Genomic DNA, 57,671 nt, shown 5'->3' on the forward strand with positions numbered 1-57,671 from the left:
TTCGCTTATTCCTAGATTGGCAAAACAAAAGCTTGCGGGAATAGCGATAAAGCCAGGAAGGTATATTGAGGCAATCCCTGAAAGTATGATCAAACAGGCGGACGAATTTAGCTTACCATTAATGAAATTACCAGATGATGCTAATTTATCTAATTTAACGAATCAAATTTTATCTGAACTTTTAGGGTCTAGAACTTCTGTGTTAGAATTTCGGGATCGGCTTCACCAAAAATTGCTAAATTTATTATTGGAAGGAGCAGATTTAAGTGAATTTGTTTACTCCATTGCAAATATCATTGAGGCTCCAGTAATTATCCTGGATAACAGCTTAACATGTATTGTCACCTCTATTGATCAAAACGAAAATAATATAGATTTTAATTATGCTGATCATTCAACTGATTCATCGCTTTTTAAAATGAACTTCACTGTTCAAGTTAATGATGTCACATATGAAAAAGGTGATTTATTTATTCAGCCTATTTTTGCAGGAGATAATAAGTTTGGTTATTTGCTTGTACTTTTAAATAAAGGAAAAGGTGCAACTGAAAACTTGATTGTTGCTGTTGAACAAGCATCTTTTCTTGTAGCTTTCTTATTTCAAACAGAAAAAGCTTTACTGCAAAAAGAGAGGAACTACTTATATAGCTTTATTAGAGATATTTTTAATAATCATTATACATCACAAACAGAAGTTATCGAAAAAGCGAAGGTATTTAAATGGGCTTTTTATTTTCCAACGGTTATTTTAAGCATAAAATCAAATATTACGGATAGTGCAAAAAAATTATCGATTTACTATCGAATGCTTGATTCAGGTTTAATAGAGAGAATTTTATCTGAAATACTGGATACACCAATAGATAACTGTCAAGTTGTTTACTATAACGATTCTTTAGTTTGCTTTATCAGCATTGTATTTGAGCAAAGGTTAAAACAAAAGTTAAAAAGAGCAAGTGATTTAATTATCTCCAATTTTAAAGAACTTTGTCATATTGGAATCAGTATTTCAGAGACCATTTATAATATGAAACAGTTAAAAGAGGCCTATGAAAATTCCTTATTAGTTTTTGATATTTATAAAAGGAAGTTAGCTGGGAAGTCATTTGTCTATTTTTATGAGGATATGGGTTTATTCCGCTTATTTCACTATGTACAAGATAAAGATGTGTTGGAAGCATTAGTAACAGAAAAATTAGGAAAAGTTATCACATACGATAAACAAAAAAATGGAAATTTATTAGAAACACTGAAATATTACATTAAAAATAATTATAATTTACAAAAAACAGCAGACGATATGTACATTCATTACAATACGTTGCGTTATAGAATTAATAAACTAAAAGAGTTGGGGATAGAAGGAGAAGACGGTTTAGAAATGACGCAAGTAGCTGTTGCTTTTCAATTATATTTATATTTAAAATCGCAAAAAAATATATAATCAGTAAATAGTATATAAAATTGTGGCAATGTTTTTAACGTTGTCAACTAGTATGGATTTCGTTGTTGGTTTATTACAATAAATAAAGTTTTATTCGTTTAAAATTGCTAATGAATACTCTTTCAATCATTGGTATGATGATTGTAACAAAGAAACGGAAAGAGGTGAGAGTTAACAAAATTAAATATAATGAGGAGGTCACAGCTTTAAAAAGAAAACCCTATTTTAAGGGAGTGAATCGCCATGGGCGGGGCAGTTAGTCGAATTAAATTGTGGCATCGAGAAGATATTGATGGTTTTTTTGGTTTGTTTACGAATAACTTAACGAATTTATTAGTGATGGCAGGTCTATTAAATATTTCAATCGGTATCCCAGCTGCAATTACCTATGGAAAAATTCTTCCAGCAGTTGGATTATCAATCTTTGCTAGTAGCCTTATTTATAGTTGGATGGCTTATCGATTAGCAAAAAAAGAAGGAAGAGATACGGTAACGGCATTGCCTTCTGGTACGAGTGTCCCACATATGTTTTTAATTGTGTTTCTCATTATGGGACCAGTGTATTGGAAAACAGGAGACCCTTATATTGCTTGGTTTGCCGGGTTAGCGTGGGGATTTGTAGAAGGGATTATTGAATTATCAGGTTCCCTAATTGGAGCGAAAGTCAGAAAGGTACTGCCAAGAGCAGCCATGCTAGGTTCACTGGCAGGTGTATCACTTACTTTTATCGTTATGACTCCAGCAATGCAGACATTTGATCTCCCGTATATTGGTTTCATTTCATTAGCCATTATCTTTCTTGGCTGGTTTGGTAAAGTGAAGTTACCATTTCGGATACCAGTTGGTTTGTTTGCTATCATCATAGGTACTATTATTGGCTGGATAACAAGAAATATGGATATAAGTGCTGTTACAGAGTCAGCGAAACAAATACAACTAAGTGTACCTACTTTTTCAGTAAAGCGAATTATCGACGGTTTTTCTGCAGCAGGGCCATTTTTAATCGCTGCAATCCCCTTAGGAATTTATAATTTTTTTGAAACGATTGATAATATTGAAAGTGCGGAAGTCGCTGGTGACAGCTATAATACTAAACAAGCTTTAATTGCCGATGGTTCTACGACAATATTAGCCAGCCTATTTGGAAGCCCTTTCCCAACTGCGGTATTTATCGGGCATGTTGGCTGGAAAGAAGCAGGAGCCCGAATCGGCTATACATGGGCCACTGGATTATCTATCTTAGTCTTAACTTGGCTTGGATTAATTTCGTTACTGTTAACGATCATTCCGCTTGAAGCGATTGTACCGATCTTAATCTATATTGGACTAATTATCGGAGCTCAAGCATTTCAGCATGTCGATATGAAATATGCACCAGCTGTTATTTTAGCGATGATCCCTTGGATTGCTAACTGGGGGCAAAATATTGTCGATACTGCTTTCACGAGTGCGGATACATCGGCTCTAGAGGTTGGTTATGCCGCCATAGCAACTGCTGGTTTAGAGTATAGCGGACTCCTTAGTTTAGGAACAGGTGCTATTATTATTGGCATGATATGGTCGAGTATTCTCGTGTTTATTATCGATCAAAACTTTAAAAATGGTGCGGTGGTATGTTTAATCGGAACGATTTTATCGTTTTTTGGAATCATTCATTATAAAGAAATTGGCATAGGCGTTGGCTGGGAAACTGCAATTAGCTATGCAGTGGTAGGACTGATTTTACTAAGTATTTGTGTGAAACAAAACACAAACAACATGGAGGAATTGTAAAATGAGTAAATTATATTCGATGGAAGCAAAACCTTATAATTTTGAATTTAATTTAGATAATACAGCGTTAGTAATTATTGATATGCAACGTGATTTTTGTGCACCAGGCGGTTTTGGAGAGAAATTGGGAAATGATATTACATTAACACGTTCCATTATACCAACCATTAAAAATGTATTGGAAGTAGCTCGAGAAAAAGGATTATTTGTTGTCCATACACGTGAAGGTCACCGCCCGGATTTAACCGATTGCCCGCCAAATAAATTAGCTCGTGGTAAAAAGCAGGGAGCAGGTATTGGCGATGAAGGGCCGATGGGAAGAATCCTAGTTCGTGGGGAATATGGTCATGATATTGTCGATGAACTTACTCCTGTTGAAGGTGAAGTAATCATTGATAAGCCCGGGAAAGGAGCATTTTTTCAGACTGATTTAGAGATAATTTTACGCAATAAAGGAATTACAAATTTATTAGTTGGCGGAGTTACTACACATGTCTGTGTACAAACAACGATCCGAGAAGCTAATGATCGTGGGTTTGATTGCTTATTACTAGAAGATTGTTCAGCTGCTTTTGATCCGAGAGATCATGAAGATTCAATTCGTATGATTCATCAACAAGGTGGCATATTCGGTTGGACTGCACCATCAAAAAACTTACTTGAAGCACTTAGTAAATAGCAGAAAGGAGAAGAAAATATGGGTAACTCTAAACAAATTCTAGGAACCCCATGGTTTGTAAAAGGAGATATTAATGGATTTTTCGGACTGTTTAGTAATGTGTTAACAAACTTCCTTGCTGCAATAGGACTGCTTGTTGCCATTAACATGCCGAGAGATATTGTATATGGGCATATCGTTCCGGCAGCAGCGCTTACCATTGGGATTGGCGGAATCTTTTTCGCTATTCAGGCTAGACGAAAATCATTGAGAGAAAACCGTGATGATGTTACTGCACTGCCATATGGGTTAAGTGTACCACATTATTTTGTTGTATCGTTTGCTGTCATGCTACCGGTATATGCCAACACCCAAGATTGGGTGCTGGCATGGTCAGTAGGTATTGCTTGGAATTTAGTCCAAGGAATTATCATGACATTAGGCGCCTTTGTTGGCCCTTATATTCAAAAATATATCCCGCGTAGCGCCTTGTTAGGCTCTTTGGCTGGTATTGCTCTAACGTATATTGCTATGAATCCAATGGGAGAAATATTTACTACACCTTATATTGGACTGATAACATTAGTCATTGTTCTTGCTGGATGGTTAGCACATAAAAAATTACCTGGTAATATTCCAGCTGGATTATTGGCGATATTAATTGGAATGATCCTTGCTTGGGTAACTGGGTACATGGATGTAGCTGCTGTAAAAGAGGCTGCTAGTGGCTTCTCCCTTGCATACCCTAGCTTTGCACTCGGACATTTAGCTGAAGGCTTTGCTTATTTATCACCATTTTTAGCTGCTGCTATACCTTTAGCAATTTATGATTTTCTTGAAAGTTTGGATAATATCGAGAGTGCTGAAGTTGGTGGAGATAAATACCCTACGACTTTATCACTGCTTGTTCCAGGGGTATTAACCCTTTTTGGAGCAGCACTTGGAAGTGTTTTTCCAACCATTATTTATATCGGTCATCCAGGTTGGAAAAAGGCTGGCGCTCGTGTAGGCTATTCGATGGCGACAGGCGTTGGTGTTATCATTATTTCCTTTATCGGTTTATTGCCATTAATGATGTCCATTATTCCGTTAGTTGCCCTACTTCCAATCCTTGTATATATTACAATGACGATTGGTACCCAAGCTTACAGTACAGCAAAAGTAGAACATATGCCGGCGATGTTCTTAGGGTTAACTCCCTTTGTAGCAAGTTATATTATTCAGCAGGTTGACAATGCTTTAGCCGCAGCAGGTACGGATGCAGCTACAGTAGGCTTTGATGTACTTGCCAATAATGGTATTAAATATGTTGGTTGGGATACGCTAGGATCTTCTGATATTCTCGTATCGATGATGTTAATTACAATTGTCATATTTTTAATTGATAAAAAGTATAAACTTGCCGCTATATATAGCTTTGTAGCTGCTGCTCTATCCTTTGTTGGCTTGATTCATGCTCCTGAAATTGGTTTTGGTGCAGGTCAGACAGGTGCATTAGGCTATCTTGCAATGGGGATTACTTTACTAGCGCTTTACTTCTATCGTGATAAAGATGAATTAAAGGAGCTTAAGTCATAATCAATTGGTGATTGTATGAAAAATAAACTTTGCCAAATTCATGTAATGGATAAGCATTTACTTGATTGGTTCAACCAACTTCAAACAGGTGAACAAATTGGAAATGTTCACAGTGTTTTTGACAAGGTGATCAATTTCATTTCCAATGATGGCAGCATGCTTTTTTCTCTAGCAAAAGACCGAATTATTCAAGCTCCAAAAATGATGAAAACAACAGATGAAATTAGCTTTAATGCTATGTGTTCATCTATAAAACCTAGTAATCCGGTCGTTAAAGTTGGTGGAAAAGCGATTCAAATAAAAGGCTGGCAATGGAGCTATATGTCTTCAGAACACTGGGAAAGGGAGATTTCATCCCTTTCCCAAGTGAAACCAGCTTTATCAGAGTCACATTTAGCCTATATCGATGCATTTATCCAGGCAAATGGTCGAAACGGTGGACTGTTATCTGCCTGGAAGCATGTGATTGGGCGAAGTGAAACGGTAAGTGGAAGCAGCATCGTTAATATTTATTTTCAACCTTTTGTTAAGGGGTTTAAAACCATTACAGAAGAAATAGAAAACCAACAACTCGAAAAATTTATGTTTTGTTTTGCCGGTTTAGGGGTTGGATTAACGCCATCAGGCGATGATTTCCTTACTGGTTTACTGGCAACATGGCATTACTTCGGTTTTTCTTTATATCAGGATTTTATGAGCAATGGCAACGTTAATTTATCCATTTTAAAAAGAAGAACAACAGATATTAGTTATTTTATGTTAGAAAATTGCTGTTTCGGTTATGTTAATGACGCTTTACTCGACTTACTTGAACATATTCATCATCATCCAACGAAGCCATTACAGCAAGTCCTATCTATTGGTTCAACTTCCGGGACCGATATGTTAATCGGCGTAAGCTTTGCATACCGGCAATTATTAAAGCAGCGAATTCTGCTTGAGGATTAGGTTGGAATTGTACCTTTTCTGACTGTTGCGAAGCCAGTTTAACCCTCGTATTCAGTAAATGGCAGATGACTTTACAACATAAAAAATCAATAGGAAACGAAAATCGTTAATATCAGGAACTAGACTCTATTAACGCATTTTTAACTTTCATTCATATAAGGAGGAATTTCGAATGGCTTCAATTGTAAAAGTAATACCAAATACGTACCATGATTCCGTTACATTAATGTCTTTATCTGGAAAAATTAAAAAGTATGATGGTGTCGAACAAGCTGTTGTGTCAATGGCTACACAAATGAATAAAGAGCTATTAAATAATATAGGGTTAATGACAGAAAAAGTACAGACTGCAACAGAAAATGATCTCATTATCGCTGTAAAAGCGGATTCCGATGAGCGTGTAGAAGAAGTTATCGGACTTATTGAAACAGAATTAACTGCAAAAAAATCTAAAAAAGAAAAAAACGGTAACCAGCCAGTTAAAACCATTCATGCAGCTTTAAATGCGATGCCAGAAGCGAATATGGCGATTATATCCGTTCCGGGCGAGTATGCTGCGCGAGAGGCTAGACAAGTATTAAAGCAAGGAATGCACGTCATGCTTTTCAGTGACAATGTTTCGATCGAGGATGAAAGATCACTAAAAGAATTAGGCAGAGAAAAAGGTTTATTTGTCATGGGGCCTGACTGTGGAACAGCAATTATTAATCATACTGGTTTATGTTTTGCAAATAAGGTGAGTGAAGGAGAAATAGGCCTTGTAGCTGCTTCAGGTACAGGATTACAAGAGGTTACAGTGCAAATTGACAAGCTTGGCTATGGGATTACACAAGCAATTGGAACAGGAGGTCGTGATCTTCATGAGGAGATTGGCGGAATCATGATGCTTCAAGGGCTTAAAGCGTTGGAAGCTGATGAAAAAACAAAAGTAATCACATTAATTTCTAAGCCGCCAGCTCCAAAAGTTCAGGAAAAAATTCTAGCTGAGGTTAAAAAATGTCAAAAGCCAGTAGTTGTCTGTTTCTTAGATGGTGATGCACATGAAGTTGAAGAGGCTGGGGCTGTATTTTCTCCGACTTTAATTGATGCTGCACGTCAAGCGGTTAAATTGATCGATCCAGAAAGCGAGACCGATTCAGAAGTTGATAAAACAGCTTCTAGTTGGGCGAAAGCAGAACAGAAAAAAATAGCAAATTCGCAACAATATATTAGAGGGCTTTTCTGTGGTGGTACTTTAACTTCAGAAGCATTATCACTCATTCGTGATGCTGGATTAAAAGTAAAAAGTAATGTTGCCAAAAAACAAGCAGAAAAGCTAAATGACGTTCATACGAGTACAGGTCATACCTTACTTGATTTAGGTGATGATGATTTTACGAAAGGCAAACCACACCCAATGATTGATCCAAGCTTAAGAAATGAACGAATTGTTGCAGAGGCTAAAGATCCTGAAACAGCCGTATTGTTACTGGACTTTGAATTGGGATATGGTTCACATGAAGATCCAGTTGGGGTCAGTCTAGATGCAATTCAAGAAGCTAAACAAATGGCTACACAAGCTGGAAGGTATTTACCAGTTGTTGCATATATATGTGGAACTTCTAAAGATAAGCAAGACTATCAACAACAAGAAAAGAAACTCAAAGCTATGGGTGTTTATGTAGCTGACAGTAATGCGATGGCAACTAAAATTGCAACCATGCTTGTTAAGGAGGTAAATTAACATGAGTAACATCCAAGATCTATTTAACGAAAAGCTGCATGTTATTAATATCGGTACGTCAACATTTAAAGATGATTTGGATTTACAAGGAACAGAAGCAATTCAATTCGATTGGCAGCCACCTGCCGGAGGAAATATGGAATTAATTCATGCATTAGACTATTTCCAAGACAATGAAAGAATAGATAATGCGAATAAAGAAGCGGTTTCCCGAATAAAAGCGGCTCATCCATTTTTAGTAGATATTGATCTAGCTAAAAACGTAATTCCAAGAATGCATAGCAACATGATTCTTCATGCTGGTCCTCCAATTGCATGGGAAAATATGGCTGGTCCAGTTCAAGGAGCCATAATCGGAGCATTAATTTACGAAGGGCTAGCGAATAATGAGGAAGAAGCAAAAGCTTTAGTTGCAAACGGTGAAATTGAGTTTGCTCCGTGTCATGAGCATTCAGCTGTAGGACCAATGGCAGGTATTGTGTCCCCCTCCATGCCAGTGCATGTTGTTGAAAACAGAACTCATGGAAATAAAGCATATTGTACAGTAAACGAAGGATTAGGAAAAGTGCTACGATTTGGTGCTTTTTCCGAGGATGTTATTCAGCGCTTGAAATGGATCAAAGACGTTTATGCAAAAGCATTGAAAAAAGCATTGGCATTAAGCGATGGCATTGATCTTAAATCAATAACTGCCCAAGCATTGCATATGGGTGATGAATGTCATAATCGTAATAAAGCTTCTACCAGTCTTTTTTATCGTGAAATTACCGATTACTTTTTACAAACGGATTTAGATACAGAACAATTGCGTGAGGTGATGCAATTTATTAAGGATAATGAACATTACTATCTAAACCTTTCTATGCCGGCTTGTAAAGCTGCTTTAGATGCAGGTCACGGGGTTCCTTATTCTACAGTTGTCACTACGATGGCGCGAAATGGTGTAGAATTTGGCATTCGCGTTAGCGGGCTTGGTGAACGGGAGTGGTTTACTGCACCAGCTAATTTTGTAAAGGGACTATTTTTCCCTGGTTTCTCAGAAGACGATGCTGCACCTGACCTTGGGGATAGTGCGATTACAGAAACGATGGGAATTGGCGGTTTTGCAATGGGTGGATCTCCAGCAATTGTTCAATTTGTTGGTGGTGAAGTAGCAGATGCCATTCATTACAGTGAACAAATGTATGATATTACAGTTAGTGAAAACAGTAATTTCTCCATTCCAACACTAGACTTTCGCGGTACTGCATTTGGAATAGACGTATTAAAAGTCATTGAGACGGGAATTTTACCTGTTATCAATACTGGAATGGCTAGTAAAATTGCCGGTGTTGGTCAAATTGGCGCAGGTATTGTTCACCCACCAAAAGCATGTTTTGAAAAAGGATTAATGCGTTTTTATGAAGTTTACGGGGAGGGCGGAAATAATGGGTAAAGTGTTAATTGCTCTTGGAGGTAATGCACTTGGTAATAACCCCAAAGAACAGCTTGAGCTCGTACGAGAATCTGCTAAACCGATTGCGGATATGATTGAGCAAGGGCATCATGTAATTATTGCTCATGGCAACGGGCCGCAAGTAGGATCAATTCATATAGCATTTGATTATGGTTCCAAAACAAATACGAAAATTCCTAAAATGCCGTTTGCAGAGTGCGGAGCGATGAGTCAAGGGTATATTGGCTATCATTTACAAAATGCAATACGAGAAGAATTATTAAATCGATCCATTCATAAATCTGTATCCACCATTATTAGCCAAGTGGTAGTCGATAAGGATGATCCAGCTTTTGAAAATCCGACTAAACCAATAGGATCCTTTTTATCTAAACATGAAGCGAAAAAATTAATGAAAGAAACAAGTGATGTTTATGTGGAAGATGCTGGCAGAGGATATCGCAAAGTAATTCCTTCTCCTCTGCCAATTAAAGTAGTGGAAAAAGAAGTTATCGCTGATTTAGTAGATGCTGGACATATTGTGATTACCATAGGCGGTGGCGGTATTCCTGTAATTGAGAGGGAAGCAAATGCTTTAGAAGGAGTAGATGCGGTAATTGACAAAGATTTTGCTAGTCAGTGTCTAGCAAATGAATTAGATGTTGATTTTCTTTTTATTCTTACTGCTGTTGAGAAAATAGCGATCAATTACGGAAAGCCTAATCAACAAGATCTTGACCAAATGACAATTGCTGAAGCAAATAACTATATTGCTGAAGGACAGTTTGCACCTGGCAGCATGCTTCCTAAAGTTCAGGCTGCCATTCAATTTGTGCAGGGACGCTCAGGAAGAAAAGCAATCATCACCTCATTAAATAAAGCTAAAGAAGCGATTTTAGGTAAAACAGGTACTACGATATACAAATAATGGGGACGTAAATTTATAAACGATGAAGCTGATATAATGAAAGTCCATTGTATCAGCTTCTTTACTTATTTAGGTGATTACCCTCATTTCCGCATCGTGGATAGCTTTGGGATACAATTAAAAGATATTCGGTTTTTAAATGAGTTAAACAATATTCTTCCACAAATGATTGTAGTTAAGCAAAGTCTGTAAAAGGAACATTTCCATCATCAATGGAAGCTGATCGTACAGAAGCTGGCAAATTTTCAAATACTGAACATCTATCTATAACTGGTTAGCAATGGCAATTGTGGCAGTGCTTGAAATAATGTGATCAAATAAAGGATAAAAGCTACTATAATCGTGTCTATTGAGTTCAATGCTTGTTTAGAAGAAAACAGCTAATGCCCACAAAAGCATTAGCTGTTATTTTAAAAATTTGAATTTAAATAAAACATACAACAAAGCAGTCTATTTGCTAAGGTTTTAAAGTTAGCTTTTGTTTTGAAAATGATATTGGATATGTTCTCAAACAAAATTACATCAAAAGGGCACAGTAGTATAAATCACTTTTTTTCGGAAAGTCCAAGTGCTTTTAAATCAGCGAGAATTTGATCCATACTATCTGCTTGTACGCCATTATATTTTTTAATAGCCATTCCTTCTGGATTAACTAAGAAAAAGCTCGTTCCATGGGTAACTTGATCCTCACCTTCTGGTGGGGGAGCCACCATGCTCTTAAACGATTTAATAGAAAACTCTTTAATGGTTTGAAAATCATAGCCTGTCAAAAACGTCCAATTATCTAAATCTGCTTTATAGTCTTTGGCATACGATGTTAATACCTCTGGTGTATCATTTTCGGGATCTACACTAAAGGAAACAAATTGAATGTTTATATTTTCTTCCTTTACCTTCTGTTGTAGTTTTACCAAATTGGATGTCATAGGTATGCAGACAGACGTACAATTTGTAAAAATGAAATCAGCTACCCAATAGTCTCCCTTTAGATCCTCTAAGGACAGCTTTTCATTATCTTGTGTAGTAAAAGTGAAGTCGTTTACTTCTTCCGATATATTTGGTTCGATTTTTTCCTCTACACCCCCACAAGCAGTTAATACAATTGTTGCTGCTAGTAGAATAACCCCCAGATATTTTTTCATTTGTAACTTCCTCCCATAGATGTATCAATTTTATTCTATCAATTTATTTGGTTGACTGCTCGTAAGTTGTATTTATCCCCTTAAGACAACTTAATTACAGTGATTCTTATGATTTTAGTAAATGAAAAGTTTTGCTAACATGAGCCCAAGCCAGCTCATTTTAAGTAACTCATAAAGATAGATATAACAATTAATAACAAATTAAAACATAGTTTAACGAAATTGTATTAACGAATAAAAAGGATATCAATATCAATATGTGAAGGAAAGATGACAACTGCGTGATATTTTATGAATTCTTTGTAAAATTTTATTCCGCATCTATAGTACAGTATGTTTTTTCTCTTCAAGAGCAATAGGGAACAAAAAGAATTACAAGCAGGAAATAAAGGTACACTTATATGCCCGATTCGTTTAGGTTAACAGGACGAGAAAAACTTCGAAAGCGACACATCGCACGCAGAAAAAGTGTTCTTCTTTTTTAAGGACAGATTTGCTACGGTAGCGACACATCGCGGCTTTTCAAGGATGAGAAAAACTGCTGTAGCAATACATCACGGTTTTAAAAGGACGTTGATCTTAGCCTTGATCTGCTTTTTGCATAGATAAAAGCCCTAATGAATGAAGGTCAATTTATAAATAACCAGTAAAAAGCAAAGGAGAAAGTCATTTGTTCATACCTTCCCCCTAAATTATTTGTGATCATAAATACTATAATTTTATACGACGAAACATATCTCGAACATCGAATAGGCTATCTGCAATTTTATAAGCTTTTGTTTTCATTTCTTGATTAGGTGAAACTAAATCAGGAATGACGATGCATTTTATTCCAGCAGCATATGCCGCTCTTAAGCCATTTGGAGAGTCCTCCAGAACAAGAGCAGTATCAGGCTTCTCTCCAGCTCGACGACATGCCTCAATAAAAATATCAGGATTTGGTTTACCTCGTTCTACTTCTTCACCACTCATATAAAAATCGAAACGATCCGTTAATTCATTCATTGTTAAGTAATGTTTAATGGTTGTCAGTGAGCTAGATGAAGCAACGCATTTTTTGATATGAAGTTCATCTAATATATCGAGCAGTTCATGTACTCCCGGCATTATGCCAACACCTTCTGTTTCTACGATATGCTGAAATTCTTTTAGATAATTTTCCGTTACAAGGCTTAAGGAAAAATCATCCCCGTATACACCTTGCAGTATTTTTTCCTCTTCTTGAACTCCTGATCCAATAACTAAACTATATATATCCATAGATAGTTGATAGCCAGCTTGACCCATCGCTTTTTTTAAAGCCTTATAAGCAATACGCTCCGTATCAAAAAGCAGGCCATCCATATCAAAAATAACTTGACGAATCTTGTTCATTAACTTCTCTCCTTGTTGTATAGTTAGAACTTCCATAAACAGTCCTACACAGCTGTAAAACCACCCTTATTATAACAGTGAAGCTTAATTACATCTATTAAAATCATCGATCCTTAACTACAAGAAGGAAAGAAAAAGTAGAATATGACTAGAGAGTATTGTTAAAAACGATTAACTGGGTATGCTATAGATAACTTTTTATTCATGATCTACTAATAGGAGGCAAAAAAATGAAAAAAATTGCTAAGGAAAGATGTATCTTAACGATGTCCCCGAACAATAAACCGGTCGAAACAGCGGCTTCAGGTGAAACAATCTTATTTGAAGCCTATGACTGTTTTAGTAATCAGATTAAGAACGAAAGTGATAAATTTAGTTCTGTTGGCTGGGACAAAATTAATCCGGCAACTGGCCCTTTGTATGTAGAAGGTGCAGAACCTGGGGATACGCTTAAGATAGAGATACTTGATATTAAGATTAGAGATCAAGGCGTTATGACGTGTTCCTAAAATGGGAGTACTTGGAGAGAGGATAGCAGCAGAAAAAACAAAAATCATCGCTGTTGAAAATGGCTATGCCAATTTTAATGAAAAATTAAAACTGCCAATTAAACCGATGATTGGTGTTATTGGGACTGCTCCCCGTAATGAGGAGGTACCAACTGGAACACCGAAAGACCATGGTGGTAATATGGATTGTAAGCGGATATGCAAAGGAGCTACGCTTTATTTACCAGTAAATGTAGATGGGGCACTTTTGGCAATGGGGGACGCACATGCTGGGGAGATGGCGAGGTAGTCATCTGTGGCTTGGAAATACCTGCTGAAATTACTGTTAAAGTTAGTATTATTAAAGGACAGCCTTATCCGCTACCTTTTTTAGCTGACCCAGATCATGTAATGACAATTGCTTCTGCCGAGACACTGGACAAAGCGACAGGGGAAGCAACCAAAAATATGCACACTTTTCTTGTTAACGAATTAAAAATGGATAGCGATGAAGCAGCTATGTTTCTATCAGTAGGGGCAGATCTGAAAATTTGTCAAATTGTTGACCCGCTGATGACATCAAGAATGGAGCTTCCAGTATGGGTATTAGAAAAATATAATTATGTATTGAAATAAAGATGTTATTCGTTGTGAGTAAAGATAGAGTTGAGTTTATAAGGGGAAGGATCTCCCTTTAAGATGAATGGTGATCAATCACAGTCAGCTTATTTACTGGGTTTTATGGAAGAAGATTTAAAGATATTCTTTGGTGAAAAACTTTTTTCAAGTTCCTTACGTTAAAATTGTAAAATTTGGACTTCAGTTAGGAAACTGGCAGTTAGCATATGTAGAAAAAGAAAAACGGTTACTAACGGAAGAAGAACGAAAAGAAATCAATGGTCAACTACTGGATAATATGGAAAAAAATACGAAAGCAATTTTTAAGGAAAAAGCATGTGTAAACATTTCCCTAAGAATGTTGTGTCAGCATTCCCCTGTTGTAGGGGCATGTTGCTTTTATCCCGGATGTAAGGATCCGTACTTTTCTCAATTCAAAAATGTGCAAATGATATTAAGAACATGATGAGAAAAACGGCTCCTAAACCCCCGATTCGCTCAAAGGCCTTTAGGTCATACCCTTGCGGTACTAACATTCAAGGAGAAAAGCACTCCTTGAATGAAGTTTCCCTTTATCCCGGATGTAAGGATCCGTACTTTTCTCAATTCAAAAATATGCAAATGATGTTGCGAACATGATGAGAAAAACGGCTCCTAAATCCCCGATTCGTTCAAAGGCCTTTAGGTCATACCCTTGCGGTACTAACATTCAAGGAGAAAAGCACTCCTTGAATGAAGTTCCTTTATCCCGTCAGAAGCTCTGCCGTTGGTACAACGTTACTAGCTAAGCGCTTGCGCTTTTGATCCTGCAATCAGTCTCATTGTATGTAATTGACCACTGTGATTTGCTTCATGAAAAACAGCTACTTTTGCTAGACCGCCAATCGTTTCCTGCCCTAAAAACGGCTTCTCCAATTTTGTAGCAAAGTAATCAGGCTGTAAGTCCATAACCCGTCTTAGTTGGTCTTTGAGTTGATCTTTTAGTTCAGCTAGACTTGGTACTTCCTCTGGCCAATCAGCTGGTTTTGTTCCATTTCCAAATAGGGAAACATAGTTTTCCGGTAAATGAGCTGACTGATTAGGAAATCCGAATAAAAATTGTTCAGCAACGGTTAAAATATGTCCGATTTGCCAGCGGATGGTGTTATTTAATCCTTCTAGCTGTACATCGATGAGAGATTCATCCAGTTTATCCATTTCCATTAATAGCATATTTCGGTTAAATGCAAATTGTTCAACTAAAGTTTGACTCATGTTCATCCCCCTTAAAGATCATTATGAAATTAGTATAACAAACCTTTACTTAGAAAACAGTTTTAAAGGGTGTTCAAAAAGGAGGATAAAAGGGGACAAGGTCGACAAAGGTCTCAAGCATCTATGTTGCAAAGTCGACACGAGCATCTTCTATTTAGTTGAAGTTCGAGACGGCGCAGTTTTGGATAGCGGGCTTGTGTATTGACTGCTTCATTTCCTACAGAACGTGGGCGCTTTTAGTAGAAGAGCTTTTATTAATTTAGTTATATGAGCACTCATATAGCTTCCTCAAGACCCATTCCCACGTGGGAGCTGCACTTATACTTGAACTTAAAAATTTTTAAATACGTTGAATGAACTTCACGCTAAAATTTTATACATTCTAATGTACGAAGAATTTCGTTCGCGCTTCTTACCGACTTTTATAAATAACCTTCTATGGGAAATGTTTATATTATGAGCGTTCTAGCTTCACTGTATAAGTAAAGTCGGCTAATAAATTGCAATTCTCATAGCCAGACTTTTTAGTGAAAAATTACGATAATAGCAATGACTTTACATATCACTTATAATCATGTAAAGTATGGGTAAGTAATATTCTAAAATATTTAATAATAATATATTTTCACTAGGGGTGCCATTGGATAATGGCTGAGATCAACGTATGACGTTGGGACTCTTTGAACCTGATCTGGATGAAGTACCAGCGGAGGAAAGTGACAGTTGACTAGTATCTTTAAATTAGTCTTTGAATCTATGACTATGTATGTCGCTTTTTCCTAAACCGGAGAAAGCGGCATTTTTATTTTACTACAGGAAAGTATAAAACTTTAGGCTTTATCGTATAAGAAAAACACTGAGGTGTAGTATGAAACTAATTGCAGTTACTGATGGAAAAATGGCAGAAGCGGAGTTAATAAAAACGGTGCAAGCTATCGCTCCTTATGTTAATTTTATTATTTTAAGAGAAAAGCAGAAATCGCCGCGAGCGTACTTAGCGTTTGTGAATCGTTTATTAGCTGCCGGAGTGCCTAAGGACCGTCTCTGTATCCATGAACATGCTGTAATTTGTGCCATAACAGGTGTAAACAGGCTCCATTTACCGGAAAACAGCTTGCCTGTAAATAAAATTAAACAACTATTTCCATCATTAACGATAGGTGTTTCTGTTCATACTTTACCAAAAGCTGTGGAGGCAGGGCAAAATGGTGCAGATTATGTCATGTATGGGCATGTTTATGCTACTGCTAGTAAAAAAGGAATGGAGCCTAGAGGAATAAAGCAATTAGAAAAAATTATTTCCTCTGTTTATCTTCCGGTTATAGCAATTGGCGGCATTAATGTAACAAAAATTGAAGAACTAGCACAAGTGAATACTGATGGAATAGCTGTTATGTCAGCTGTTTTTTCTCAAGAAAATCCACTAGAAGCTGTGAAGATACTAAGAGAGGTGGTTAGTAAAAGTGAACAATCATCATGAAGTACTTATTGTTGGCGGAGGGGTAATTGGACATAGTATTTCCTATTATTTAAATAAAAATGGCGTATCTGCAACGGTTATGGAGAAAGGAGAAAGTGGTCACCAAGCAACTCGGGCCGCTGCAGGTATGCTTGGTGTTCACACAGAAAATAAACGTTCTGGGGAGTTTTATCGCTTTTGTAAGGAAAGCAGAGATTTATATAAAAGTTTAAGGCAGGAATTGTATAAGCTTACTTCCATCGATATACAACTTACCTCTTTTGGTATGCTAGAAGTAGCTTTGAAGAAAGTGAAGCTCAAAAGCTCTTGGAAAAACAACTAGCCTTTTCTGAATTAGAATGGCTTGAAAGAGCAGAATTAAAAGAGAAGTTTCTGTCGTTACCGTCTAAAGTGGTAGGAGCATTGTATATAAAAGAGGATGGGCATGTAGAATCTACACGAGTGTGTGAAGCGTTTAAACAAGCAGCCCTTCAATTAGGGGGTGGGGTTATAGAAAACTGTCATGTAGTAACGATTCAAAAAGCGAAAGCAACATTCGTCCTAACAACAAATAAAGGATCGTTTACGGCTGACCAAGTAGTTATTGCAACAGGTGCAGATAGTGAACGTTGGTTTACAACTTTTGATCTACCAAATCCAATGATACCAATGAAAGGAGAATGTTTTTCAATCAAACCGAAAAAACAGGAGATAAAAGAGACGTTATTCTTTCATGATTTTTATCTTGTACCAAAACTGGATGGTCGTTATATTATTGGAGCAACTTCTGTTCCGAATGATCAAACTAGCGATGCTTCTGTAGGCGGAATATATGAGCTGATGCAATGTTTATTTTCGGTATTTCCTCAATTACAGCCCGAAGCGCTTCAATCTGTTTGGTCAGGAATTCGACCCGGAACAAAAGACGGTCTGCCAATTATCGGAGAGCATCCTAATTATTCCGGGTTATTTTATGCAACGGGACATTACCGAAATGGTGTTTTACTAGCTCCGGCAACAGGCAAATTGGTAAAGGAGTTAATGATTGATAAGCAAGTTTCCACTCCAGTTTTAGGTTTAATATCACCAGAAAGAGTTGTTTATCAAGAAGTACTATAAAAATAAGGCACTGATTATAGAGAGTGTACTAATAAAGAGAGGAGCTTTTCATGAATATCCGTGTAAATGGTCAAACAATTCATTTTCCTAAAGAAAAGATGACCATTATCGATTTGCTTTCCAGCTATCAATTGCAAGAAAAAATAGCAGTCGTTGAACGAAACAAAGAGATTGTTTCAAAAGAAGCGTATCGACAGACAGAACTTAAAGATGGGGATACGATTGAAATCGTTCATTTTGTTGGAGGAGGTTAAGTTATGTTAAAAATAGGGGATAAGACGTTTCAATCCAGGTTATTGCTAGGTACTGGAAAATATCCAAACTTCCAAGTACAAAAAGAAGCTGTTGCAGTTTCAGATACAGAAATACTAACTTTTGCAGTAAGAAGAATGAACATTTTTGATCCAAATGAGCCGAATTTGTTAGAAGAACTGGATTTAAAAAAGTATACCTTGTTGCCAAATACCGCTGGAGCAAAAACAGCCGAGGAAGCAGTTCGGATTGCACATTTAGCAAAAGCATCCGGACTATGTGACATGATTAAGGTAGAAATTATTGGCTGTGAGAGGACGTTGTTGCCAGATCCGTTTGAAACGTTAAAAGCATCGAAACAGCTTGTAGATGAAGGATTTACTGTGCTGACATATACGTCAGATGATGTCGTGCTGGCAAAACGTCTAGAAGAAGCAGGGGTTCACGCGGTAATGCCGGCAGCTTCACCAATAGGCTCTGGTCAAGGAGTTGTAAACCCACTTTACTTACAATTTATTATCGAGCAGGCAGAGATCCCTGTTATTGTCGATGCAGGTATTGGTGCTCCAAGTGATGCCGCCTACGCTATGGAACTTGGGGCAGACGGTATCCTATTAAATACAGCAGTCTCTGGTGCCAAGAATCCTGCGAAAATGGCTGAAGCAATGAAGTTAGCGGTGGAGTCAGGTCGACTTGGATATGAAGCAGGTCGCATAGCAAAAAAGGAGTATGCAACAAAAAGCAGTCCAGAAGCGGCGATGATGGAATGATTTCAGAACGATATTCTCGTCAACAATTGTTTGCACCAATTGGGATGGAAGGCCAAGATCAGCTGGCAAAAAAGCATGTTCTAATTGTAGGTGCCGGGGCATTAGGAAGTGCAAATGGTGAGATGCTAGCAAGGGCTGGGATTGGAAAAATTACGATCATTGATCGGGATTATATTGAATGGAGTAATTTGAGCAGACAACAGCTTTATACCGAAGAAGATGCCAGACTTTCTCGGACTAAAGCAAAAGCAGCAGAATTAAGATTAAAAGCAATTAATTCAACGATTTCGATTAAAGGAATTGCTGATGAATTTGAACCAGAAAAAGCAGAGAGATTACTAGAACAGGTAGATTTTGTAATTGACGGGACAGATAATTTCAATACAAGGTTTATCATCAATGATGCTTGTGCAAAATCAAACATTTCTTGGGTATACGGCGGGTGTTTAACAAGCAATGGTATTGTTTTACCAATTGTACCTAGAAAAACGCCTTGCCTAAATTGCCTTGTTGATAAACTTCCACAAGAAGGGAGAACCTGTGATACAGTGGGAATTATAGCACCAGCCGTTCAAATTACAGCGAGCTATCAAACAGCGGAATGCTTGAAATATTTAACAGGTCATGAAATGTCACAAGAAATGCTTCATTTTGATGTGTGGGAGCGGACATATGCCTCAATTAATGTGAGTAAGTTAATGGATCCTAATTGTCCGTCTTGTTCCAAACAAGCTACCTACCCTTATTTAACTAAGCAACAAGGAATGCAAACGGCTATCTTATGTGGAAGAGATACTGTGCAGGTACGACCAAATCAAGTGAAAAGTATGTCTATTTTTGCATTAACGAAGCAATTAAAGCCGCTTGTAGATTCCATTAGAGATAATGGAGAGTTGCTTATGTTTACGATTGAAAATACACGTTTTGTCGTTTTTAAAGACGGTCGCACGTTGATTCATGGGGTAAACGATGTCCAGAAAGCTAGGAAATTGTATCAACGGTATATTGGAGCGTAAATGGAAAAGTCCTAAAGCAATGACATGTGCTTTAGGGCTTTTTACATTTAAGAAATATTGTAAAAATAAAGATCTTTAAATTTGACACTGATTGAACTACTTCTTAAACATGGCAAATATTTAAATATATACTCAAATGGTGAAATTTGGTAGATAACTTAAATTCATTATTTGTCCCGTATTTAAGTTACCACAATCCTTACTTCAAGAGTTTTGGAAGAATACGTTATAAACTCTATTGGGGGATAACGGCACCTAACGCTGAAGAGGGTCGACAGGACAAGGAAAGACTACGATAACGATACACCGCACGACGAAAAATTGCCTTTTCTTTTTAGGGACAATACGAGTTTAACCTTCGTTTTCTACTTCTTAACAATGGGGAATGAGGGAAAAGCTCTTTAATTAATACTAAAGGAAAGTATAAAACCTTTAGGCTTTATCGTATAAGAAAAATAGCTTTCTCTAAAGACTTGGCAACAAGCCAAGTTTTACTAATACTATATAAAAGTATAAAATTTTAGGCTTTGTCGTATAAGAAAAACTACAGCTTTCGCCATAAAGACTTAGCGACAAGCCAAGTTTTTCTAATGAATTTTAGTATAATACAAGATAAAGTCTATGACAGAAGAATGGGGGAGGACGATTGGCAACTGTAATTGAAATGAAAAATGTTTCATGGAAAAGAGACGGGGAGGTTTTGTTAAATAATATAAATTGGAAAGTAAATAAAGGAGAGCATTGGGCAATACTCGGATTGAATGGTTCTGGCAAAACAACGTTATTGAATATGATAAATGGTTATATTTGGCCGACTACTGGCAAAATCACTGTCTTAGGAAATATGTTTGGAAAAACGGATTTACGGAATTTGAGAAAGAGAATAGGTTGGGTAAGCTCATCATTACAAGAGAAAATAAAAGGAACGAATACGGTCGAAGCTATCATTCTTAGCGGTAAACATGCTTCTATTGGTTTATATGAGCAGCTGGAGAAAACAGATGTTGAGTTTGCTTACCAATTAATGAAAAAACTAGGTATCGAATATTTGCAAAACCGACCTTACCAAACCGTTTCACAAGGGGAAAAACAGAGAATTTTAATTGCACGCGGGCTGATGGCAAAACCAGATTTATTAATTTTAGATGAACCGACGAACGGGCTCGATTTTCTAGCACGTGAAGAACTCCTAAGCTCCATTAATGAATTAGCTAAACAGCATGATGCACCAACAATTATATTTGTAACGCATCATATGGAGGAAGTTCTATCAGTGTTTTCGCATGTACTTCTGCTTCGAGATGGGACAATCTTTCAAGAAGGGCTTACCAATGAGATTACTTCTAGTGCGAGTTTATCTGAGTTCTATCATATACCTGTTGAAGTTACTAAAAAGAACGAGCGAACATGGATTTCTTTAAAGAGACTATAAATAAAGTGAGTGAAATAATCAACCTTTTTCTTTCCCGAACAAAAAGAGGCTGAGAAAAAACTCTTCTAAAATGAATAAACCGCATAAAATGCAATTTAAAAATCTAATTTAAAAATCTGATTTTATGCGGCTATTTTTATACTATAGGAAAGTTAAAATTTTAGGGTTTATCCCGCATGTAAGGTGCCGTAAGTTTCCCACTTCAAGTCCTGAGTTCGTGCAAAGGTGCTAAGTCGGAGAAAACGGCACCTAAATGCCCGATTGGTTCAAGGGCCTTTAGGTCATACCTTTAAGGTACTAACATTCCGTGTAAAAAGCATTCCACGGAATGAAGTTTCACTTTATCGTATAAGAAAAACGATAGCGTTCGCCATAAAGACTTGGCGACAAGCCAAGTTTTTCTAATGTTATAACTAATGGCAAATAATTTTCAACTTACGCCCTACCTCTTTTATACCCAGCCAAAACCTCTTACGACCTGAGCAATTGTAAAAGTTACTATAATAGCGATAGCTGTCGGTAGAGCAAAGGAAACAAATGTCCATTTGGCGCTTTTTGTTTCTTTCCAAATATTTAGCATCGTTGTTCCACAAGGATAATGTAAAAGCGAAAACAGCATCATGTTTAGTGCGGTTAACCACGTCCAGCCATGATCGAGAAAGATTTGTTTTAAATCACTTAAGTTATCTACTTCAATCATAGATCCAGTGGCGAGGTATCCCATTAACAGAATTGGTAGGACAATTTCATTTGCTGGAAATCCTAAAATAAAGGCGGTTAAAATAAAACCGTCTAATCCGATAGCATGAGCGAATGGATCTAAAAAGCCGGCAAAATGCTCGAGTACACTTTGATCACCAACAAAGATATTTGCCAAAATCCATGTGATGATCGAGGCTGGTGCAGCAACAATAACAGCTCTTTTTAAAACAAACCATGATTTATCTAATGTAGCCCGAACAATCGTGTTCCATATTTTCGGTTTTCTATAAGGTGGTAATTCCAGTGTATAATGAGATGGCACACCTCGTAATAACGTTTTAGACAATGACCAAGAAACAAAAACAGTCATTACAATACCGAACAATACAATCCCAACAACAACAGCTGCTGACACGAAGGTACTCATCCCGCCTGAAAATCCGGCAGCCATAAATAACCCAGCAAGTAAAATTAATAATGGCCAACGACCATTACAAGGTACAAAGTTGTTTGTTAAAATAGCTATCATACGTTCTCTTGGCGACTCTATGATTCTCGATGACATAACCGCAGCTGCATTACAGCCAAATCCCATCGCCATGGTTAGGGATTGTTTTCCATGAGCCCCTGATTTTTTAAATACTCGGTCCAAATTAAAAGCAACTCGTGGCAAGTAACCAAAGTTCTCAAGTAATGCGAACATAGGGAAGAAAATTGCCATCGGAGGTAACATGACACTCACAACCCATGATGTTCCTCGATAAAATCCTTCAACTAAAACTCCGTATAGCCAGTCAGGAGCGTGTACCAATTGAAAAAAAGCAGTAAGCCAACCTTCAACAACGGAAAAGATTTTGGTGATGACAATTCCTGGATAGTTTGCTCCTACAATCGTTAAATAAATGACAACTCCGAGTAACATAAGCATAATTGGGAAACCGTATATGCGTGATGTTAGGATTTTATCCAAGTTTTCATCGAGCCAAGATACTTTTTTCTTCGTATAATGAACCGATTTATTCGTAAGAGTTTGTGAAGTTTGATAGATTCTAGAAACGATATGATCTCTCATTTCATGGGAAGTATTGTCACCATATTGTTTAAAAAGCTGATCAAGTTGATGTTCTGCATTATGCGCCATGACAGCACCCTCCCTTCATTGGCTCATGTTTTAAACTTGTAAACTCTGGATTACTAATATATGCTTTTAAAGCTTCCAGTAATTTAGTATCGCCATCTAACAAACGTAATGCTACCCACCTTGAGGGTAAAGCATCTCCAACAATTTGCTTAATCTGCGGTTCTAATTCGTTAATTTGTTTTTCAACCATAGAATTATATTTAATTTTATATGGATTTGTATGAATTTTTCCTTCAATCATCTGATCAATGGTTTTCAACAGTTGAATAATACCCATTTTTTCTCGTGCGGAGATCAATACAACGGGGATACCAAGCTGTCTCGATAACTCCTCTTTATCTATTGTTATCCCTTTATTCCTTGCTTCATCAATAAGGTTCACACATAGGATTGCTTGATCTGTCATTTCTAATACTTGCAATGCTAAATTCAAATTTCTTGCTAATGATGTAGCATCGACAACGACTACTGTAACATCCGGCTGTTCAAAAATAATGTAGTCTCTGGCAACCTCTTCATCGGCTGAGTTTGAATAGAGTGAATAAGTTCCAGGCAAATCAATTACTTTATATATATGCTTATCTGTTTTTAATTCGCCTTCTGCAAGCATAACGGTTTTACCAGGCCAGTTTCCGGTATGTTGCCTTAAGCCTGTCAGTAGATTAAAAAGTGTACTTTTCCCTGTATTAGGATTTCCCGCTAAAGCAATTGTATGACTCATTTTATATCACCTCTTTCAGTACTTTTTTTCCATAAATTAATGAGCTTTCTTCTTTTCTTAAGGCAATCGTCGTATTGAATACTTTAAATGCGATAGGATCTCCTAAGGGGCTTTTTTGCACCACTTCAATAACTGCACCTTGTACGAACCCTAAATCAAGCAGCCTCCTTCGCATAATATCTTTTACTTGTATAGAAGTTATTTCTAGTTTGTCTCCAATTTGAAATTGATAAATTGGCTTATCTTCAATCATTTCTGACATCTCCTTTGGTCTATAGGCAAACAGTTGGTCTAAGGAAACATATATATAGAATTATATTTTATGTAACATATGAAAGGTTGGGTAAAACGTTCAATTGTTTCCTTTCTAAATATATTATGATTATAACTTAAAAAGTTTGCCTAGCACAACTAAAAAACAACTAAAATTAATGGCAGTTTTTTACGAGATATCGAAATCAATGAACTTATGAGAGTAGCTTTAAGCTGTTTATTTCCTTATACAAGATGGCCATTTGGAGAACATCTATCTGTTGTAGGTACTACCGAATACTATAAATTAAAACAATATGATTTAAGTGGTATTGATTTTATTGTGAGTTCTATTCCGATTAAAGATGTGTTACCTGTACCTGTTATTGAAGTAAATGCAATATTAGGTAATCAGGATATACGTGCTATTAGACGATATGTTTATCATGATCAACTAAATAAAAATATATTTTTCACTGAGGATTTAACATTTTTACCAAAAAGCAAGTGTTGGAGTATTTGTGCAACATTTTACATGAAAGAAATTTGATTGATTACACATTTTTACCGGCTATTTATGAACGAGAAAAGATTGCTCCTACAGCTTTTGGAAATCTAGTAGCCATCCCCCATCCAATTGTACCAAAATCACGGAAAACATTTTTAACAGTTTGTACGTTGAAAAAACCAATTTTATGGGCAGATAAACAAGTTCAGTTTATTTGCTTAATTAGTATAAAGAAAAATACCGAAGAAGAATTACAACCAATGTATGATTTAATAAGCGAAATCATTGATAATAACTGCCTTGTGCAACATTTAATTAAAGCTAGTACGTATCATGATTTTGTTAAGCAATTATCCAAATGTGGTATTAATTTTATAAGCTGTCGAAACCATGTTGTTAAGTGAACAAAATGAGGTGTGTATATTGTTTTTCTTGACCGGTTTCCTTATTTATTACAGATGGTTTTAAACGTATCGCTTATTTTTCTTGCCATCATTCTTCATTTCTTCTCCTCAAAGAATTAGTGGTATTTGCTCGTATTTTGTTGGCAAAAGAAACGGCAGATCATCAACTGTTTTTAGCAAATATTTTAATTTTCTTTTTTTATTTTGAATTTGTAGCAATGATTGTAAAGTATTTTAAAGAGAACTACCATTTCCCGCTCCGTTATTTTTTGTATATTGGAATAACGGCAATGATTCGTTTATTATTGTCGAGCATGATAACGCGGTTCATACGATGCTTTACTCTTTTGTGATACTTATTTTAATTATTGGCTACTTTATTATGAACTTGACACTTTGCGAACGTCCTCAAAGCAAATGGTTCTTTCACAAAAATGATTAAAACATAATGGATGATATGATTTTTTCTTTGCTTTTGAAATAGGTATTGACTAACATAGAAAAAAGGATTGGTACAAAAAGCCAATCCTTTTTATTTATTCTTATCTTTATCGTGGTGTTTTAAAGCCAACCTTGTGGAATAGTACACAACGATACCAATAACAAGTAGGTTAATAATCCATCCGAGGAGTCCAAACCCTGCGAAATGAAGCCCATATCCGCCCATCATGCGTGCTCACCCCTTTTTTATCCCGCATGTAAGATGCCGTAAGACTCCCACTTCAAACTTTTGAGTTGATATAACAGGGTGAAGTGGAAGAAACGGCACCTAAATGCCCGATTCGTTCAACTAACATTTCTTGGGAAAGGCATTCCAAGAAATGAAGTTTCACTTTATTCGTTAGGTCTATCAAACTCCTTTTGGGGACCTCTGTCAAATTGACCGTTTCCATGACAGAAATTAAACATTGCTTCATAATCTTCGTTAGAGAAGTTTGGATGCATTTTTTCCATATAAGGTCTCATCTCATTTAAGAATTGATTATTCTCATTTGTATCGGCAAACGTGTAAGTTGCTGCACCTCCAATGATTACTGCACCTGCTAGGATACCGATTATCATTTTTTTCATTTTCTCCAACTCCTTTCTTTTGATCATTTTTATCATACCGAATTGTTTTGAGGAACCTATGAAGAACTTATGTAGAAGTTGTGAAGATGTATTTTTCCACTTCATCGCATGGTATCATGAATAATAGTTAAGAATATATAAAAAAACACGCATCTAAAAATATGTTTAGTAAGTAATGTTTTATCCATTTAAGGCTATTAAAAGCCGTCCAAATAAAACCGCTTTGCTTTATTTTTAATATCTTCTGATGTACAACTGGTTATGCGTATAAAATTTTTATTCCGCATCTAAAGTGCCGTAAGACCCCTGCTTCATAGGGCTAAAGGCAACTAAATGCCTTGATTTAATTCGGGACAACAGGACAAGGAAAGCTTCTTGATTAGACATCGCACGCAGAAAAAGCGCACTTCTTTTTCAATGACAGAGTTGCTACGGCAGCGACGCATCGCACGCAGAAAAAGTGTTCTTCTTTTTCAATAACAAGGAAAGCTTTGGATGAAGGAAAAACACCACTGAATGAATTTCACTTTTATAAAAAGGTACGTAAACATTTTAAACGTTTTCTGCTTTTAGAATGTATAGTAATTCATTGAAGGGGAGAGGGTAACGGTGACAAAAATACTAATTGTTGACGACGAAGAAGTTATTCGTGAAGTGTTAGCAGCTTATTTTGAAAAAGAGGGCTGGAATATTATATTTGCAACAAATGGATTAGAAGCTTTAAAACAAATAAAGGAAGAAAACCCCGATATTATTATTCTTGATTTAATGTTGCCGGATATTTCGGGGGAAGAGGTTTGCAGATTAACAAGAAAAGATAACGATGTTCCGATCATTATGCTTACAGCTAAATCTGCAGAGGATGATATTATAAATGGGATCGTCATCGGAGCAGATGATTATGTAACCAAACCATTTAGTCCAAGAGAAGTAGTTGTCCGTACTAAAGGATTGTTACGACGAGTGAGAAAATCAATAAGTAATCGTAAACTCAGCTTTAATAATCAACAATTAGTTATTGATCATTTTAAAAAAGAAGTTCGTTTTAATGATCAACTCATTTCACTAACTCCGAATGAATATAAAATATTAGTAACCATGGCAAGTTATCCGGGTAGAGTGTACAGCCGAGGTGATTTATTAGTTAAGATTCAAGAAGATGATAACTATTTTGAAGGTTATGAGCGAAGTATTGATACACATATTAAAAATTTGCGAAAAAAGATCGAAACAGATTCTCGACAACCTGTGTTTATTTTGACTGTATTTGGAATGGGATATAAGTTTGGAGGAAAGCCGGATGAGGCTAACACTTCGTACTAAGATCTTTATCTATTTATTAATTGTTTCCCTGAGCGGGGTGTTTTTAACAAGTTTTTCCATATTTTTTGGTGTTGAAAATCAATTTTCTAGCTATCTAGAGGAAAGTAGAGAAGAAAAGATATCTTTAATAGAAGAAGAAATTACTAAGACCTATCAACAAACAGGAAGATTATTAAGTGACCAAGGAAGTAGTATGTTGCATAATCAAGCAATGACAGAAAACCTATATTATAAAATCGTTGATAAAAATGGAAATGTCATTGCAGATACAACAATGATGCAACGGATGATGCACCGAATGCATGGTTATTCCCAATCAGAAGCCACCGATTTCGATTCAAGCTCACATACGATAAAATTAGGAGGTGAAGCAATTGGTGAACTGGAAGTCATATACCCCGTAGAATTAGTTGGTGAGGATTTTACATTTTTGAAATCAATCAAACAAAATATTCTTATTGCTGTTCTTGTTATTTTGTTCTTGTCCATTTTATTTAGCTTTTTATTTTCCAGACGATTAACTGCTGGCTTTATACGTTTAACTAAAGCTATTCAGGAGTTAAAACGACATAAACGGGTAAATGTCCCTGTAAAGGATTTAACTATTGAAATGCAACAGCTTGGAGAGTCCTTTAATGAGTTAGCTACATCACTTGCCAAGGAAGAAAAATTAAGAAAACAATTTACAGCTGATTTTGCGCATGAATTAAGAACGCCGTTAGCAACATTACGCAGTCAACTAGAAGCTTATCAGGATGGGATTTGGGAGCCTACTCCGGAACGTCTTGAAAAAAGTCATCATGAATTAATGCGCTTAGTTCGCTTAGTTAATGAATTGGAAAAGCTGATTGCAGTGGAAAATCCACAAAAAAAATTAAACTTTGTAACATTGGAAGCTGGAAAACTAATTAGCTTATTAGCGAATCAATTTAGTCCACTATTTCAGGAGAAAAACGTGATTTTAGAAGTAATTCCTCCTCAAGAAGCGAGTTATTTTAAAGGGGATTATGATCGGGTTATCCAAATATTAACAAATCTTGTTAATAATGCATTGCAATATACGCCCGCCGGTAAAAAGGTATCTATTTTTGTAGAAGATCGACATGATTATGTCTGCTTTGTTATGAAAGATGAAGGAATTGGAATAAAAGAAGGAGATCTGCCTTTTTTATTTGAAAGATTCTATCGTGGTGATAAATCGAGAGCAACGAAAACAGGTGGAATTGGAATTGGATTGTCGATTGTAAAGGCGCTGGTAGACGCACATCAGGGAACCATTCATTTTGAAAGTGAGGTTGGCCATGGTACAACGGTTACAGTTTGTTTTTTAAAAAGAGGAATAAATTAAATTAGCTAGCTGATGCATGAACAGCAATTTTGCAAGAACAAATATTGGTATAAAATAGTTATACTAGACAAAGGAAATTTTGAGTAGTTTGTAGCAATTCATAGCAACTTATTTTCCTGTACTATAGGAAAGTATAAAATTTTAGGGTTTATCCCGCATGTAAGGTGCCGTAAGACTCCCACTTCAAGTCCTGAGTTTGTGCAGAGGGTCAAAGTGGGATAAAACGGCACCTAAATGCCCGATTGGTTCATCTGGAATTTCTTGGGAAAAGCATTCAAGAAATGAAGTTTCACTTTATCCCGCATGTAAGGTGCCGTAAGACTCCCACTTCAAGTCCTGAGTTTGTGCAGAGGGTCAAAGTGGGATAAAACGGCACCTAAATGCCCGATTGGTTCATCTGGCATTTCTTGGGAAAAGCATTCAAGAAATGAAGTTTCACTTTATCCCGCATGTAAGGTGCCGTAAGTTTCCCACTTCAAGTCCTGAGTTCGTGCAAAGGGGCTAAGTCGGAGAAAACGGCACCTAAATGCCCGATTGGTTCATCTAGCATTTCTTGGGAAAAGCATTCAAGAAATGAAGTTTCACTTTATCGTATAAGAAAAACTACAGCTTTCGCTAAAGACTTGGCGACAAGCCAAGTCTTTCTAAGAAGTAAGTCTTTTAGGATAAGTGTTTTATGTTTTATCAAGAGGAGTAGATACAAGGATAATTTCCAGTATAAGCATGAATTGTATCAATTAAGTAATCCAAATAGGGAGCTAACCTTCCCATTGATGACAACTTCGCTTTGTAAAATGAAGTGTGTGCCATTTTATTTTCTGTACGTATTTGTATATAACAAATAAAAACATTAAAGTAGGGAGTTAAAGTGAATGAATCGAAAAATTGAATATATATTAGGAATTGTTGGTTTTTCAATGGATGCATTAGTGGCCATTATGAGTGGAGTTTTTCTACTTATACTTCATAGTGGGGTAGATTTTCTAAAAGACGCTATTGACCCAACGGAATATGGGGCGTTTTCTGATTTTTTCCCCGTATTTATTAATTTATTGTGGATTCCTATTCTTGGGTGTGTTATTAGCTTTATTTTAGGGTTAATTGCAGTAGTAAATATAAAAAAGAATCCGAAAGTTGCCGGAGGTTTTTTCATAGCAGCTGCGATAATTAGTAGTTGGTTGTTGTTTTCAGGATTTTTCTTTCAATCTGTATTTTATTTAATTGCTGGGATTATGTGCTTTGTACGAAAACCAGAAGATAGCGCTATGGAATAAGCTAAAAATCGAGAGAATAGAGTAGATTATCCTTACTTAAATGTAGCTGCCAGAAGATTGAAAACACCCCAGAAGTATCTTACTCTAACTTCTGGGGAAATGAGGGTTACTGTTATCTAGGATAGGCATAGATAACATAGCGATCTGGTGCATCACCGATATAGGAAAATGGATAGCATGTAGATACGGTTAATACTTCATCCTTTCGATCAGGATCAATGACCGTTGTATCATCTGCAGATACAATTTTATGATCCTGAATGGTATATACAAAAGTACCATGTTCCATTTTTACATGGAACTCATCTCCGTCTTCTAACTTATCAAATTCTCTAAAAACTGTATCTCGATGACCAGATAGTAAGATTTGTTTATTTTCTCCGGGAAAACCTGTACCGGTGTAATGCCCAACTCCCTGAGCCAACTCTTCTTCATCTACACCTTCTACGATTGGGACTTCACGATCAAGTTTTGGAATATATAAAATTCCAATCGTATCTCCTGTTTTAAATTGGTCATAACTAAATTTCTTGACATTTTCTACCTCTTTAACAACCGTGTTCGAAACAAACGATTTTGCTTCATCCATCCGGTCACTTTCCATTGCTTTAAAGTTATATAATTGAAATCCGCCATAGCCAAGAATCGCTATTCCACAAATAATTAACACGATTGAAAATGCCCGAAGCATACAATTCACCTCAGCCTATTTACTTATCATTTTTATTCTTACTTTCCACCATATAATAAAAATAATCTTAAAAGGATGTTCAAAAAGCCCTATCCTGTTTATTGAACTCGTATTTATATGTTTTCGGCTAGTGATGACATAAAAAAATGTAGCTTCTAAAAAGTTGTAATTAAACCATGTTTACGGATAAGAATAATTGACTCATCTCCATTTTTTTAACGGCTTTTGTAAGCAGTTCCTCCGGTTGAACTAAACCAATACGTACATAGCCTTCTCCTGATTTTCCGAAAGCGTTACCTGGTATTACAACAACTCCAGCATCGTCTATTAGTCGATACGTAAATTCTGTAGATGTAAATGATTCCGGTACCTTTGCCCAAATAAACATGGATGCCTTTGGGGGATCAACTTTCCATCCTAATTCACTAAAACCTTGAATTAAAATATCTCTGCGCTTTTTATAGACAGATCTTAACGTTTGACAAAAATCTGCGCCATGTTTTAAAGCGGAGATAGCGGTTTTTTGAATAGGTAGAAAGACTCCAAAGTCAATATTTGATTTTAACCGTTTCAATCCATCTATAATTTCAGCATTACCTACAATATAACCAATTCTACAACCAGCCATGTTGAAGCTTTTGGAAAAGGAATTAAACTCTACGCCAACTTCTTTTGCTCCATCGATTGATAAGAAGCTAATTGGTTTTTCTTCATAATAGAGTTCAGAATAAGCAAAATCATGAAGGACGGAAATGTCGTATTTTTGGGCAAACTTAACTACCTTTTCAAAAAACTCTTTTGTAGCAAGAGCAGGTACAGGATTGCCTGGAAAATTCAATATCATCATCTTGGCTTTTTTTCTAATTTCTTCAGGGATGGCTTCTAAGTCAGGCAAGAAATTATTTTCTGCCTTTAGCGGCATGGGATATGGTGTTGCATTAGCTAAAGAAACTCCAGTTTGATAGGCAGTATACCCAGGGTCAGGTAAAAGAATAATATCACCCGGGTTAGTAAGAACCATTGGTAAATGTACAAGTCCATCTTGTGAACCCATTACCATTAAGGCTTCTGTTTCTGTATGAACAGGTGCTGCATATTGTTCGGTATAGTAAGTTGCAATCATTTCGTGTAATTCATCTATACCGGTTAATGTATAGCCATATTGTGCAGGATCTTGAACATTTTTTGTCATTTCGTCTATTACGAACTGAGCAGGAGGTAAGTCTGGGCTTCCCACACTTAAATCAATCATTTCCAACCCTTCCTGCATTTTTTTCTTTTTGTAAGCAGATAGCTCATTGAAAATGGAAGTTTGAAAATTAACCATTTTATTAGCTAGCCTTATACTCATATAGAATCACCTCATAGTTGACTATCCAGAAATGGAGATTAGTATGATTATACCATTCTTATAAAAGATGGTGGGTAATTTTTGAACATTTTTAACAAGCAATTTAAATTTGCAAGCTTTTAACTTAGTTATTTTAATGCATAATGATAGAAAAAACAAATAGGGCAATAGACTTAAGGGAAAAAGTCTTTTGAAAGACTTTATACTAGAATACGTAGATTCAGTCTACATTAATTAATTTCTCCCATGATTAATATTATACGCCTCTCTACAAACTAACACTCCTGTCTCCTCTTTAGTTTTAAATTTTTAGAAAATTAACTTGACAGTCAAATAAAGAATAATTAGAATAATGGTAAGATAAAGTGAAACTTGCCATGAGACACTCATGGTTAGATGAATCAATCGGACATTTACTGGAAGTTCCCTCCACTAGATTTCTTGGATCCTCTTCCTCCACTAGGTGGAGGATCTACTGCCGGTTAGATGTGGGATAAATAAAAATGGGGAAGTGAATGATTTGTCTTTACGTGCCCGGAAAATAGCTGAAAAGAAAGAGGAAATTATTCGAATGGCTATACGCGTATTATCAGAGAAAGGGTATTATGGCATTACGATGGAGGAAATTGCTTCAAAGCTATTAATGACAAAAGGTACCGTTTATTACTATTTTAAAGATAAGCAGGATCTATTATATCAAAGTCAAATGATGTTGTTAGGAAAAAGTTTGGACAATATGAACTCCATCCGACAACAGGACTTGCCAATAATGGATAAGCTAAAAAAAGCAATGACCACCCACATTGAATATCTCCTTACTGAAAAGTCGGGGTTTGAATCAATGTTAAAGCCGGAGCAGATTTTTTCTAAAGAACAGCTCGAGGTCATTTTAAAACGGAGAGATGATTATGGGAAGTGTTTTGACCAGCTGATCGCAGAAGGAATAGAAGCGAATACTTTTTACCCCGTTGACATAAAAGTAGTTAGAAATATCATTTTGGGAGCGATGAATTGGGTAATACAATGGTATTCAGACAGTGGAAAAAAGAGTAAAACAGAAATTGCTGAGGATATTACGGAGTATTTACTTCGGATTTTAATAAAAACGGGAGGCGATTAAATGAACATTACAAATTGTGTATCTGTAGTGACCGGGGGTGCATCAGGTCTAGGTGAAGCAACAGTGAGAAAGCTGGTTGCAGCTGGGGGAAAAGCGGTAATTTTAGATGTATCTAAAGAAAAAGCAGTCACTCTAACAGAAGAACTCGGTGATAAAGTGACATTTTTTCAAGCAGATGTTACAGATGAATTAAGTGTCCAAACGGCGTTGGATGAAGCGATAGAGAGTTTTGGCAGAGTGGATGTTCTTGTGAACTGTGCAGGAATAGGCATTGCAGAGAAAACGTTTGGAAAACGCGGCGTACATCATTTAACTACGTTCTCTAAAGTGATTGAAGTCAATTTAATCGGTACTTTTAATGTTTTACGTCTTACTGCTGCAAAAATGGCTGAAAATGAGCCAAATGAACATGGTGAACGTGGAGTAATTATTAATACGGCTTCTGTTGCTGCGTTTGATGGACAGATTGGTCAGGCAGCGTATAGCGCATCAAAAGGGGGAATTACCGGTATGACATTGCCAGTGGCGAGAGATCTCGCTTCCTTAGGAATTCGCGTGATGACGATTGCACCGGGATTATTTGAAACACCGTTATTTGCAACCCTTCCAGAAAAAGCTAAACAAGCATTGGGAGAAATGACACCATTTCCATCAAGGCTTGGCAAACCAGAAGAGTATGCATTGCTTGTTAAAAGTATTATTGAAAACCCAATGTTGAACGGGGAGACAATCCGCTTAGATGGTGCCATTCGTATGCAGCCAAAGTAATAAATAAGCGACCAGTAGCAACTATGGTAATTATTTTCAATCAGTAGCAAGCTGATAAGAATAGCTGATGAAAAAACAATTTAAGTGTCAAACATGTCAGCTAAAAACATGTTGTGGGAAATATAGATGCGTAATAGAGTTTTACTATAATCTAGGGGGATATGCGTTGTGGAAAGAGACTTTTTACAGGAAGAGCATCTGATTTTCAGGAGCTCCTTACGAAAATTTTTAGCACAAGAAGCGGCTCCACATTTTGCTGAATGGGAACAAAATCAGCAAATACCAAGATCATTTTGGCGGCAGGCGGGAAAGCGGGGATATCTTTGTTCGTGGGCTTTGGAGGAATACGGTGGATATGAAGCAGATTTTGGATATTCTGTGGTTCTTAACGAAGAATTGGAACGAGTTGGCACTGCAATGGTAGGAATAGGGTTACATAATGATATTGTAATGCCATATATTTATGCATATGGTACAGAAGATCAAAAGAAAAAATGGCTGCCTGGTGCGATAACAGGAGATATCATATCTGCAATAGCGATGACAGAACCGGCTGCGGGGTCAGATTTGGCCGCAATTCAAACAACAGCAATAAAAGATGGAGATACGTATATTTTAAATGGTGAAAAGACCTTTATTACGAACGGTTATACAGCCGATTTGATTGTAGTTGTATGCAAAACTGATCCGCATATAAAGCCGGCGCATAAAGGGATTAGTTTACTAGTTGTAGAGGCGGATACACCAGGATTTCGGCGAGGAAAGAAATTGAAGAAGGTTGGTCAACATGCGAATGGTACGTGTGAATTAATTTTTGAAGATGCACGGGTTCCCGCTGAAAATTTATTGGGGGAAGAAGGAAAAGGATTCTATTATTTAATGGAAAATTTGCAGCAGGAACGGTTAATCGTAAGTATTCAAAGTATTGCAGCTACTGAATTAATGATCGATTTGACAACGGATTATGTGAAGCAAAGAAGAGCTTTTGGAAAAAGGATTAGTCAATTTCAAAATACGCAATTTAAGTTGGCAGAAATGAACACTGCATTTCAAATGGGAAGGGTCTTTGTTGATCAAATAATTAAATCTCATATGGCAGGAAAAAATCTGGTTACAGAAGTATCAATGGCAAAATGGTGGAGCACAGATCTTGTGAAAAAAGTTGCTGCTGAATGTATGCAACTCCATGGCGGTTATGGGTATATGGAAGAATACGAGATTGCCAGAAGATACCGAGATACGGCTGTATCCTCCATTTATGCAGGTTCGAATGAAATTATGAAAGTGATTATTAGCAAAAATATGGGATTATAATGATTATGAAAATGACAAGTATAAATATGTATATTCATTCATAGCTTCATGTTTAGTAGATGTGTTTGAACACTCCCTATCAGTTACTTGCAAAACAGTAAAGATTGCAATTGTTGTAAGGGTTTACAACAGGGGTTAAAAATCAGAAAGGATGATAATTATGCGAGAAGCAGTAATTGTAGAAGCAATTAGAACACCAATTGGAAGGCGTAAAGGCATGTTAAGTGAAATTCGCGCAGAAGATTTAGCAGCAAAACCATTAATGGAAGTAGTAAAGCGAGCTGGTATATCACCAGAGTTCGTGGAAGATGTTATCTATGGGTGTGTGTCACAGGTAGGAGAGCAAGCTTTTGATATTGCCCGTCAAGCTGCATTAATTGCTGATTATCCAGTTGAAGTACCGGGAACAACGATAGATAGACAATGTGGTTCCAGTCAACAGGCCGTACATTTTGCGGCACAGGCCATTATAAGTGGAGATATGGATGTAGTCGTAGCTGGAGGGGTTGAGCATATGACTCGAGTGCCAATGGGATCTAATATGCAAGGGGTTAAAATCAATGAGAATCTGTCGCTTAAATATGAAATTATTAATCAAGGTCTATCTGCTGAACGAATTGCTAATAAGTGGGGACTAAGCCGACAACAGATGGATGAATTTTCATTAGAGAGTCATGAAAAAGCAGTTTCAGCTAGTAAACAAGGTTCTTTTGATGATGAAATCATGCCATTAAAAGTGAAACTTGAAGATGGTTCGGAAACTGTCATGAATCAAGATGAGGGACCGAGGGAAAACACAAATTTAGAAAAGCTTGGACAGTTAACGCCGGCTTTTAAAGAAGATGGGGCAATTACGGCAGGAAACTCCAGTCAAATTAGTGATGGGGCTGCAGCACTGTTAATCATGTCTCAGGAAAATGCAGTTGAATTAGGAGTAAAACCTAAATTTCGGATTATTGCTCGTACCGTTATTGGTTCTGATCCTACATTCATGTTAACCGGACCGATTCCGGCTACAGAAAAAGTACTGAAGAAAGCAGGGCTATCCCTTTCAGATATGGATGTTTTTGAAGTGAATGAGGCCTTTGCTTCCGTTCCTTTAGTTTGGCTGAAAGAAACAGGAGCAGACCCCAAAAAGCTCAATCCAAATGGAGGGGCAATTGCTTTAGGGCATCCACTTGGTGCAAGCGGAGCTCGACTCATGACGACTATGATGTATGAGTTGGAACGGACAGAAGGACGTTATGGATTACAAACCATGTGTGAGGGGCATGGGATGGCAAATGCAACGATAATTGAACGATTAACTTAAATAAAGTGAAACTTCATTCCGTGGAATGCTTTTTACACGGAATGTTAGTACCACAAGGGTATGACCTAAAGGCCCTTGAACGAATCGGGCATTTAGGTGCCGTTTTCTCCCACTTTGACCCTTTGCACGAACTCAGGACTTGAAGTGGGAAACTTACGGCACCTTACATGCGGTATAAAAATTGGCATCTGTTTTAATTAAGAGTTGACTAGGTTTTGGCTTATACGCTAAAGAGGGCTGTTACCAGCCAAGTTAAAAATTAATATGGAGGTGGTGTTTTGCCGCTTACATCAATTCGTGTACTCGATTTGACACGCTTATTGCCGGGACCTTATTGTACCATGTTACTTGCAGATTTTGGTGCTGAAGTCATTAAAATAGAAGATCCTAAAGTTGGTGATTATGCCAGGGACTATGAGCCGAAGTTGGATGAAAATAGTGCCATTTTCCATTCCCTTAATCGCAATAAGAAAAGCATTTGTTTAAATTTAAAATCAGCGGAAGGAAAAGAATGTTTCTTTAGTTTAGTAGAAGAAGCTGATGTTGTTATCGAATCATTTCGCCCAGGGGTAATGAAAAAACTTGGAATAGATTATGAGACGTTGAAATCCATGAATCCAGGAATTATTTATTGTAGTATAACTGGTTTTGGGCAACAAGGTCCATATGCTAAGAAAGCTGGTCATGATATTAATTATATCAGCTATGCCGGCTTACTTCATTTAATGGGCGAGAGCGGGGGAAAGCCAGTCATTCCTGCTGTACAAATTGCCGATATTGGGGGAGGTGCATATCCAGCTGCATTAGGTATTTTATTAGCTCTAATTGCGAGAGAAAAATCGGGTAGCGGGCAATTTATAGATATTTCAATGATGGATGGGATAATCGCTTGGATGCAAACCGTATTACCTCATTTCATGGCTACTAATCAGTTGCCAAAACGTGGTGAACAAATGTTAAGTGGCGGCCTTGCTTGTTATGAGGTTTATGAAACGAAGGATTATCGCTGGATTGCTGTTGGTGCATTGGAGGCTAAATTTTGGAAGGTTTTTTGTAATACCATTGGGAGAGATGACTTTATCCCACTTCAACAAGCACCATTGCGTGAGCAGCATCGTTTAAAATATGAAATTCAAGAAATTATCTCTCGAAAAACATTGGATGAATGGTTAGCAATTTTTCCAAAGGATGAGTCGTGTATATCCCCAGTACAAACTTTTGCAGAATTAATCGATGATCCGCAGGTTAAAGAACGCGAGATGATTAAAGAAACCTACCACCCTTCTTTAGGAACGATAAAGCAAATAGGTATCCCGATTAAATTATCAAAAACTCCTGGATCGTTTCGAAACAAAGCCCCAAAAATTGGTGAGCATACAGAAGAAGTTTTAAAACGAAAGTCTTTTTAGCTGTGTGGCATCAGGTAAATCATTGGCCACTGTGAAGGAATTCAACTCGCCTCCTTCACCGTTTAAAAAGCAAACCTAAAGATCAAAAAAACTAACATCCAAACCAACAAATAATTTCATGGGGTGGGGGACATTCCTTTCATTTAGAATCATTGGAAACAAAACCTGAGACGCTCATGACGCCCTAGTGTGAACTCTGATCAGCAACCTCGTGTATGAGTACTATCCTTGCATTGAAAGCCGCCCTAAAGCTACTAACATCTAGGTTCGAACATCAAGTTGTACGTCTGCTTGTATGAAGGTCGAAACACACACTGGGGAACAGTCTTACAATGCAGTTATGACCCGCGGGAGCGAAAAGAATTGTCCCAAATGATCCGAAGAACATTATCTAGGAACATCACGCATGTCCAAGATATTGGACATATCCATTCATAGAATAAGCAGGAAATAAGTAGCTTGGAACGAAAGGCAATGACTTCTGCGGGAAAAGCATGAGCCTTTAGACCCCGTAACAAGCGTTTTTTGCGAGTGGGGAAGCTCAAACAGACCTTCAAAAAGCGTCCGCCCGTAGTGTAAAACGATGGGTTTAACGCACGTATAAATTCTCAAGAAATAAAGCAGATGAACTAATAAGAAACAATGGGAAAAAAATAACGCCTAAATATAATATACGAGGGAGTGATGAAGATGGATCTTGGGACTACTTTAGCTAGAAACGCCAACCGGTATCCGGATAAACAGGCAATTTACTATGGAGAAAAAGTGTACACATACAGGCAATTAAATGAAGAAGTAAATCGACTCGCTCATGGTTTACTTGCACAAGGCATAAGTAAAAGTGACAAAATAGCTATGTTAATGAAAAATTCCGATATGTTTATGATTGTGTTTTATGCAATTATGAAAGTTGGTGCAATAGCTGTTCCCATTAATTATCGTTTGGCGAAGGCAGAAGTTAAATATATTATAGGGGATTCAGATGCTTCGGTGATATTTTTTGATGAAGAATATGCTGCTTTTGTAGCTGAGATAGGAAAAGAGAATCAGCAATTATTGCTGCAAGTATCCGTAAATGAAAATATAGTAGAAGAACAGTACAAACTTAGAGAAATAATGAGCAGCAATCAGTCGGAGCCACCTGTTAAAGTAAACGAAACAAATAATGCAGAAATACTTTATACATCAGGAACAACAGGAACGCCCAAGGGAGCATTATTTGATCATCATCGTATTCTTTTCGTAGCACTTACCTCCTCCATTATGATGAAGATCGGACCAGAAGATAATTTACTTCATGTAGCACCTCTATTTCATTCAGCTCAATTAAATCTATTCATGATAACTGGAACACTTTTAGGAAGTTCACAGGTTATTCATAAGGATTTTGACCCCGTACAAGTATTGAATGATATTGAAAAATATAAGATAAGTCTTTTCTTCGCAGTTCCAACGATGTATAATTTTTTACTTCAAGTACCGAACAGTGACAACTTTGATTTATCCTCTGTTAAGCGTTGTGGATATGGAGCAGCGCCAATGCCGGTAGCATTATTAGAAAAAGCGATGAAATTGTTTCAAAATGATCAATTTTATAATATGTGTGGTTTAACAGAAGGTGGTCCTGGTGGTGTTTTACTATTGCCTGAGGATCATAAAACGAATATGGGTGCCGGCGGAAAGCCTATGTTGTTAACAGAGGCCAGAGTGGTTAATGAGGCTGGTGAAGATGTATGTGCTAACCAAGTTGGAGAGTTTATTATTCGAAGTGAAATGATGATGAAGGAGTATTATAAAAAACCACATGAAACAAAAGAGACACTCCGGGACGGTTGGCTGTATACCGGAGATCTGGCTATTATCGATGAAGAGGGTTTTATAACACTTGTTGATCGAAAAAAAGATATGATTATTTCCGGCGGAGAAAATATTTATTCTGCGGAGGTGGAGCAAGCACTGTATCAACATTCAAACATATTGGAGGCAGCTGTTGTTGGTTTGCCAGACGAGTTATGGGGCGAGAAAGTCGTTGCTATTGTTGTTTCCAAAGATGGGGAAGCATTAGATGCTGAGGAAATAAAGGCTTTCTGCCGTAATCATCTGGCCAAGTACAAAGTGCCGACAGAAATCATTCAAGAGAAAGCAATTCCTCGTAATGCTTCGGGAAAAATTTTAAAGTATCAAATTCGTGAAGCACTACAAATAGGAAAATCATTATCTAGTTAAATGTATAGGGGGCAAATTATGATGATGGACACGCCTTTATCTCTCGTATCTTTGTTAGAACGTGCAGAGACGTATTTTCCTACAAAAGAGATTGTTTCTCGTACGCAAAAAAAGATTCATCGTTTAACCTATCGCGAACTGGGTGAGCGAACAAGAGCATTGGTGAATGTGTTAAAAAACGTTGGGATTAAAAAAGGGGATAGAGTAGGAACGTTTGCTTGGAATCATCATCGGCATTTAGAAGCATATTTTGCTGTGCCGGCCATCGGTGCTGTACTGCATACGATTAATATTCGTTTATCAACCGAGCATCTTGTGCATATTATAAATCATGCAGAAGATAGAGTAATATTTGTGGACAAGGAACTGTTACCAATATTAGAAAAATTACAGGATCAATTCACTACGGTGGAAGCATTTATTGTGATGATGGATGAAAATATATTACCAGAATCAGCAATAAAATCACTATATGCTTACGAACAGCTGTTGGAAAATGCTGATCGGACATTTACATTTTCTAAAAATATGGATGAACAAGATCCAGCGGTCCTATGCTATACATCGGGAACTACAGGCAAACCTAAAGGTGTCGTTTATTCTCATCGCGGACTTGTGTTACATTCAATGGCTTTAGGTTTAGCCGATACAGCTGCAATCTCAGAATCAGATGTTGCTATGCCGGTTGTCCCCATGTTTCACGTTAATGCGTGGGGAATGCCATTTGCTGCAACTTGGTTCGGAACTAAGCAAGTATTACCGGGACCCTTTCCAACTCCGAAGGTTTTAGCAGAGCTGATTGAGTCGGAGGCAGTTACGATTACTGCTGGTGTGCCAACTATTTGGCTTGGATTACTTCAAGAACTAGAGGAAAATCATTATAATACAGATAGTTTGCGCGGGGTGTTGTGTGGAGGGGCTGCTGCACCGAAGGGAATGATCCACGCCTTCGAATCGAAATACGGAATTCCATTTTATCACGCTTATGGAATGACAGAAACAGCACCACTTGCTCTATTTTCCAGACTCAAAAGCTATCAAGAACAGCTTCCAGAAGCAGAAAGATTGGAGTTGCATGCGAAGCAAGGGATAGTTGCTCCATGTATTGATATTAGAGCAGTTAATGAGTATGGAGAGATTAAGAAAGATGGTATTGACATGGGCGAACTTTTAATTCGTGGACCTTGGATTGCCGATTCCTATTATAAAGATGAGCGAAGTACAGAAGCCTTTCGTAATGGTTGGCTCTATACAGGAGACGTTGTTACCATTGATGCGGAAGGTTTTGTTAAGATTGTGGATCGAACAAAAGACGTAATTAAAAGTGGGGGTGAATGGATATCATCGGTTGATTTAGAAAATGCATTAATGGCACATGAAGCTATCTACGAGGCGGCAGTTGTTTCTGTTCCACATCCGAAGTGGCAAGAACGTCCAGTTGCTTGTGTTGTATTAAAGAATAAGTATAAGGAAACCGTTTCCAAGGAGGATATCCTTTCATTTTTGCAACCACAGTTTGCGAAATGGTGGCTACCAGACGAAATATTATTTATGGATGAACTTCCTAAAACATCTGTAGGAAAGTTTTTAAAAGCAGCATTAAGAGAAAAGGTAAAGGACTACATGGCTAATCAAAATTAAATATTTACACCTTAATGTGTACGAATAAGACGAATGTATAGGCAAAAGCAAAAACTAGAGGAGGAATTTGTTTTCGAATAGATTGGCAGAAAGTAAGTACTAGTTTTATATAAAAAACCTGTTATAGATTCCATATATATAAAGAAGAAAAATGTTCACATATGCAGAGATTTATTTTCTACCTTAAAAAATTTCAGCACAGAAAGTAGATACAAATGTAGTAAAATTTTGATGTTTTAAGTATTCGGGCAATTAGTTGTCGGCTGCGCCAGACCATCATCCCAGCTTTCTTTATCTGAATGTAAGGAGCCATACTTCTCTCATTTCCAAAAAATCCACTTTTATTTTGCGAACTTTGTGAGAGAAGCGGCTCCTTGAATGAAGTTAACTTCATCTCTTTAAAAGTTATCCGTATGTACGTCGCTATCCGAGCGCTTGTACATTCTTTTTTCTAACGTTCTTTAGTCTGTATATATTCCAAAGATTTATGAACGGAATCTGCTTTAATAGTAAGCGCTGCCAAAATGAGTTATAATAAAAGTTGAGCATATAGCTTATGTAAACATGCTTTACTAGAAGTCCGTAAATTGCTTTTTACTTGAACCGACTTGCGTAGATATGCTCAATAATGAACAATTATGTAAAAAGCAGGGAATAAACTATTTATGTGGAGAGTGATGGATGATGAAGGCGAAGCAAACCGTTTATGTTAATGAGTTTACAGATGGAATTCTTGATCCCGCTCGAAAAATGGAATACGCAGTAAAAGATGGGGGATATATTATTGCTAATACAACTCCGGGATGTTGGGGGCCTATGATTACTCCAGCTCTGAAAGGTGGTCATGAAGTAACAAAGCCTGTCTATGTGGAGGGAGCGGAGATAGGTGATGCGATTGCTATTCATCTTAAATCAATTGAGGTTACATCAATTGCTACTGCTTCTGGAAATGATAAGCCTGTAGATGGCCGCTTTAACGGTGATCCATTTGTTGCCGCTAAATGTCCAGGGTGTGGTACGGTCAACCCTGAAACCATCATTAAAGGAATTGGTGAGAAAGCAGTCCATTGTAAAAACTGTGATAAAGACATTACGCCATTTACATTTACACATGCTTATACAATGGCATTTAATGATAAAAAAACGGTTGGGATAACTTTGAATAAAGCGGCTGCTGAACAGGTTGCAAAAGATGGAAAAAGCTATATGGCAACACCAGAAAATTCCATTCAAAATCCAATTGTAACTTTTGCTCCTTATCAGATGCCTGGTACGATAGCAAGGTTACGACCATTTTTAGGACAATTAGGTACTACACCATCACGACCATTTCCTGATTCTCATAATGCGGGAGATTTTGGTCAATTTTTAATCAACGCTCCGCATGATTATGCCATTACGAAGGAAGAACTGGGGGAACGAACAGATGGTCATATGGATATTAATCGTGTTCGTGCAGGTGCTATTGTAATATGTCCAGTAAAAGTAACAGGGGGAGGGGTTTATCTCGGTGATATGCATGCCATGCAAGGAGATGGTGAAATTGCCGGTCACACTACCGATGTAGCTGGGATTGTTAGTTTACAAGTAAATGTGCTAAAAGGAGTAAAAGTAGACGGACCGATTATCGTGCCTGTTTACGAGGATCTCCCATATTTGGCTAAACCGTTTACCAAAGAGGAAAAAGAGAGAGCACAGGTATTGGCTGAACACTGGCAAGTTGCTGAACTAGAAGAAATGTTACCAGTTTCCTTTGTAGGTTCAGGTGCAGATTTAAATGAAGCAACAACAAATGGGTTGGAACGAGCAGCTGTATTTTTTAATATACCTGTTCCGGAAGTAATGAATCGTGCTACGATTAATGGCTCCATTGAAATCGGACGTCATCCTGGTGTGGTTACAGTTACATTCCTTGTTCCTGAAAGCTATTTAAAGCAAAAACACATACTTGATTTAGTAAAACATCAATATATGGATGTGCTTTAGTCAATAGATAGGATGTAGCAAAAGATATTTAAGAAACTCGTAGCATCATAGACTAGTAGGTCAAGCTGGATTAGAATGATAAAACAGCACAAAGGGCTGCACAAAAAGTCACCTTATATGGCAACATTGGCAGCCCTTTTCAAATATTTTCTCGACAATGCTATTGATGACCCTACGTCAGTAGAATGTTCTACTACCATAAAAAGCTTTCATTTCTATATCTACGATTTCTCTAAGCATTCATCGTCAAGAAGGTCATGGCAACACTTTTAATTATTAGCCAAAAATAGACCAAGTTGTGCAAGAATCGCGCTTCCTGCATATGTTCCTGTAAAAACAAAGATGGCAACGATAGCAATTTTCCAAGAGGTATTTCGCAAATCAACTAGTCGATTAGCAACTGAAATACCGGCAAATGTAAGAATCGGTGTTGTGATGGATAAGAAATCGACTGCCTGAATTGCTTGAACAAAAAAATCACTGATTAAACATAGAATAAGCGACGTAATCGAAACCCATCCTAAAATTGGAAAGTCACGGATGATTTTAATGCTGGATTTTTGCATCACATCGGATACGATAATTCCAATCATGGAAAATAGCCATAATACACCAAGACCAACAAATGACATCGCAGTAACAGGTGTTGAGCTAGGATTTTTCAAAAGCTTAATTTCTTGCGTAAATAAAATCAAACCAACGCTTAATAGTAGAATCAGACCGTATTTTATATATTTTCGTAATTTCTCGTTCATTTCTTTTCACCTCGAACCAGTTTATTATACATAAACCTTTGTAATGGTGCAGCTAAAAATACCATCGTAAATGTACCAAGAAAACTGGTGAGGAGCTGACTAGCTGATGCATAGGCTAAAATGGTGCTTTCCATCTCAGGTACCCTTGCGACTAATGTTGCCGATGCTGCACTCATCATACTTCCTGAACCCATTCCGGACGCCATTGCGAGTGCTTCTACCCTTAATCCAAAATCCAGTAAAATTGGGGCGAACACGCTAAAGAAGATCGCTCCAAATAACGTACCAATAATATAAAGAGAAAGAACTCCCCTACCTTCTTTAGATTCCAAGGTATACTTCTCCGAAATATATGCAAGCTCTCCTTCACGACCGATTCCTAAGGTTGCACCAATTGCTTCTCTTCTTAGTCCTATTAAAATGGCAATTGGCAACCCAAATACGACTGTACCGAGGTTTCCAAATTCTTGAATAAGAAATACCCAGCCAACTTGAAGAATTTCACGGATTTGTGGTGCAACATCTGCGCCATATCTTGCCATTAAAGGAAGCATAATGAATATTAAGTACTTACTTGCAAAATTAATATTTTTATCACTATATACGTTTTTCCAAAAACCTTTACGAAACAGCTTTATCCCTAAAAACATTGTTAAAATAATTGCAAAAACTAAAGGAAGTATCCCAATTGTAAACGGGCCGATCGGAATGGCTTGAAAACCGATTAGTTCAGCGATCGTAATGATAGCCAGAGCAAAGATAACTAAATAAATGAAATTCTTGTTCATCATTTTCCTCTTTCCTACGTATAAATTATCCTGCATGTAACTGACAGTTAGACCAGCCTCTTGCCCTTCCATGCTACAAGGTGAAACCTAGGAAGAAAAGCGTGCGATCCAACTGTAAGTAAAATGCCTGATTCTGTTCAGAGGCCTTTAGATCAAAGCCTTGTGGTACTAACAATCAGTGAGGGATAAAGGAAAAACCCCACTGATGGAGGATTCATTTTATGGATGAATTATAGATTCAATTAACTTTTTATAATCTTTATAGCTGCGTTTGTACAGCTTGGATTTATCAATACTTCCACTCATTTTGTTAAGTGTTTGGGCTAAAAATCTTGGGAAAATTTCATAGATAAATGCTGGGTCAATATCGATAAAATCATCACCATGAATTGTTCCGGTAAATCCACTATAACCAATTTGAATACAAGGCATCATAAAAGATAAATCACCAATGTCGCCAGCGGCACTAATAAAATTATCATTAAAAAGCTCTTCAATTTCATCATTTTCATGAAACGCCTCTTCGGCAAAGGTAGATAAGTAACGATCTTGCTTAAATGGCAAGTATCCCATCTGAGTATCGATGGTGACATTCCCTTGTAAGGCTATGGCACTTCCTTTAGCAGCATCATCTAATTTTTTAGCAACTTCTTTTAAATAAGTTACTGACTTTGTCCTTAGGTCCGTCCCAACGACAATATGGTTGGGAATAACATTGGTGGACATGTCGGACTGCATAATAATTGGATTAATACGAACATGTTCTGATTCCTTTAATTGTTGACGTCCAAGTCCAATCGCAGTATTAAACAAAGTAGACATATGATATGCATTTTTAGCGGAAAATGGATCAAAGCCTGCATGAGTTGCTTTACCTTGAAATGCATATTTTTTGTATAAGAAACCAGCTAGGTCACAGTTAATTTCAACTGTTCGCTTAGAAAATTCTCCACCGATGGCATGTACACAAATGCTAAGATCAATATCATCAAATACCCCAAGTTTCATAGCTTCAGGTTTTCCGCCATGATGGCTAATTTTTCCTTCTTCGATTAACTTGTCGCGATAAGCCAAGTCTAAATATTCTTCTGCTGGTACAAATACAAAACTAAGCCTAAAATCAAGTTCTTTATGGGCTTTCGTTGAAAATAGGTATTGGTACAAGGCCAGAGCAATCGCTACTTGGGTATAATGACCACAATTATGTGCTGCTCCTGTATGCTTATCAGCGTACATATGAGTTGGTGCATAAACTGCGTCTAATTCAGCGATAAAGGCAATATGCAAGTCTTTTTCCTTACTGCCTAAGCTTGTCTTAAAGCCGGTTAAACTAAATTCTTCAATTTGAATCGCGGGATTTACTCGTTTTAAATAGGCAAGTATTTGTTGCTTTGTTCGTGTTTCTTTATAGCCTAATTCGGGATGATGATATATATCTTCGCTAAATGCCTTAATTGCTTCATATTGTTGTTTAAATTGCACGGTGAATACCTCCATGACAACCAGAAAAAAAGTTAGGTTTTTGTCGAAAAAACATGAATTTATTTTATCATTATTTAGTATGATCAGTCAATAACATATGTTTTTTGAATTTTTAATGATAAATGTTCGTTTTTTATAGTGTGGAGTTAGGTGGGTAAATAGTGAATAGTTGGAAGCGTCCGCTTTAAATATGTAAAAAATAGTTGTTTTGTTTCGAAATGATAGGGGAGGTTCATGCATTTACTGAGGTGCAGTACTGTCGCTTGGAAAAGTAAAGACTGGAAATAACTATCGGAGCTTGTAAATAAATCTTATCATCGATTTATTTGTAAGCTCCGATTTAATTAGTATTTTATCATATTAATAGATTGCTTATTTTTCTCCACTTAATTCAACGAGGATTTTTGCTTGTGACTTATCGTTGGTCAGTGCTTCAAAGCCTTTATCAACAATATCATCTAATTGAATTTGATCTGTAATAACTGATTGCGGCTTTAATTGTCCGGTTGCCATTAAGTCAATGGTTTGTTGGAACGACGTAGGTGTATAGGCAATAGTTGATGTTACTTTTACACCTTTATTCGTTAATTGCATTGGATTCCACTCAATAGGTCTAGCGAAAATAGAAACGATTACCATTGTCCCACGTGGCTTCGTTGCTTCTATTGCTTGTTTGAAAGTAGGAGCTACTCCAGCAACTTCAAAAGAAACATTGACACCCTCAGGAACAATCTCATAAATAGCTTTTACGGGGTCCGTATTTCCAGAATTAATAATATGAGTTGCCCCAACTTCTTTTGCCTTTTTTAATCGTGTTTCGGAAAGGTCAAGTGCGATTACTTTACTTGCCCCAGCTGCTCTAGCTGCAATAATGGTTAATAATCCAATTGGACCAGCACCAAACACAGCAACTGTATCGCCAAATTTTAAGTCGCCCTCTTTAACTGCTTGTACAGCCACAGCTGTAGGTTCTACTAATGCACCATCTTGTAAAGTTAATGGCTTCGGTAATCGATATACGTTATTTTCTGGAACATTCGCAAATGATGTAAAACCTCCATCTGCATGTAGTCCGATAAAAGAGAAGCCGTCATACGGATCGAGATCTTCTGACTTTGCACCATGAGTTATCGTCGGGTTTATTGCAACACGTTCACCAGGCTTGAACTTGGTTACCTTAGCCCCAACTTCTTCGACTACTCCTGCGAACTCATGTCCCATTGTAAGTGGAGCTTTTCCTCCAGCTAAAGCGTCTGGCTGCTCCGTTGGAATAAATACTGGACCTTCTACGTATTCGTGTAAGTCACTGCCGCATATTCCTGCCCAGGCAATTCTTACCTTCACTTCTGTCTCTTTTAAAGGTTTTAAATTTACTTCCTCAATTCGAATATCTTTTTCTCCATGCCATACTGCAGCTTTCATAAAATTTTCTTCCTCCCAAAAGTGTTTTTATATTATTTCCTCAGTCCTATCTTAGCGCAAAATGATAAAACATGACATTTTTTTGCATAATTCGACAATTTAATTAAAATTTCATAACAATTTATATATAGCAAAGAGAGCGACTTATATAAAAATATGTATCTGCTTCCTAATAAAATTAGCGGGAAAATATCAGCATCATTATGGATTTATGGATAAATGATAGTAATTTCTACAGGATTAGAAAATGAAAGAGGACATGACTCAATAACCTAAATTGGCTGTTAGGATCCGCATTAACATTTTAAAGGCAAATAAAGAATAAGCTTGCTATTAGCCACCTGAATGATTTTTAGAAAGCTCTATCATCTAGTTAGATCTTATTTTAAAGTGTATTTATTTTTTACCGCTTAATTTTTTTGGGACTTATCGTAGGATAATACTTCAAACCTTGATCAACGAATCAAGGTAATTTACCCAGTGATAGAGTGCGGTTTCGAGCACCCCAAAGTCGAGAGAACGCTTCGAAGTCTATAGAGAATGTCCGAAGTTAACAGAGCGACCCAAAGCCGCGAAACGTAACTAATTATAAAAAAGCAAGGAAATCTCTATTTCAAACAGAGATTTCCCCGGTGATCATTTTTACTATTAACATGATATAGAATCAAGCTTCCAGAATTTGCTTTAAGCTAGTGATTTCTTCACTTGTTAACGGAACCATTGGCAGTCGGACATCTCCGACAGCAATCCCTTTTAAATTTAGAGCAGTTTTAACTGGAACCGGATTTGGTTGAGCAAATAATGCCTTCATTATCGGCAGCAAGTTTTGATGGATAGCAGCACTTTTCGTAATATTTCCTTGAAAAAATTGAGTGATCATTGTTTGCATTTGCTTACCGATAATATGTGATGCTACAGAGACAACACCTGTTGCGCCAATCGCTAAAGCTGGTAATGTCAGACTATCATCTCCGCTATATAAGGAGAAATCATTCGTCGTTCGTCGGATAATTTCTGCCATCTGATCCAAATCACCACTAGCTTCTTTTATCGATACGATATTATCTATTTGTGAAAGGCGAACTGTCGTATCAGCACTTATATTAACAGCCGTTCTTCCGGGAACATTATACAACATGACTGGTAAACTTGTTTGTTCAGCAATTGCTTGAAAATGTAAAAAGATACCTTCCTGAGAGGGTTTGTTGTAATATGGCGTAACAAGCATAACAGCATTGACACCAATTTGTTCCGCTTGTTTGGTTAATTCTATTGATGCTTTTGTATTATTGGAACCAGTACCAGCGATAACTTGAATTCTTCCATCTACAGTTTTAACAACATGTTTAAATAAAGCTATTTTTTCTTCGTTTGAAAGAGTTGGAGATTCTCCAGTTGTACCTGCAACCACTACGCTATCCGAACCGTTTTCAATTAAATAATTTACCAGTTTTTCTACAGCCTGAAAATCAATATTTTTCTCATTGTCAAATGGGGTCACCATTGCAGTAACCACTTGGCCAAACTTCATTACTTCACACCCTTATTTAATAATGTTTAGGTGAGAAGGCCATAAGATTTTACGCGAAAAAGCAGCAACGACAGCATATCGCTACTGCTTGAAACACATGAAAGTTTCAGCGTCAGATAGCCCTCCATATAGTCACCTATATGACAGTTCTGTACTTATTCAATAGCAGAACCAGCTATAGAAACAATGGGTTTTCCATAGCTTCGGCGAAATCCCCTTTTCACTATTCTCAAAGGATCTCATTATCCTCCAATAGTGTACTCTTGAATGCCGCACCTCTATCCTCATTTCAACAGAATATTGAAACAGGAAGTAATTCAATTGCCTGTACTATAGCAGATTTTCAGTCTTTATGCAAGGAGATTCCTGCCTGAATATTTTTTTGTGAATAAAAAAAGGATACTTTCTTAGCTTAGAAATTAATTCATTATCGTTAAGAACTAAGTATAGGGCAACTTGAGCGGATTTCCCGCAGGAGGCTTGTCGTACAGGCATTTACATGATCATAAGCTCGATATGTATAGTAGTTCGTGGCGATTTAGGTCTATAAAAACATCATAGAATGATTGGCAATAAATGATGTGGTGAAACACAGATTATTATGTTTTGGTTTGTCGGAAATAGTTGGGAGTGGAATTTGTAAATCGTTTAAAAACACGAGAAAAATAATTGGGATCTTTGAATCCTACCAAATCGCTAATATTTTGAATGGATTCATTTGTGTTACGTAATAATTTTTTTGCTTCGTTTATTCTATATTCATTAACTAATCTTCTAAAAGGCTTTTCTCCAGATGATAATAAGTGACTTAAATAGTTTGGGCTTATTTCCAATTGATTGGCTATATCTTCTAGACGAAGATACTTATTTCTAAAATGATGTTCAATATAGCGAATGGACCGTTCTACATAATTAAAATCTCTCTTTTCTTTTTGAATTCCAGAATAATGAATAACGTTGATACAAAACAAGATAATTTCCTGAACAATTGTATAGAGGATTGGACTGTTTAAAATAATTTGAAACATTCGGTGATATTTATTTTCAATGTCTTCTATTTTTACTAGCTTGTAGTTATTTATAAAACGTCTGATTTGCGCAAGAATACTAGTAAGCTGGATTCTGACAATTTCCGGCTCTGGGTATTCGTGAAACGGGTTTGTAAATTGCTTGTACAAATAATCTTTAATCCCTTCTATATCTCCTTTTTCCAGACTTTCCATCCAGAAGCGTTGTTCCGTTGAAGTTAAAAATGGGTCAAACGATATAAATTTATTCAGTTCGTCTGATAAAAAAACCTGGTTAAATCCTTTATAAAAGCGCATATGAAGTATATTTTTTGTTGCTACATATGCTTGCTGCAAATTATCGCTCTTGATGTAGCTATTATGAATAGCGATATTAATATTGGAGTCAAATTCTTCTTTCCATAATTGAATGATTTTATAGGCCTCCGTTTTTAACGAGTTAATTGTAAACGAATAATTCGTGTAAGCTAAACAGACTACTTTATTACGAAGCGGAAAAAACTCTGCCGTAAAAGGAAGATTAATTTTGTGCAACCAATGGAATAAATCGATCGTGTACGTTGCACATTCTGCCTCAATCAGTAAAAAATAAGGTTGAATAGAATCTGTTAATGGCGCTTTGATAAATAAAGAATGATATATTTCTTGATTTCTTGAAAAATAAGTATCAGAATGATGAACTTCAGTTTGTGCTGCATTTGTTAAGGCTTTCATTAATTGGTTTAGATTTAATGGCTTAACTAGTAAAGACTTGCTTTCTAGCTCAATTGCTTGGTAAGCCCGCTCAAATACAGGCTCTGCTGTCATCGTGATTAGTCTTTCTGAAAAACGAAATACATTCATTGAAAAGGATTCAAAATTTGTATTGGATAGGATTTCTAGTTCTAAAATAACCACATGAGGTTTAACTTTACTTAATAACATATTTGCCTGTTTGATGTTTTCAGCATGATAAATATGTTGAAAAGGTAATTGATTGGAGCGGACAAACCACTCGATTCCTGTTCTTTCCGTAGTGTCTCGATCGATGATTAGTATATTCACAGAATTGGCCTCCTTTAAGGGATGTTTAAAAATCTAAAAAATACCGCAGCGAATTATTGATTATTTTGTCTCGAGAAGATTCTGTTATATGTGGTAATAAACATTATCTTGTCAAAACGCAGCATGTTTATTCATCGTGTTTTTGAATAAGTATTTTAATAGTAAATCTTGTTAATATTAAGTAATTGCTATTTTTAATAACACAATAGGTTTAGTTCAATTAAAAAAATGCTAGATTTTGTAGATAATTCCCTATGTAAATAATATCAGAAAAAATATAATAGAGAAAATAATTAAATATGTAAGCGCATAAATAATGAGGGGGCCGTGTATGGAAAATATAGAAGCACAAATCGAAAGCTCAGCAACAAATAAATTCGCTAGTTGGAAATTTGTGTTGTTTAGTTTATGTGGTATTTTTTCCTTTTTTGTTCCAATTACAATTTACGGAAAAACATCTATCTTGCTTGATCATATTGTAAGCGCTATAGAATCACTTCCGAATCTATTTATCCATAGTTATATTATTTTAATTCTATTTCTTGGAGCAGTTTATCCAATCATGAAGAAAACTTGGAACTATAGTTTTATCGATGTCATATTTACTTTGTTTAAAATTGCTGGTTTTGTATTTGGAACGATGCTTATTTTTAATGTAGGACCAGCTTGGCTGTTTGAACCTAACTTAGGACCATTTTTATTAGGAAAATTAATTATCCCTGTAGGAATTTTGATTCCAATCGGAGCGATGTTTTTAGCCTTGTTAGTCAGCTATGGATTTTTAGAGTTTATTGGTATTTTTATGCAAGCGATTATGAGACCGGTTTTTAAAACTCCGGGTCGTTCTGCGATTGATGCAGTGGCATCATTTGTAGGCAGCTATTCTATTGGATTGTTAGTGACGAATAGAGTGTTTACTCAAGGAAAGTATACGATTCGTGAAGCAGCAATTATTGCAACTGGTTTTTCTACCGTTTCTGTGACATTTATGATTGTAATTGCCAACACATTGGATTTGATGAATCATTGGAATTTGTACTTTTGGCTATCGTTAATCATTACTTTTGTTGTAACGGCAATTACAGTAAGGATTTGGCCTTTAAAAAATATGAAGGACACATATATTTCAGGAAAAGGGGATCCAGAAGTAATGATTAAAAAAAATAGATTACGGTATGCATGGAAGGAAGGAGTTTACGCAGCAGATCAAGCACCTAAATTCATAGTAAACATAGCTTCTCATTTAAAAGAAGGTTTCATTATGACAATGAATACATTACCTTCCATTATGTCTGTTGGCTTATTAGGTCTCCTTTTAGCTTACTATACTCCTTTATTTGATTATGTAGCATATATTTTTCTGCCTGTTACATGGGTTCTTCAAGCACCAGAAGCTTTATTAACTGCTAAGGCTGCTGCTATATCAATTTCGGAAATTTTTCTGCCTTCTTTAATCGTCGTGGACACAGAGATTGCTACTCGTTTTATAGTTGCCGTATTGTCTGTATCATCTATTTTATTTTTCTCGGCAGTAATACCTGTCATTATATCGACTGATATTCCAATACCGATATCTAAACTGGTCATTATTTGGTTCCAAAGAGTTGTACTTACATTAATAATTATCATACCGCTAGCTAAGTTGCTATTTTAAGAAGGAGGAATGGTTGTTATGAAACCATTAGAAGGAATAAAAGTTTTAGATTTTACGAGAGTATTAGCTGGTCCGTTCACGACAAAAATATTAGTCGATTTTGGTGCTGAGGTAATCAAAATAGAAAAAACGGGTTCAGGAGACGATACGCGTTCTTTCGGACCTTTCCAAAATGGAGTGAGTGGTTATTTTGTTTATTTAAATGCCGGTAAGAAGAGCGTTGAATTAAACTTAAAAGAAGAAATGTCCATTCAATTAATTAAGAACATGGTTAAAGATGTCGATGTTATCATTGAAAATTTTCGACCTGGTATCATGAAAAAGTTTGGGTTAGATTATGAATCGATAAGACAATTAAAACCCGATATTATTTATGCGTCTATTTCCGGATTCGGCCAAGAAGGGATTTGGAGTGAAAAACCTGCATATGATCTTATTGCTCAGGCTACAGGGGGAATAATGAGTATTAATGGTTACCATGACTTTCCACCAACCAGAGTGGGCGCCTCTTTAGGAGATACTAGTGCAGGGCTAAATGCTGCCATTGGGATTATTACTGCATTGTTCCATCGTGAGCGTACAGGAGAAGGGCAGTACGTCGATGTAGCGATGGTTGATTCGATTTATGCTCTACTCGAAAGTAATATTATGCGGTATACCGTCGAAGGAGCGATTCCGCAAAGAATTGGCAACAGGCATCCAATTAGTGCACCATTTGATGTTTATCAAACGAAAAATGGCTATTTAGCAATTGCTATTGCGAATGATTCGCTGTTTAAAAAATTTAGTCTAATCATAGACAGACAAGATATGTTATCTGATGAACGTTTTTATTCGGATCGTAACAGACAATTGAATCAAAAAGCGTTAAAAGTAGAAATAGAAAATTGGTTGTCTCCATATACGAAAGAAGAAGCGATGATGTTACTAGAAAAAGGTGGAATACCTTGTTCGGTTATCTATAACATCCAAGAAATCTCTGAGAGTGAATATATAAAAGAGAGGAATATGCTTGTAGATGTAGATCAAGCGGAGGGTGGTCGGTTTAAAATTCCTGGAAATCCTATTAAGCTTTCGAGCGTAGACAAAATAACAATAGATCCAGCGCCAAAACTTGGAGAACATACGGAAGACATGATAAAAAAATATAAGGAGACGATTCGATGAATTTTACATATACAGAGGAGCAGGTGAGTGTCCGCAACATGGTGAGAGATTATGCCAAAGATGTACTGGTGCCGCGAGCAAAGGAACTGGATGAAAAAAATGAATTCCCCATAGAACATGTGAAAACAATGGGGGAATTAGGGTTATTGGGCATAGCATATCCAGAAGAATACGGTGGCGTAGGAGCTGATTCCATAACTGAGGCAATTGCTGTTGAGGAGATAACCCGTGGATGTGCAGCTACAGGATCCATTTTGACTGCGCATTATTTAGGAATTGATGGTCTATTTTTAGCAGGGACTGCTGAACAAAAGAAGAAATTTTTATTTCCAGGATGCACAGGAGAAAAGCTGTTTGCTTTTGCTTTGACTGAACCGATTGGCGGAACGGATGTAGGATCGATGAAAACAACAGCAGTCAGGGAGGGCGATGAATATGTTTTAAATGGTATGAAGCATTTTATTACGAATGGCAGATATGCTGATTTTATTGTCGTTTATGCAAAGACGGATACTTCGAAAGGAAATAGAGGAATAAGTGCTTTTATCGTAGAAAATGGTGTAAAAGGGCTTTCTTTTGGAGCAGAGGATGACAAGATGGGGATAAGAGGAGCACGAACAGATGAATTGATCTTTGAAAATTGCCGTATTCCAAAAGCAAATCTAATAGGAAACGAGGGAGATGGGTTTAAGCTAGCCATGCAGGTTGTAGACAGGGGCAGAATTGGAATTGCGGCAATGGCAGTGGGACTGTCTCAAGCTGCTTTAGACGCTGCTGTTCAGTATGCAAAAGAAAGGCCTGTGTTTGGCAAACCAATTGCTGAATATCAAGGTTTGCAATGGATGATGGCAGAAATGAAGGCTGAGTTGGAAGTGTCACGTATGTATACGTATTATGCAGCTTCGTTAAAGGATAGGAGAGGAAGAATATCCGAAGAAGCAGCAATTGCTAAATTAATTACCTCTGAGGCGAGTCAAAGAATTGTGCACAAAGCGGTTCAGATTCATGGAGGATATGGATATATGAAGGAATTTCCAGTAGAGAGATTTTACCGTGATCAGCGAATTTTAGAAATATTTGAGGGAACATCGCAAATTCAAAAGATTGTTATAGCTAGCCACTTATTAAAATAAAAAGGATTAGTTTGCTTATATACGATATTTGCCGGATATCTAGAGTATTTATTTAAATATGAATACGAATAAAACCACTGTAAATTGTTGGATGCAGAAATAACTAGACAAATTCTTGTTGCAAGAGGCCTGACATTAGTTAAGTTAATTTGTCTATGTTTTGCCTTGAGTGAATAAATATATGAATCTTCTTATAGTATTTGTACTGCAATTATAAGAAATTCCTTTGATTTTTGGTATTAACATTTATTACGCATCTCAGTTAACGTAAGACGCCTGCTTCAAGAATACGAAGAGGTCCAAATGTGAGATAAGAAAACGGCACTAAATGCCCGATTCGTTCAAGGCCCTTTAGGTCATACCTTTAAGGTACTAACACTCCGTGTAAAAAAGCTTCCACGGAATGAAGTTTCACTTTATCCCGCATGTAAGGGTGCCGTAAGTCTCCCATATTAAGAGTCTGAGCTGGTAGGGGTTAGATGGAAGAAAACGGCACCAAAATGCCCGATTCGTTCAAGGGCCTTTAGGTCATACCATTAAGGTACTAACATTCCGTGTAAAAAAGCGTTCCACGGAATGAAGTTTCACTTTATCCCGCATGTAAGGGTGCCGTAAGTCTCCCATATTAAGAGTCTGAGCTGGTATAAAGGGTCAGGTGGAAGAAAACGGCACTAAATGCCCGATTCGTTCAAGGCCCTTTAGGTCATACCATTAAGGTACTAACATTCCGTGTAAAAAAGGGTTCCACGGAATGAAGTTTCACTTTATCCCGCATGTAAGGGTGCCGTAAGTCTCCCATATTAAGAGTCTGAGCTGGTATAAAGGGTCAGGTGGAAGAAACGGCACCTAAATGCCCGATTCGTTCAACTAACATTCCGTGTAAAAAAGCGTTCCACGGAATGAAGTTTCACTTTATTATGAGGGGAGTTTTTTTATGAAAACAAATCAAATGATCAAAGCACCAACAGGTACAAACTTAACCTGTAAAGGCTGGCAACAAGAAGCTGCCATGAGAATGCTGATGAATAATTTAGATCCGCAAGTTGCAGAAAATCCAAATGAATTAGTTGTGTATGGAGGAATTGGCAAAGCTGCAAGGAATTGGGAATCTTTTCATAAAATAATAGAGACATTAAAAAATTTAGAAAATGATGAGACGCTAATTGTACAATCAGGTAAGCCAGTAGCTGTTTTTAAAACACATGAACATGCGCCTCGTGTATTAATCGCAAATTCGAATATTGTTCCGGCATGGGCGAAGTGGGATCACTTTTACAAACTGGAAAGTGAAGGCTTAATGATGTATGGGCAGATGACAGCTGGAAGCTGGATATATATTGGCGCTCAAGGTATTTTGCAAGGAACCTACTTAAGTTTTGTAGAGGCAGGTAGGAAAGCATACGGCACTACGGATTTAGCTGGCCGGTTAATTTTAACTGGCGGAATGGGTGGCATGAGTGGAGCACAGCCGTTAGCAGGAAAAATGGCTGGCGCAGTAACGCTTGTAGTTGAGGTAGAACAAAAGCGAATTGAGCGAAAAATAACAGAAGGATATTGTGATTATTTAGCTACAGATTTGGATGAGGCATTGCAATTGGCTAGAGAATTTCAACATAAAAAAGAAGCAGTATCGATTGGGCTTGTTGGTAATTGTGCAGATATTTATCCAGCTATTTATCAAAAAGGGATAATTC

48 protein-coding genes, 4 pseudogenes and 2 riboswitches (2 of these 54 running past the window's edge) are annotated in these 57,671 nt (G+C 36.8%); of the genes and pseudogenes, 35 read left to right on the top strand and 17 right to left on the bottom strand.

Going from position 1 to position 57,671, the window contains the following annotated elements:
* The 9 genes from BN1066_RS12100 to BN1066_RS20270 all read left to right on the top strand — a co-directional run.
* Window positions 1-1,444 carry the 3' portion of a PucR family transcriptional regulator gene (locus BN1066_RS12100; protein WP_077319749.1) on the top strand. 197 nt of this gene lie to the left of the window's left edge, so 1,444 of the gene's 1,641 nt are visible here — the last part of the coding sequence; its start codon lies off the left edge, out of view; the stop codon is at window positions 1,442-1,444.
* A 243-nt stretch (window positions 1,445-1,687) separates the two neighbouring features.
* On the top strand, window positions 1,688-3,217 hold the full coding sequence (locus BN1066_RS12105; RefSeq protein WP_077319750.1) for a xanthine permease: 1,530 nt from the start codon (window positions 1,688-1,690) through the stop codon (window positions 3,215-3,217).
* Between the two features lies 1 nt (window position 3,218).
* Window positions 3,219-3,896, top strand: a complete 678-nt coding sequence (locus tag BN1066_RS12110) for a cysteine hydrolase family protein (RefSeq protein WP_077319751.1) — start codon at window positions 3,219-3,221, stop codon at window positions 3,894-3,896.
* A gap of 18 nt (window positions 3,897-3,914) precedes the next feature.
* Complete coding sequence (locus BN1066_RS12115; RefSeq protein ID WP_077319752.1) at window positions 3,915-5,453, top strand: SulP family inorganic anion transporter; 1,539 nt, start codon at window positions 3,915-3,917, stop codon at window positions 5,451-5,453.
* Window positions 5,454-5,468: 15 nt separating this feature from the next.
* Window positions 5,469-6,401: an oxamate carbamoyltransferase subunit AllH family protein gene (locus BN1066_RS12120; protein ID WP_077319753.1), complete on the top strand. Its 933-nt coding sequence runs from the start codon at window positions 5,469-5,471 to the stop codon at window positions 6,399-6,401.
* A gap of 172 nt (window positions 6,402-6,573) precedes the next feature.
* Window positions 6,574-8,124: an acyl-CoA synthetase FdrA gene (gene fdrA, locus BN1066_RS12125; protein WP_077319754.1), complete on the top strand. Its 1,551-nt coding sequence runs from the start codon at window positions 6,574-6,576 to the stop codon at window positions 8,122-8,124.
* A gap of 1 nt (window position 8,125) precedes the next feature.
* Window positions 8,126-9,559 carry a YlbE family protein gene (locus BN1066_RS12130; RefSeq protein ID WP_077319755.1) on the top strand — a complete coding sequence of 478 codons (1,434 nt, stop codon included), beginning with the start codon at window positions 8,126-8,128 and terminating at the stop codon, window positions 9,557-9,559.
* Window positions 9,552-10,487 carry a carbamate kinase gene (arcC, locus tag BN1066_RS12135; RefSeq protein ID WP_077319756.1) on the top strand — a complete coding sequence of 312 codons (936 nt, stop codon included), beginning with the start codon at window positions 9,552-9,554 and terminating at the stop codon, window positions 10,485-10,487. Before BN1066_RS12130 ends, arcC begins: the two co-directional genes overlap by 8 nt.
* Window positions 10,488-10,523: 36 nt before the next feature.
* Window positions 10,524-10,679 carry a hypothetical protein gene (locus BN1066_RS20270; RefSeq protein ID WP_179104378.1) on the top strand — a complete coding sequence of 52 codons (156 nt, stop codon included), beginning with the start codon at window positions 10,524-10,526 and terminating at the stop codon, window positions 10,677-10,679.
* Window positions 10,680-11,032: 353 nt separating this feature from the next.
* Here the strand turns inward: BN1066_RS20270 and BN1066_RS12140 are convergent, their stop codons facing one another.
* Together BN1066_RS12140 and BN1066_RS12145 are read right to left on the bottom strand one after the other, a co-directional pair.
* The gene (locus BN1066_RS12140) at window positions 11,033-11,629 is read right to left on the bottom strand and encodes an SCO family protein (protein ID WP_077319757.1); all 597 of its coding nucleotides are present in this window, start codon (window positions 11,627-11,629) and stop codon (window positions 11,033-11,035) included.
* Between the two features lie 711 nt (window positions 11,630-12,340).
* Window positions 12,341-13,003, bottom strand: a complete 663-nt coding sequence (locus BN1066_RS12145) for an HAD family hydrolase (protein ID WP_179104379.1) — start codon at window positions 13,001-13,003, stop codon at window positions 12,341-12,343.
* Window positions 13,004-13,233: 230 nt separating this feature from the next.
* On the opposite strand from BN1066_RS12145, the pseudogene BN1066_RS12150 reads away from it, so the two are divergent.
* Together BN1066_RS12150 and BN1066_RS12155 are read left to right on the top strand one after the other, a co-directional pair.
* A pseudogene (locus tag BN1066_RS12150) lies at window positions 13,234-14,127 on the top strand (acetamidase/formamidase family protein).
* A 133-nt stretch (window positions 14,128-14,260) separates the two neighbouring features.
* Window positions 14,261-14,575, top strand: a complete 315-nt coding sequence (locus BN1066_RS12155) for a hypothetical protein (protein WP_077319759.1) — start codon at window positions 14,261-14,263, stop codon at window positions 14,573-14,575.
* 314 nt (window positions 14,576-14,889) lie between these two features.
* On the opposite strand, the gene BN1066_RS12160 is transcribed toward BN1066_RS12155, so the two are convergent.
* Window positions 14,890-15,363 (bottom strand): DinB family protein, encoded by a 474-nt coding sequence (locus BN1066_RS12160; protein WP_077319760.1) that lies wholly within the window; start codon window positions 15,361-15,363, stop codon window positions 14,890-14,892.
* 620 nt (window positions 15,364-15,983) lie between these two features.
* Window positions 15,984-16,095, top strand: a riboswitch (TPP riboswitch).
* A 136-nt stretch (window positions 16,096-16,231) separates the two neighbouring features.
* On the opposite strand from BN1066_RS12160, the gene BN1066_RS12165 reads away from it, so the two are divergent.
* From BN1066_RS12165 to BN1066_RS12195, 6 genes and pseudogenes are all read left to right on the top strand, one after another.
* Window positions 16,232-16,843: a thiamine phosphate synthase gene (locus BN1066_RS12165; RefSeq protein WP_077319761.1), complete on the top strand. Its 612-nt coding sequence runs from the start codon at window positions 16,232-16,234 to the stop codon at window positions 16,841-16,843.
* Window positions 16,827-17,941 (top strand): annotated as a pseudogene (gene thiO / locus BN1066_RS12175) (glycine oxidase ThiO). Before BN1066_RS12165 ends, thiO begins: the two are co-directional and overlap by 17 nt.
* 50 nt (window positions 17,942-17,991) lie before the next feature.
* Window positions 17,992-18,195: a sulfur carrier protein ThiS gene (thiS, locus tag BN1066_RS12180; RefSeq protein WP_077319764.1), complete on the top strand. Its 204-nt coding sequence runs from the start codon at window positions 17,992-17,994 to the stop codon at window positions 18,193-18,195.
* A 3-nt stretch (window positions 18,196-18,198) separates the two neighbouring features.
* A complete protein-coding gene (locus BN1066_RS12185) occupies window positions 18,199-18,963 on the top strand; it encodes a thiazole synthase (RefSeq protein ID WP_077319765.1) in 765 nt (254 codons plus the stop codon).
* Entirely contained in the window at window positions 18,960-19,979 is a 1,020-nt protein-coding gene (locus BN1066_RS12190; protein WP_342745608.1) for a ThiF family adenylyltransferase, read from the top strand. The genes BN1066_RS12185 and BN1066_RS12190 overlap by 4 nt, the downstream gene beginning before the upstream one ends.
* A 646-nt stretch (window positions 19,980-20,625) precedes the next feature.
* Entirely contained in the window at window positions 20,626-21,411 is a 786-nt protein-coding gene (locus BN1066_RS12195) for an ABC transporter ATP-binding protein (protein ID WP_077319766.1), read from the top strand.
* A gap of 451 nt (window positions 21,412-21,862) precedes the next feature.
* Here the strand turns inward: BN1066_RS12195 and BN1066_RS12200 are convergent, their stop codons facing one another.
* From BN1066_RS12200 to BN1066_RS12210, 3 genes are read right to left on the bottom strand one after another with little or no spacing between them, the layout of a single operon-like run.
* Complete coding sequence (locus tag BN1066_RS12200; protein ID WP_077319767.1) at window positions 21,863-23,254, bottom strand: nucleoside recognition domain-containing protein; 1,392 nt, start codon at window positions 23,252-23,254, stop codon at window positions 21,863-21,865.
* On the bottom strand, window positions 23,244-23,975 hold the full coding sequence (locus BN1066_RS12205) for a FeoB small GTPase domain-containing protein (RefSeq protein ID WP_077319768.1): 732 nt from the start codon (window positions 23,973-23,975) through the stop codon (window positions 23,244-23,246). The genes BN1066_RS12200 and BN1066_RS12205 overlap by 11 nt, the downstream gene beginning before the upstream one ends.
* Window position 23,976: 1 nt before the next feature.
* The gene (locus BN1066_RS12210) at window positions 23,977-24,228 is read right to left on the bottom strand and encodes a FeoA family protein (RefSeq protein ID WP_077319769.1); all 252 of its coding nucleotides are present in this window, start codon (window positions 24,226-24,228) and stop codon (window positions 23,977-23,979) included.
* 216 nt (window positions 24,229-24,444) lie between these two features.
* Here BN1066_RS12210 and BN1066_RS12215 point away from each other — a divergent pair, with 216 nt between their 5' ends.
* The 3 genes and pseudogenes from BN1066_RS12215 (at window position 24,445) to BN1066_RS12225 (ending at window position 25,581) form a co-directional block, all read left to right on the top strand.
* On the top strand, window positions 24,445-24,777 hold the full coding sequence (locus BN1066_RS12215) for a PTS sugar transporter subunit IIB domain-containing protein (protein WP_077319770.1): 333 nt from the start codon (window positions 24,445-24,447) through the stop codon (window positions 24,775-24,777).
* Window positions 24,747-25,139 carry a PTS sugar transporter subunit IIA gene (locus tag BN1066_RS12220; protein WP_179104380.1) on the top strand — a complete coding sequence of 131 codons (393 nt, stop codon included), beginning with the start codon at window positions 24,747-24,749 and terminating at the stop codon, window positions 25,137-25,139. The genes BN1066_RS12215 and BN1066_RS12220 overlap by 31 nt, the downstream gene beginning before the upstream one ends.
* 54 nt (window positions 25,140-25,193) lie before the next feature.
* A pseudogene (locus tag BN1066_RS12225) lies at window positions 25,194-25,581 on the top strand (phosphate-starvation-inducible protein PsiE).
* Window positions 25,582-25,671: 90 nt separating this feature from the next.
* On the opposite strand, the gene BN1066_RS20275 reads toward BN1066_RS12225, so the two are convergent.
* Entirely contained in the window at window positions 25,672-25,809 is a 138-nt protein-coding gene (locus tag BN1066_RS20275) for a hypothetical protein (protein WP_179104381.1), read from the bottom strand.
* A gap of 164 nt (window positions 25,810-25,973) precedes the next feature.
* Window positions 25,974-26,210: a hypothetical protein gene (locus BN1066_RS12230; protein WP_077319772.1), complete on the bottom strand. Its 237-nt coding sequence runs from the start codon at window positions 26,208-26,210 to the stop codon at window positions 25,974-25,976.
* A gap of 609 nt (window positions 26,211-26,819) precedes the next feature.
* On the opposite strand from BN1066_RS12230, the gene BN1066_RS12235 reads away from it, so the two are divergent.
* From BN1066_RS12235 to BN1066_RS12245, 3 genes are all read left to right on the top strand, one after another.
* A complete protein-coding gene (locus tag BN1066_RS12235; protein ID WP_077319773.1) occupies window positions 26,820-27,533 on the top strand; it encodes a response regulator transcription factor in 714 nt (237 codons plus the stop codon).
* Complete coding sequence (locus BN1066_RS12240) at window positions 27,511-28,881, top strand: sensor histidine kinase (protein ID WP_077319774.1); 1,371 nt, start codon at window positions 27,511-27,513, stop codon at window positions 28,879-28,881. Before BN1066_RS12235 ends, BN1066_RS12240 begins: the two co-directional genes overlap by 23 nt.
* A gap of 872 nt (window positions 28,882-29,753) precedes the next feature.
* The gene (locus tag BN1066_RS12245; protein WP_077319775.1) at window positions 29,754-30,155 is read left to right on the top strand and encodes a DUF4064 domain-containing protein; all 402 of its coding nucleotides are present in this window, start codon (window positions 29,754-29,756) and stop codon (window positions 30,153-30,155) included.
* Between the two features lie 112 nt (window positions 30,156-30,267).
* Here the strand turns inward: BN1066_RS12245 and BN1066_RS12250 are convergent, their stop codons facing one another.
* Together BN1066_RS12250 and BN1066_RS12255 are read right to left on the bottom strand one after the other, a co-directional pair.
* The gene (locus BN1066_RS12250; RefSeq protein WP_077319776.1) at window positions 30,268-30,846 is read right to left on the bottom strand and encodes a class D sortase; all 579 of its coding nucleotides are present in this window, start codon (window positions 30,844-30,846) and stop codon (window positions 30,268-30,270) included.
* 169 nt (window positions 30,847-31,015) lie between these two features.
* Window positions 31,016-32,197: an LL-diaminopimelate aminotransferase gene (locus BN1066_RS12255; RefSeq protein ID WP_077319777.1), complete on the bottom strand. Its 1,182-nt coding sequence runs from the start codon at window positions 32,195-32,197 to the stop codon at window positions 31,016-31,018.
* Window positions 32,198-32,717: 520 nt separating this feature from the next.
* On the opposite strand from BN1066_RS12255, the gene BN1066_RS12260 reads away from it, so the two are divergent.
* The 5 genes from BN1066_RS12260 to BN1066_RS12280 all read left to right on the top strand — a co-directional run bounded on the left by BN1066_RS12260 (window position 32,718) and on the right by BN1066_RS12280 (window position 38,120).
* On the top strand, window positions 32,718-33,317 hold the full coding sequence (locus BN1066_RS12260) for a TetR/AcrR family transcriptional regulator (RefSeq protein WP_077319778.1): 600 nt from the start codon (window positions 32,718-32,720) through the stop codon (window positions 33,315-33,317).
* On the top strand, window positions 33,318-34,085 hold the full coding sequence (locus BN1066_RS12265) for a 3-hydroxyacyl-CoA dehydrogenase (protein WP_077319779.1): 768 nt from the start codon (window positions 33,318-33,320) through the stop codon (window positions 34,083-34,085).
* A 168-nt stretch (window positions 34,086-34,253) separates the two neighbouring features.
* Entirely contained in the window at window positions 34,254-35,399 is a 1,146-nt protein-coding gene (locus tag BN1066_RS12270; RefSeq protein ID WP_077319780.1) for an acyl-CoA dehydrogenase family protein, read from the top strand.
* Between the two features lie 160 nt (window positions 35,400-35,559).
* Entirely contained in the window at window positions 35,560-36,711 is a 1,152-nt protein-coding gene (locus BN1066_RS12275; RefSeq protein WP_077319781.1) for a thiolase family protein, read from the top strand.
* A gap of 278 nt (window positions 36,712-36,989) precedes the next feature.
* Window positions 36,990-38,120 (top strand): CaiB/BaiF CoA transferase family protein, encoded by a 1,131-nt coding sequence (locus BN1066_RS12280; RefSeq protein ID WP_077319782.1) that lies wholly within the window; start codon window positions 36,990-36,992, stop codon window positions 38,118-38,120.
* On the opposite strand, the pseudogene BN1066_RS20830 reads toward BN1066_RS12280, so the two are convergent.
* Window positions 38,112-38,240 (bottom strand): annotated as a pseudogene (locus tag BN1066_RS20830) (IS110 family transposase); the annotation flags it as partial. The gene BN1066_RS12280 and the pseudogene BN1066_RS20830 overlap by 9 nt on opposite strands.
* Before the next feature lie 570 nt (window positions 38,241-38,810).
* Between BN1066_RS20830 and BN1066_RS12285 the strand changes: the two are divergent.
* From BN1066_RS12285 to BN1066_RS12295, 3 genes are all read left to right on the top strand, one after another.
* Entirely contained in the window at window positions 38,811-40,346 is a 1,536-nt protein-coding gene (locus tag BN1066_RS12285) for an acyl-CoA synthetase (RefSeq protein ID WP_179104382.1), read from the top strand.
* A gap of 21 nt (window positions 40,347-40,367) precedes the next feature.
* Window positions 40,368-41,987 (top strand): long-chain fatty acid--CoA ligase, encoded by a 1,620-nt coding sequence (locus BN1066_RS12290; RefSeq protein WP_179104450.1) that lies wholly within the window; start codon window positions 40,368-40,370, stop codon window positions 41,985-41,987.
* A gap of 684 nt (window positions 41,988-42,671) precedes the next feature.
* Window positions 42,672-43,973, top strand: a complete 1,302-nt coding sequence (locus BN1066_RS12295; protein WP_077321456.1) for an acetamidase/formamidase family protein — start codon at window positions 42,672-42,674, stop codon at window positions 43,971-43,973.
* 269 nt (window positions 43,974-44,242) lie between these two features.
* On the opposite strand, the gene BN1066_RS12300 is transcribed toward BN1066_RS12295, so the two are convergent.
* The 6 genes from BN1066_RS12300 to BN1066_RS12325 form a co-directional block, all read right to left on the bottom strand.
* Window positions 44,243-44,728: a hypothetical protein gene (locus BN1066_RS12300; protein WP_077319785.1), complete on the bottom strand. Its 486-nt coding sequence runs from the start codon at window positions 44,726-44,728 to the stop codon at window positions 44,243-44,245.
* Complete coding sequence (locus tag BN1066_RS12305) at window positions 44,725-45,516, bottom strand: DUF3100 domain-containing protein (protein WP_179104383.1); 792 nt, start codon at window positions 45,514-45,516, stop codon at window positions 44,725-44,727. The genes BN1066_RS12300 and BN1066_RS12305 overlap by 4 nt, the downstream gene beginning before the upstream one ends.
* 219 nt (window positions 45,517-45,735) lie before the next feature.
* Window positions 45,736-46,998, bottom strand: coding sequence for a M20/M25/M40 family metallo-hydrolase (locus BN1066_RS12310; protein ID WP_077319787.1), 1,263 nt, complete (start codon window positions 46,996-46,998; stop codon window positions 45,736-45,738).
* Window positions 46,999-47,370: 372 nt separating this feature from the next.
* On the bottom strand, window positions 47,371-48,420 hold the full coding sequence (locus BN1066_RS12315; RefSeq protein WP_077319788.1) for a 2,3-butanediol dehydrogenase: 1,050 nt from the start codon (window positions 48,418-48,420) through the stop codon (window positions 47,371-47,373).
* 664 nt (window positions 48,421-49,084) lie between these two features.
* The gene (gene dapA / locus BN1066_RS12320) at window positions 49,085-49,951 is read right to left on the bottom strand and encodes a 4-hydroxy-tetrahydrodipicolinate synthase (RefSeq protein ID WP_077319789.1); all 867 of its coding nucleotides are present in this window, start codon (window positions 49,949-49,951) and stop codon (window positions 49,085-49,087) included.
* A 109-nt stretch (window positions 49,952-50,060) separates the two neighbouring features.
* Window positions 50,061-50,240: riboswitch (Lysine riboswitch) on the bottom strand.
* Between the two features lie 310 nt (window positions 50,241-50,550).
* Entirely contained in the window at window positions 50,551-52,023 is a 1,473-nt protein-coding gene (locus BN1066_RS12325) for a helix-turn-helix domain-containing protein (protein WP_077319790.1), read from the bottom strand.
* Between the two features lie 331 nt (window positions 52,024-52,354).
* Between BN1066_RS12325 and BN1066_RS12330 the strand changes: the two genes are divergently transcribed.
* The 4 genes from BN1066_RS12330 to hutU form a co-directional block, all read left to right on the top strand.
* Window positions 52,355-53,677 (top strand): YjiH family protein, encoded by a 1,323-nt coding sequence (locus BN1066_RS12330; protein WP_077319791.1) that lies wholly within the window; start codon window positions 52,355-52,357, stop codon window positions 53,675-53,677.
* A gap of 18 nt (window positions 53,678-53,695) precedes the next feature.
* A complete protein-coding gene (locus tag BN1066_RS12335) occupies window positions 53,696-54,844 on the top strand; it encodes a CaiB/BaiF CoA transferase family protein (protein WP_245799778.1) in 1,149 nt (382 codons plus the stop codon).
* On the top strand, window positions 54,841-55,977 hold the full coding sequence (locus BN1066_RS12340) for an acyl-CoA dehydrogenase family protein (RefSeq protein ID WP_077319793.1): 1,137 nt from the start codon (window positions 54,841-54,843) through the stop codon (window positions 55,975-55,977). The genes BN1066_RS12335 and BN1066_RS12340 overlap by 4 nt, the downstream gene beginning before the upstream one ends.
* A 934-nt stretch (window positions 55,978-56,911) precedes the next feature.
* Window positions 56,912-57,671: the beginning of a urocanate hydratase gene (gene hutU, locus BN1066_RS12345; protein WP_077319794.1), read on the top strand. Its footprint extends 899 nt past the window's final position; the window shows 760 of its 1,659 coding nt (coding positions 1-760); it begins with the start codon at window positions 56,912-56,914; the stop codon falls past the right edge of the window.

This window comes from Virgibacillus proomii, from assembly GCF_900162615.1.
Classification (GTDB): Bacteria; Bacillota; Bacilli; order Bacillales; family Amphibacillaceae; genus Virgibacillus; species Virgibacillus proomii.

Excerpts from the sequence above, each read along its gene's own strand:
- BN1066_RS12105 (WP_077319750.1), top strand. The coding sequence starts at position 1,688 with ATGGGCGGGGCAGTTAGTCGAATTAAATTGTGGCATCGAGAAGATATT.
- BN1066_RS12110 (WP_077319751.1), top strand. The coding sequence starts at position 3,219 with ATGAGTAAATTATATTCGATGGAAGCAAAACCTTATAATTTTGAATTT.
- BN1066_RS12115 (WP_077319752.1), top strand. The coding sequence starts at position 3,915 with ATGGGTAACTCTAAACAAATTCTAGGAACCCCATGGTTTGTAAAAGGA.
- BN1066_RS12120 (WP_077319753.1), top strand. The coding sequence starts at position 5,469 with ATGAAAAATAAACTTTGCCAAATTCATGTAATGGATAAGCATTTACTT.
- fdrA (WP_077319754.1), top strand. The coding sequence starts at position 6,574 with ATGGCTTCAATTGTAAAAGTAATACCAAATACGTACCATGATTCCGTT.
- BN1066_RS12130 (WP_077319755.1), top strand. The coding sequence starts at position 8,126 with ATGAGTAACATCCAAGATCTATTTAACGAAAAGCTGCATGTTATTAAT.
- arcC (WP_077319756.1), top strand. The coding sequence starts at position 9,552 with ATGGGTAAAGTGTTAATTGCTCTTGGAGGTAATGCACTTGGTAATAAC.
- BN1066_RS20270 (WP_179104378.1), top strand. The coding sequence starts at position 10,524 with ATGAAAGTCCATTGTATCAGCTTCTTTACTTATTTAGGTGATTACCCT.
- BN1066_RS12140 (WP_077319757.1), bottom strand. The coding sequence starts at position 11,629 with ATGAAAAAATATCTGGGGGTTATTCTACTAGCAGCAACAATTGTATTA.
- BN1066_RS12145 (WP_179104379.1), bottom strand. The coding sequence starts at position 13,003 with ATGAACAAGATTCGTCAAGTTATTTTTGATATGGATGGCCTGCTTTTT.
- BN1066_RS12160 (WP_077319760.1), bottom strand. The coding sequence starts at position 15,363 with ATGAGTCAAACTTTAGTTGAACAATTTGCATTTAACCGAAATATGCTA.
- BN1066_RS12165 (WP_077319761.1), top strand. The coding sequence starts at position 16,232 with ATGAAACTAATTGCAGTTACTGATGGAAAAATGGCAGAAGCGGAGTTA.
- thiS (WP_077319764.1), top strand. The coding sequence starts at position 17,992 with ATGAATATCCGTGTAAATGGTCAAACAATTCATTTTCCTAAAGAAAAG.
- BN1066_RS12185 (WP_077319765.1), top strand. The coding sequence starts at position 18,199 with ATGTTAAAAATAGGGGATAAGACGTTTCAATCCAGGTTATTGCTAGGT.
- BN1066_RS12190 (WP_342745608.1), top strand. The coding sequence starts at position 18,960 with ATGATTTCAGAACGATATTCTCGTCAACAATTGTTTGCACCAATTGGG.
- BN1066_RS12200 (WP_077319767.1), bottom strand. The coding sequence starts at position 23,254 with ATGGCGCATAATGCAGAACATCAACTTGATCAGCTTTTTAAACAATAT.
- BN1066_RS12205 (WP_077319768.1), bottom strand. The coding sequence starts at position 23,975 with ATGAGTCATACAATTGCTTTAGCGGGAAATCCTAATACAGGGAAAAGT.
- BN1066_RS12210 (WP_077319769.1), bottom strand. The coding sequence starts at position 24,228 with ATGATTGAAGATAAGCCAATTTATCAATTTCAAATTGGAGACAAACTA.
- BN1066_RS12215 (WP_077319770.1), top strand. The coding sequence starts at position 24,445 with ATGAGAGTAGCTTTAAGCTGTTTATTTCCTTATACAAGATGGCCATTT.
- BN1066_RS20275 (WP_179104381.1), bottom strand. The coding sequence starts at position 25,809 with ATGATGGGCGGATATGGGCTTCATTTCGCAGGGTTTGGACTCCTCGGA.
- BN1066_RS12230 (WP_077319772.1), bottom strand. The coding sequence starts at position 26,210 with ATGAAAAAAATGATAATCGGTATCCTAGCAGGTGCAGTAATCATTGGA.
- BN1066_RS12240 (WP_077319774.1), top strand. The coding sequence starts at position 27,511 with ATGAGGCTAACACTTCGTACTAAGATCTTTATCTATTTATTAATTGTT.
- BN1066_RS12245 (WP_077319775.1), top strand. The coding sequence starts at position 29,754 with ATGAATCGAAAAATTGAATATATATTAGGAATTGTTGGTTTTTCAATG.
- BN1066_RS12250 (WP_077319776.1), bottom strand. The coding sequence starts at position 30,846 with ATGCTTCGGGCATTTTCAATCGTGTTAATTATTTGTGGAATAGCGATT.
- BN1066_RS12255 (WP_077319777.1), bottom strand. The coding sequence starts at position 32,197 with ATGAGTATAAGGCTAGCTAATAAAATGGTTAATTTTCAAACTTCCATT.
- BN1066_RS12265 (WP_077319779.1), top strand. The coding sequence starts at position 33,318 with ATGAACATTACAAATTGTGTATCTGTAGTGACCGGGGGTGCATCAGGT.
- BN1066_RS12275 (WP_077319781.1), top strand. The coding sequence starts at position 35,560 with ATGCGAGAAGCAGTAATTGTAGAAGCAATTAGAACACCAATTGGAAGG.
- BN1066_RS12285 (WP_179104382.1), top strand. The coding sequence starts at position 38,811 with ATGGATCTTGGGACTACTTTAGCTAGAAACGCCAACCGGTATCCGGAT.
- BN1066_RS12290 (WP_179104450.1), top strand. The coding sequence starts at position 40,368 with ATGATGGACACGCCTTTATCTCTCGTATCTTTGTTAGAACGTGCAGAG.
- BN1066_RS12295 (WP_077321456.1), top strand. The coding sequence starts at position 42,672 with ATGAAGGCGAAGCAAACCGTTTATGTTAATGAGTTTACAGATGGAATT.
- BN1066_RS12300 (WP_077319785.1), bottom strand. The coding sequence starts at position 44,728 with ATGAACGAGAAATTACGAAAATATATAAAATACGGTCTGATTCTACTA.
- BN1066_RS12305 (WP_179104383.1), bottom strand. The coding sequence starts at position 45,516 with ATGAACAAGAATTTCATTTATTTAGTTATCTTTGCTCTGGCTATCATT.
- BN1066_RS12315 (WP_077319788.1), bottom strand. The coding sequence starts at position 48,420 with ATGAAAGCTGCAGTATGGCATGGAGAAAAAGATATTCGAATTGAGGAA.
- dapA (WP_077319789.1), bottom strand. The coding sequence starts at position 49,951 with ATGAAGTTTGGCCAAGTGGTTACTGCAATGGTGACCCCATTTGACAAT.
- BN1066_RS12330 (WP_077319791.1), top strand. The coding sequence starts at position 52,355 with ATGGAAAATATAGAAGCACAAATCGAAAGCTCAGCAACAAATAAATTC.
- BN1066_RS12335 (WP_245799778.1), top strand. The coding sequence starts at position 53,696 with ATGAAACCATTAGAAGGAATAAAAGTTTTAGATTTTACGAGAGTATTA.
- BN1066_RS12340 (WP_077319793.1), top strand. The coding sequence starts at position 54,841 with ATGAATTTTACATATACAGAGGAGCAGGTGAGTGTCCGCAACATGGTG.